The sequence below is a fragment of the Streptococcus sp. HMSC074B11 genome (genome assembly GCF_001808705.1).
In the GTDB taxonomy this organism is placed as follows: Bacteria; Bacillota; Bacilli; order Lactobacillales; family Streptococcaceae; genus Streptococcus.
Genome location: NZ_KV794288.1, coordinates 174,590 through 227,669, shown reverse-complemented (window position 1 = coordinate 227,669; position 53,080 = coordinate 174,590). Strand labels below are relative to the sequence as shown.

Here is a 53,080-nt window from a genome sequence, read left to right as displayed (position 1 = left end):
GTTTGCTCTTTGATTTTCATTGAGTATAAGGTTTGTTTCAGATTTCTGCTAAGGTAGGATATAACTTAGAAGGTCAAAGAAAAGGCGGTGGGACAGAAATCGATAGACAAAGTCTCGATTTCGTAGTCCCAGCCCCGCGAGGATGATTAGGAGCTTTTTGGAGTCTAAAAGACGAACAAAAAGTTCAATCAGCTACCGCGTCAAAGTTTGATTGCTAATAAAAAGTGAGGTCGGGATCTTTTTGTCCCAACCTCTTTTTAGGTGACTAGTATTTTTTTGACCTAGTTTTTTCTTATTTACCCAGACAAAATTGGCTGAACAACTGTGTAATGAGTTCATCTGGAGCAGCATCACCAGTGATTTCTCCGAGGATTTCCCAGGTTCGAGTTAAATCAACTTGAAGAAGATCGACTGGCATACCCAGTTCAAGACCTTCGTTAACTGCTTGTAAGCTTTCGACAGCCTTTTCGATTAATGAAATATGACGGGCGTTGGATAGATAGGTAGCATCTTGTTCGACCAAGCCAGCATTTTCAAAGAAGAGATTATTGATGCGTTCTTCAATCTTATCAATGTTTTGATTTTTGAGGACCGAAATACGAATGACATCTTCAGGAAGTTCGGTAGTTTCAATAGCCTCAGGTAGGTCAGTTTTGTTAAGTAGGATGATACGGTTGGTATCTTGGCTGATTTCAAGAAGTTGTCGGTCTTGGGCAGTTAGAGGTTCGCTGGCGTTTAAGACAAGTAAAACCAAATCAGCTTCCTTGAGAGCTTTTTTGGAGCGCTCGACACCGATTTGTTCGACGATGTCATCTGTTTCACGGATACCCGCAGTATCAATCAACTTAAGTGGAACACCGTTGATATTGACGTATTCTTCAATGACGTCACGGGTTGTACCTGCAATATCCGTTACAATGGCTTTATCTTCGCGCAGGAGGTTATTAAGAAGGCTAGACTTCCCAACGTTGGGACGACCAATGATAGCCGTTGAAATCCCTTCGCGGAGGATTTTCCCACGACGTGCCGTTTTTAAGAGATTGGTTAAGAGTTGTTCAAACTCCAAGGTCTTTTCACGGACAACAGCAGTAGTGGCTTCTTCAACATCGTCGTATTCAGGATAGTCGATATTAACCTCTACTTGTGCTAGTGTATTGAGGATTTCCTGACGAGTATTATTAATCAAGTCAGAAAGAGAACCATCTAATTGTTTGACCGCTATATTCATAGCCTTGTCAGTCTTGGCGCGGATGATATCCATAACAGCTTCAGCCTGAGTCAAGTCCACACGTCCATTTAGGAAGGCACGTTTGGTAAATTCACCAGGCTCTGCCATGCGAGCTCCTTCACGGATAGCCAGTTGGAGAATTTCATTGGTTACGGCGATTCCACCGTGAGTGTTAATCTCGATAATATCTTCACGAGTGAATGTCTTTGGAGATTTCATAGCCCCAATCATAACCTCGTCCATGACCTTACCAGTTTGAGGATCAACAATGTGGCCGTAGTTAAGAGTGTGGCTAGCAACCTTGCTCAAGTCCTTGCCTTTAAAGATTTTCTGCGCAATGGCAAAACTATCCGTTCCGCTTAGGCGGACTATCCCAATAGCACCTTCACCAAGCGGTGTCGAGATGGCTGCAATGGTATCAAATTCCCGTGTAATCATTTTAATTCCTTTATAGTTTATTTGTTTGTATAGACTAATATCTCTTTAAATTGTAACAAATTTTAGTATTTTCTTCAATGAATGTTACTTATAAAGAAAAGCCTAAGCAGATTGCTTAAGCTTTACTTAGTGCGCATTTCGCCTTGTGGGAAATAGGTTCCTTCAGGCATATCGTTGATAATGACATGAACAGCAGATTGAGGTGCACCAGTGTTGCGAACAACAGCTTCCGTAACTTCCTTGGCTAGGGCTTTCTTTTGCTCTAACGTGCGTCCTTCAAATAAATCGATGCGTACAAATGGCATAATTACGTCCTCCACTAGTTATTTGATTTCTTCTATTTTACCACAATTTGCCGTTTAAAGCTTTGAGAAAATATGGTATACTAGAATGTAGCAAAAATTTAGAAATGGACGTGAAATAGAAGCATGGCACAGTTGTATTATCGTTATGGGACCATGAACTCAGGAAAAACGATTGAGATTCTCAAAGTAGCCTATAACTATGAGGAGCAAGGAAAGGGAGTTGTGATTATGACTTCGGCTCTGGATACGCGTGACGGTGTTGGCTATGTTTCAAGTCGCATTGGAATGAAAAGACCAGCAATTGCTATTGACGAAACCACAGATATCTTTGGATTTATCCGTGATTTACCTGAAATGCCTTACTGTGTACTTGTCGATGAAGCCCAATTTTTAAAGCGTCACCATGTTTACGACCTAGCTCGTGTTGTGGATGAGTTAGACATACCTGTCATGGCATTTGGTTTAAAAAATGATTTTCGCAACGAACTATTCGAAGGTTCAAAATATCTTCTGCTCTTAGCAGATAAGATTGACGAAATCAAGACCATTTGCCAGTATTGCAAGAAAAAAGCGACCATGGTGTTGCGTACGCAGAATGGTCTGCCAGTCTATGATGGTGAGCAGATCCAGATAGGTGGCAATGAAACCTATATTTCGGTTTGCCGTAAACATTATTTTGCACCTGAAATCAATAAGGAGAATGAAGAAAAATGAACATCTATGATCAACTACAAGCTGTAGAAGACCGTTATGAAGAGTTGGGAGAATTGTTGAGCGACCCAGATGTGGTCTCTGATACCAAGCGTTTCATGGAGCTTTCAAAAGAGGAAGCTTCTACTCGTGATACCGTAACTGCCTACCGCGAATACAAACAAGTCCTTCAAAACATTATCGATGCCGAAGAGATGATTAAAGAATCAGGCGGAGATGCTGACTTGGAAGAAATGGCCAAACAAGAATTGAAAGATGCTAAGGCTGAAAAAGAAGAGTACGAAGAAAAACTGAAGATCTTGCTCCTTCCTAAAGATCCAAACGATGACAAGAACATCATCCTTGAAATCCGAGGAGCAGCTGGTGGTGATGAAGCAGCACTTTTCGCTGGTGATTTGCTAACCATGTACCAAAAGTACGCTGAAGCCCAAGGCTGGCGCTTTGAAGTCATGGAAGCCTCAATGAACGGTGTTGGTGGTTTCAAGGAAGTGGTTGCTATGGTATCAGGTCAGTCTGTTTACTCTAAGCTTAAGTATGAGTCTGGTGCCCATCGTGTTCAACGTGTCCCTGTGACAGAAAGCCAAGGGCGTGTGCATACCTCTACAGCGACAGTTCTCGTTATGCCTGAAGTGGAAGAGGTAGAATATGATATTGATCCAAAAGACCTTCGTGTGGATATCTACCACGCATCTGGAGCTGGTGGACAGAATGTCAACAAGGTTGCGACTGCCGTTCGTATCGTTCACTTGCCAACCAATATCAAGGTTGAAATGCAGGAAGAACGTACCCAGCAGAAAAACCGTGAAAAAGCTATGAAGATCATCCGTGCGCGTGTTGCTGACCACTTTGCTCAAATTGCCCAAGATGAGCAGGACGCAGAGCGTAAGTCTACTATCGGTACTGGTGACCGTTCAGAGCGTATCCGTACCTATAACTTCCCACAAAACCGTGTGACAGACCACCGTATTGGCTTAACCCTTCAAAAACTTGATACTATTTTATCTGGTAAACTAGACGAAGTTGTGGATGCCTTGGTACTCTATGACCAAACACAGAAATTAGAAGAATTAAACAAATAATGAAATTAGCTCAAATGTTTAAAGATTTTGAGGAAAAGTTGATAGCACAAGGAGAGGAAGCAGAAAGCCTCTCCTTTGTCTATCGTAGCCTGAAAAATCTATCTTTTACAGACTTCGTCTTTGCCCTTCAGCAAGAAGTTACAGAGGAAGAAAAAGAGTTTGTAGAGGAAATTTACAAGAAATTAGCAAATCATATACCCGCCCAGTATATTATTGGTCATGCTGAATTCTTTGGTATGCAGTTAAAAGTAGATGAGCGGGTCTTGATTCCCCGTCCAGAGACAGAAGAGTTGGTGGAGCTCATTCTGGATGAGAATCCGAAGGAAAATCTCAAAGTTCTGGATATTGGAACTGGGAGTGGTGCTATCGCTCTTGCTTTAGCTAAAAATAGACCAGATTGGACAATCACAGCTGCCGATATTTCTCAGGATGCTTTGGATTTGGCGATGGAAAACGCTAATAATCAAGGTCTAACATTATTCTTTATTAAATCTGACTGTTTTTCCGAAATTTCTTCAAAATATGATATAATTGTATCCAATCCACCTTACATATCTCGAGTAGATGAGGCAGAAGTAGGTTTGAATGTTCTCCATTCAGAGCCACATTTAGCCCTCTTTGCAGATGAGGATGGTCTAGCGATCTATCGCAGAATTGCGGAAGAATCAAAGGACTATCTAAATGATGGTGGTAAGATTTATCTTGAAATTGGCTACAAACAAGGTCAAAGTGTTCCAGCTCTTTTCAAGGAAAATTTTCCCGAGAAGCGAGTTCGAACTCTGAAAGACCAATTTGGTCAAGATAGGATGGTTGTCATTGATGATGGAGAAAATTAAGAAAGAGCTTGAAAAAGGTGGAGCTGTTGTTCTGCCGACAGAAACAGTTTATGGTCTTTTTGCCAAGGCGCTAGACGAAAAAGCAGTTGATCATGTCTATCAACTTAAACGTCGTCCAAGAGACAAGGCACTCAATCTCAATGTCGCTAGTCTAGACGTTATCTTGAACTTTTCTAAGAATCAGCCACCTTATCTCAATAAACTGGTTGAAAGTTTTTTGCCAGGCCCTTTGACCATTATCTTAGAAGCTAATGACAAGGTTCCTTACTGGGTCAATTCAGACTTGACGACTGTTGGATTTCGCATGCCGAGTCATCCTGTAACTCTGGACTTGATTCGTGAGTTTGGCCCCTTAATCGGACCTTCTGCCAATATCTCAGGTCAATCAAGTGGAGTAGATTTTCACAAGATTCTTCAAGACTTTGACCAAGAGGTCTTGGGACTTGAAGACGATGCATTTTTAACAGGTCAGGATTCGACTATTTTAGACCTATCTGGTGACAAGGTGAAGATTCTACGCCAAGGAGCGATTACTCGAGAAGATATCCTTGCCAAGATACCAACAATTCCTTTTGAGGAGGTATAATATGCTACGTGATTTGAAAACAACAGATGTTGCAGCTATTTGTGAGATTAATAAAGAAGCTTTAGGTTATTCATTTAGTTTAGAGGAAACGGCTAGTCAACTAGCTAAGTTATCTCAAGACTCACATCATTACCTACTGGGGTTTGAGGATTCGACCAGCCATGACTTACTTGGTTATGTTCATGCCGAGGTTTATGAATCCCTTTATTCAAAACCAGGTTTTAATATCCTAGCTTTAGCTGTTTTGCCTCAAACACAGGGGCAGGGTATCGGAAAAACTTTACTCCAAGGCTTGGAACATGAAGCAAAAAAACGAGGCTATAACTTTATTCGCTTAAATTCTGCAGACCATCGTTTAGGTGCGCATGCTTTCTATGAAAAAGTTGGTTATACCTGCGATAAGACGCAGAAACGGTTTATTCGCATTTTTTAGTTTGGGTTTTATATTCTTGTTGTAAAAACAAACTAAAGACCTGTCACACTATAAAGGAGAAGACCTATGATTTTTGACAAAGATGATTTTAAAGCTTATGACGCAGATCTTTGGAATGCTATTGCTAAGGAAGAAGAACGGCAACAAAACAACATCGAGTTAATTGCCTCTGAAAACGTCGTTTCTAAGGCTGTTATGGCTGCTCAAGGGTCTATCTTGACCAATAAATACGCCGAAGGCTACCCAGGACGTCGTTATTATGGTGGAACCGATGTAGTAGACGTGGTAGAAACTCTAGCCATTGAACGTGCAAAAGAAATCTTCGGGGCAAAGTTTGCCAATGTCCAACCTCACTCAGGAAGTCAAGCCAACTGTGCAGCTTACATGGCCTTGATTGAGCCAGGTGATACGGTCATGGGGATGGATTTGGCAGCAGGTGGTCACTTGACTCACGGAGCTCCAGTAAGTTTCTCAGGCCAAACCTACAATTTTGTTTCTTATAGCGTCGATCCTGAGACAGAACTCTTGGACTTTGATGCTATCTTAAAACAAGCACAAGAAGTAAGACCAAAATTAATCGTAGCAGGAGCTTCAGCCTACTCTCAAATTATTGATTTTTCAAAATTCCGTGAAATTGCAGATGCTGTTGGTGCTAAACTCATGGTAGATATGGCTCATATTGCTGGCTTGGTTGCTGCTGGTCTTCATCCAAGTCCAGTGCCTTATGCACATATTACAACAACAACGACCCACAAAACCCTTCGTGGTCCACGTGGTGGTTTGATTTTGACCAACGACGAAGATCTTGCTAAGAAAATTAACTCAGCTATCTTCCCAGGTATCCAAGGTGGACCATTAGAGCACGTTGTTGCTGCTAAGGCTGTTGCATTTAAAGAGGTATTGGACCCAGCCTTCAAGGAATATGCAGCAAATGTTATTAAGAACAGCAAGGCTATGGCAGAAGTCTTCTTGCAAGACCCTGATTTCCGTATTATCTCTGGTGGTACTGAAAATCACCTCTTCCTAGTTGATGTAACAAAAGTTGTAGAAAACGGAAAAGTTGCTCAAAACTTGCTAGATGAGGTCAATATTACCCTAAATAAAAACTCAATCCCTTACGAAACATTGTCACCATTTAAGACAAGTGGTATTCGTATCGGTGCAGCGGCAACAACTGCACGTGGTTTTGGTGAAGCAGAGAACCGTAAAGTGGCTGAACTTATCATTAAAACCCTTAAAAATGCAGAAAATGAGGCTGTTTTAGAAGAAGTGAGAAGCGAAGTCAAAGCCTTGACAGATGCCTTCCCATTATATGAGGACTAAAATTTTTATGGACATTTATATTAAGAAAGCTATTATCCATCAGTTCAGTCCGGATGATACCGAGTTGTTTCTAGCGGATAAATTTCTCAATATCACTCCAAAAATCGAAGAATACCTACGCAAGAAAATCGAACGTGTGTATTCGGATGAAGCTAAGACTGGGATTTTCGAAGAAGAAAATCCCTTCTTCAATCACATTACAGACGATTTATTGGAGACATCGGTGACACTGGCTAACCTCTGGAAAGAGGAATTCAGCATTTCCGAAAATCTTAAGACCAATGACTTGATTTTTGTGCAATTTTCTAAAGAAGGAGTAGAGCATTTCGCTTTCTTGCGAATTGCCCTGCGTGAGACCTTGACTCACCTTGGAGGAGAGGTTGATAATCCAATCAAGCTAACTCAAAACAATCTTCCTGGATTTGGTACAGGCGCAGATGAGGCCTTGGTGGTCAATCTTCAAAGCCGAAAATATCACCTGATTGAGAAACGAATCAAGTATAACGGGACTTTTTTAAACTATTTTTCTGAGAATCTGATCCAGGCTCAGCCAAAGATTTCACCTAAGAAGTCAATCAAGGAACTGGAAAAAACGGCTCAGAGAATTGCAGAAACATTCAACACAGACGATTTCCAGTTTCAATCCAAGGTCAAGTCTGCTATTTTCAACAACCTTGAAGAAAGTAATGAATTGTCTCCTGAAAAATTGGCAAATGACCTTTTTGACAACAATCTCACTGCACGTCTTAGCTTTATTGACCAAGTCAAGGAAGCAGTGCCAGAGCCAGTTCAATTTGATGAAATCGATGCAAGTCGACAATTAAAGAAATTTGAAAACCAAAAACTTTCTCTGTCAAATGGGATTGAATTAATTGTACCCAACAATATTTATCAAGATGCTGAGTCGGTCGAATTTATCCAAAATGACAATGGAACCTACTCTATCTTAATCAAAAACATCGAGGATATACAAAGCAAATAATGTTTAAATTTATAAGAAGGGTCTTGCTACTTGTTCTTGTATTATTTACTGGCTATAAACTTTTTCACATGTATCAGGATGTTAAGCAGGTCATGACCTATCAATCCTTGGTACGAGAAGTTTTAAGTGAGCAAGATACGCCAGCAAATGAAGAACTGGTCCTGGCCATGATTTATACCGAAACCAAAGGTAAAGAAAGTGACGTGATGCAGTCTAGTGAGTCTGCTAGCGGTACTACAAATACGATCTCTGACAATAGGAGTAGTATTCGTCAGGGGATTCAAACCTTGACAGAAAATCTGTATTTAGCGCAAGAAAAGGGCGTGGATGCTTGGACTGCTGTACAGGCCTATAACTTTGGTCCAGCTTATATCGATTTTATCGCACAAAACGGGAAAGAAAATACACTTGCCCTAGCCAAGAAATATTCGAGAGATACAGTTGCACCAACTTTAGGAAATACAACTGGGAAAACCTATCGCTATGTCAATCCAATTTCCATCTTTCAAGGTGGAGAACTCTATGTGGATGGTGGAAACTATTATTACTCTAGACAGGTTCAACTGAATCTTTACATTATTAAATTTTTTAATCTATTTTTAAGCACTTAGAAGAATCTAGGTGCTTTTATAAGTTTTCTTTAAGGCTAATCGACTATCCTAGATAGGAAAAGGAGGAACGTCTCATGCGAAAGAAATTCTTTCTGACTAGTGCTGCAGTTCTTTTAGCAGTTGCAACTTTGCAAAGCGCTCAAGCAGCCACTGATGTTCAAAAAGTCATTGATGAAACTTATGTTCAACCTGAGTACGTCTTGGGTTCATCATTAACAGAGGATCAAAAAAATCAAACCTTAAAAAAACTCGGCTATAATGCCTCTACAGATACCAAAGAACTGAAGACTATGACGCCAGATGTCTACTCAAAGATTATGAACGTCGCCAATGACTCAAGTCTCCAGCTCTATTCATCTGCAAAAATTCAAAAATTGGGTGAAAAATCTCCACTTGAAGTGAAGATTGAAACGCCTGAAAATATCACTAAAGTGACGCAAGATATGTACCGTAATGCTGCTGTTACCTTGGGTGTGGAGCACGCGCGTATCACCGTTGCGGCACCAATCCCTGTAACAGGTGAAAGTGCCCTAGCAGGTATTTACTATTCATTAGAAGCTAATGGTGTTCAACTTCCTCAAGAAAATAAAGACTTAGCTCAGGAAGAGCTAAAAGCCTTGTCAGACATCAACGATGAAAACAAGGACAAATCAGGCTATGATGCTAATAAACTCAATGTAGCCCTTGCCGATATCAAATCTGCTATCGCTAAGGCTAAAGAGTCCAAGGGTGAGCTTACTGAAGATGATGTTCGTAAGATTGTAGAAGATACATTGAAAAATTATAAGCTAGATCAGGTTATAACAGGAAATCAGATCAATATCATCATCAACTTTGCCTTTAATCTTTCAAAGAGTGATATTCTGAATAACGAAGACTTCACAAAGACCCTAAAAGATTTGAAACAAAGTATCGTTGCACAAGCAGGTGATAGTTTCAGCAATATTGACCTTAACTTTGATGCTAATAAAGCATTTGAGGATGGGGGCAATATTCTCAGTGCTATTTGGCAAGCAATTGTAAACTTTTTCAAGAGTTTTGGTGCTTAGGCTAATTCATGGTATAATAGATGGTAACAGAACAGTTGCCGTCTTTTTTTTGTCGGCTGATAGAAAGTGAAAAATATGTTAAAGAAAAATGATATTGTAGAAGTAGAGATTGTCGATCTGACACATGAAGGAGCAGGTGTTGCCAAGGTAGATGGCTTGGTCTTTTTTGTAGAGAATGCTCTACCGACTGAGAAGATCCTTATGCGTGTCCTTAAAGTCAACAAGAAGATTGGCTTTGGTAAAGTCGAGGAATACCTTACGCAATCACCACATCGCAACCAAGACTTAGATTTGGCATACTTACGTTCAGGTATTGCCGACCTAGGTCATCTAGCTTATCCAGAGCAACTCAAGTTCAAAACCAAGCAAGTAAAAGATAGCCTCTATAAAATTGCTGGAATTGCTGATGTAGAGGTAGCTGATACTCTAGGTATGGAAAATCCAATCAAGTATCGCAATAAGGCCCAGGTTCCTGTTCGCCGAGTTAATGGTGTTCTGGAAACTGGTTTCTTCCGTAAGAATTCTCATGACCTTATGCCTCTAGAAGATTTTTATATTCAGGATCCAGTCATTGACCAAGTGGTCTTGGCTCTTCGAGATTTGCTTCGTCGTTATGACTTGAAACCTTATGATGAGAAAGAACAGTCAGGATTGATTCGTAACCTTGTTGTTCGTCGTGGATATTATTCAGGTCAAATCATGGTTATTTTGGTGACCACTCGTCCTAAAGTTTTCCGAGTAGAACAGTTGATTGAACAACTGATCAAGCAATTTTCTGAGATTGTGTCTGTTATGCAGAATATCAATGACCAAAATACCAATGCTATTTTCGGAAAAGAATGGCGTACGCTTTATGGTCAAGATTACATTATGGACCAAATGTTGGGCAATGATTTCCAAATCTCAGGTCCCGCCTTTTACCAGATCAATACCGAAATGGCAGAGAAACTTTATCAGACAGCCATTGACTTTGCGGAGTTAAGTGAAGAGGATGTGGTTATCGATGCCTATTCAGGAATAGGGACTATTGGATTATCTGTCGCTAAGCATGTCAAGGAAGTTTATGGTGTCGAAGTCATCCCAGAAGCAGTAGAAAATAGCCAGAAGAATGCTGCTTTAAACAATATCACCAATGCCCACTATGACTGTGACACAGCTGAAAATGCCATGAAAAATTGGCTCAAGGAAGGCATCCAACCAACTGCCATCCTGGTCGACCCACCACGCAAGGGCTTGACTGAAAGCTTTATCAAAGCAAGCGCCCAAACAGGAGCTGAACGCATCGCCTATATCTCCTGTAACGTAGCCACCATGGCGCGTGATATCAAACTTTATCAAGAATTGGGCTATGAATTGAAGAAAGTACAGCCGGTGGATTTGTTTCCGCAAACGCATCACGTGGAGTGTGTAGTGTTGCTACAACGAAAAAAAGGGTGAAAATCCTTGATTTTAAGCTATTTTACAAGCATTTTGTCTTTGTAGATAAAGGCAATTTTGACGTCAAAAAAGTCCTAAAAAGGCACATAGATGTATATGTATTTGTAGATGTCGTTTGCGCATCGGAAAAATGAATACAACAATAAATATTTATCTAAAGAGAGAACAATTGAATATTGTTCTCCTTTTTTTATTTTCAGGAGGGAAAATGACAAAAGAATTACAATCATCACGCTATATTGTCATTTCATTTTTAGTACGTGAAATGGGAATTGATATTGTTGAAGCCATCTCTCTGATGGCTGAATTAGAAAAAAGTGGCTTGGTTCTATTGGAATCAAGTGGAGATTTAATACTCAAAGAACTAGGAGGAGCGCTATGAAACGAATTACCGCAAATCAATACCAAACTTCAGAACGGTATTATAAATTACCTAAAATTCTTTTTGAGGATGAGAAATATATGGATATGAAGCTAGAAGTAAAGGTGGCTTATTCTATTTTAAAAGATCGTTTAGAATTATCTCTCAGTCGTGGTTGGATAGATGAAGAAGGGGCGGTTTATTTAGTATTTTCTAATTCTAAACTGATGAGACTGTTAGGTTGTTCGAAGTCAAAATTACTGTCTATCAAAAAAATTCTTAAAGAATATGACTTAATTGATGAAGTTCAACAGTCTTCAAGTGAGAAAGGAAGACTAGCTAATAAGATTTATTTAGGGGAATTGTCTTCTACCCCAGTAGGTAATTCAAACAGGCCTAGTGTTAAAAAAAGACTAGGGCAGGTTAAAAATGAAACGGCCCCCGTCTCATATTCAGCCCCTAGTGAGACTGAAGTTAGTGAGACTAAATATAGTGAGACTGAATCTTTATTTATTGAGGAAGAGGAAGAAAGGAATTCTCAACCTATTTTGAGAAGAAAAGTAGAAAAGGTCACAAAATATGATCGAGATTATATTTGGGGATTGGTGCAAGATCAATTTAGACGAGAAGGTTTTTCTGAAGCTGCCAGTGAAATAGCTATGACTGATTTTGAAAGAATTTATCAGTATGCTCTTGACAATGTTCGCTTTGTTCGACGTGCGGAAGTACTTGCTGAATTTGTGTTTAACGGTCTATATTCCGTTTGGAATAACCGTGTTAGAAAAGGAGGTGGTTAAATGTCGCCAATCGAGTGGATATTAGTTATGCTTATTGTCATTTCAAGTGGAGTGACAGTTCTGACAATGGTAGTCGATAAGAAAGGGGTGCTCAAGAAATGAGATTTATTGATTTATTTTCAGGTATAGGTGGATTTCGACTAGGAATGGAAAGTGTCGGACACGAGTGTATTGGATTTTGTGAGATTGATAAATTTGCTAGGAAATCTTATAAGTCCATTTTTCAAACAGAAGGAGAAATAGAATTTCATGACATACGAGATGTTTCAGATGACGAATTTAAAAAACTTAGAGGGAAAGTCGATATCATCTGTGGGGGATTCCCTTGTCAAGCATTTTCAATCGCAGGAAGACGATTGGGATTTGAAGATACTAGAGGAACTTTGTTCTTTGAAATTGCTCGGGCGGCCAAACAAATCCAACCACGTTTTCTTTTTCTTGAAAATGTTAAAGGCCTACTCAATCACGATAAGGGACGGACGTTCACCACAATCCTTACCACACTTGATGAGTTGGGGTTTGATGTTGAGTGGCAGGTGCTTAACAGTAAGGATTTTGGCGTTCCCCAAAATAGAGAAAGGGTATTTATTATCGGACATTCTAGAAAGAAAGGTACCAGACTCTTATTTCCTTTCAGACGAGAAGGTCAAGCAACTAACTCTGAGACTTTAAAAACACTAGGGAATTTGAATCCATCAAAAAGTGGCATGAGCGGTAAAGTGTATTATTCAGAAGGTCTTGCGCCAACCTTAGTTCGTGGAAAAGGAGAAGGATTTAAAGTTGCGGTTCCTTGTATGACTCCAGATAGATTAGAAAAAAGACAAAATTGTAGACGTTTTAAGGATAATCAAGAGCCAATGTTTACTTTAAATACACAGGATCGCCATGGTATTGTCGTTGTTGGAGATTTACCCACTAGCTTTAAGGAAACTGGTCGCGTCTATGGAAGTGAGGGCTTATCTCCAACACTGACTACAATGCAAGGTGGAGATAAAATCCCTAAAATACTGATTCCAGAACCAATCCAATTTCTAAAAGTTCGGGAGGCAACTAAAAAAGGATATGCTCAAGCAGAGATTGGAGATTCAATCAATTTAGAAAGACCAAGTTCTCAGTATCGGCGTGGTAGAGTTGGAAAAAGTATAGCTAATACCTTGACAACTAGTGGTCAAATGGGAGTAGTAGTGGCTAGTTATGAAGGAGAAGATAAACAAGTTTATCATGTAGCCGGTGTCTTAATAGATGGACAATTTTACCGTTTGAGAATACGACGAATCACTCCTAAAGAGTGTTTTCGCTTGCAGGGCTTTCCTGATTGGGCTTTTGAAGCTGCTAGAAAAGTCTCTAGTAATAGTCAGCTTTATAAACAAGCTGGTAATAGTGTAACCGTTCCTGTGATTGCCGCAATCGCAAAGAAATTAAAAGAAATAGAGGAAAAAGATGAAAGCTTTAAATAAAGAGTCAATACTAGATTGTGACGAATTAGAAACAGAATTACATGATGCAGAAATCAAACAGCTGGATGAACAAATATTTTTAATGCCCAATTATCCATGTGAGTTTGAGGTGACATTTTTAGATGATTACCATAAAAAACACAACTACCCCCTATTTTACGAATCCTATCTTCAAAACGTTATGGAATTCCTTGAAAGTCAGGATATAAAGAACGGAGCTGATGCCTTTGTAGATGATCATCAAAATCTTGTTTTTGTTTTATATGGACAAGGCTATCGAGCCGAGGGAAAAGAGGGAATACTTACAACCCAAGTAACTGTCAAAGCTTATGATGAAGACAAGCAACCGATTAACTTCGCAAATTTATTAGATTCCTTAATCGTATCAGAATATCAAATGGAACCGAATCTTTGGGAGGTATCCCATGATTGATCTCTATCTAAGTAAAAATAGCCAAAGAAATCAACTTCTTTTAGACTTCTTCCAAAACTATGGCATCGAGGTATCTTGTCATTCAGTTTCTGAAATGACAAAGGACAAATTAATTGAGCTGATGAGCTATTCTTCAGATTGTTTTGAATTTTTATCTCCCAATTTATTACGATTTAAGAACCGAGACAATCTAAAATTAACGGATTTTGTTGAGATGATTTTAAAAAATCCTGAACTAACCATCAGACTTCCTCTTGCGGTTTCAAATAAGCGAGTTTATCCAAATCTGAATTTGGAAGAAGCTAGAGCTTTATTGCCAAGAGATACGAAACAATTGATTTACATGGTACAAACACATTATTTATCTAACTAAAGGAGAAGCAATATGGCTGAACGATTTTGGGAGAACTTGTCCATTATTTTGGCTGAAAGAAATATCAGCTGGATTGAGTTAACCAGAAAAATGTTTGCGGGAGAGTTTCACTATCCAAGTGAATTGAATCGTTTGTATCAAAAGATTCGTCACTATAAGATGGAACAACGAATGCCTCAAAGTCCATGGGTAGAAAGGATTGTGCAGGTATTAGATTTAGATTATGAAGATTTATTTCGGAGGTAACTATGAAAAGAATAATTCCAGTGTATATATTCCAACAAGTAAATGTCTTATTGGTATCTCTATACTTATTGAAATTGCTTTGTATTGGTGAGTTAACTATACTACAGATTCTCTATTGTGCGTCGGTCATTTCTTTTTTATGGATGTATGGTCAACGAAAACAAGTGGTCAAGGTCAATATGAAAACTAGGATGAAATGGCTTGGTATTGGATTCGTTAGCCTACTGATTATAAGTCTATGTTTTAGTCTGATTCATGCTCAAGGAAGCACGAATCAAGCAAACTTAATTGGGCTTCAACATCAAGTTCCTTGGTTTTCATTTTTATTGTTCTTAATCAATGCGAGTATGATTGAAGAATTTCTGTATCGAGAAATTTTATGGAACTTGGTCAGAAAATTAGATATTCGAGTTGCTTTGACAAGTGTTTTATTTGCCTTAGTACATCATCCAGGAACCATTCTAGCTTGGTGTTTATATGTTTCACTTGGGATGTTTTTAGGGATGGTGCGCTATAAATCTGACTTATGGGGCAGTATGGGACTACATTTAGTGTGGAACCTACTAGTTTATAGTTTGATGCTTTTTTAAAATAGGTGATCTGATTTATCTCATAAATCAGTAGTTTTTATAGGATTATTTTTAATTCGGAAACAAAAATGTATTAACAGCACAAAATAAAGAAACTAGGAACATTTTTTCTATTTTTTTAGAAATAAAATGTTGTATAGAAATTTCGAAAGAAATAATAAAATCAAAATAAAAATTAATAAAACAGGTATATATGAGCATATTGACGTCGACAAATGCTCTTGCAAGACATAAAATACAAATATAAAGAATAAAAAATTGTTATATTTTTATATTTGTTGTTCTGTTATAAAATGAAAGAAATTGGAAACTAGTTTCTAAATCATGAAAAATATTGAAATAAAAAAAAATAAGTGTTAAAATAAACAATGTAAACGTTTACTTTAACAAAGGAGCTCATATGTTACTGCAAAAAGAACTAATTCCAATGATAGAAGCTAACTTACCAAATATGGCATATGCTGAAAAAGACGTTGCTAAATTCTTCTTAAAACAGCAATCACTGAATAATTATTCATGCGATGCATTGTGCGAATGCCTTAATGTATCCAAAGCAACATTGACTCGATTTGCTCAAAAATGTGGTTTTAAAGGTTTTAGACAATTCATTTTCAAATACCAAGAGATGATTCGTGAGAAAGAAAAGTTAGCATTGTATACAGAGTCTACAGAAAAAGTTTTATCCGACTATGAAGAAATGTTGAGAAAAACTTACACGGTTCTTGATGAAGTTCAACTTGAGCGTATTGCTGAGATGATAGAAACTGCTGAGCGTGTATATCTTTATGGTAAAGGAAGTTCTGTTCTTGCTTTACAAGAAATGAAGATGAGATTTATGCGTCTCGGAGTCATTGGTGAAGTATTATCAGACGAGGATATGATTTTGTGGAGTAGCTTATTACTTAATGAAAATTGCCTTGTCATTGGAGCATCCGTTTCAGGTCAAACTGATATTGTACTAGAAGGTCTTCAAAAAGCTGCGGATAAAGGCGCTAAAACAGTTTTAATGACTACAAGAAAATTTGACGAAGAAGATTGTTTCTTTGATGAACTATTGTTATTAGCTTCTACCAATCATCTCTCGTATGGCAATCGCATATCACCTCAGTTTCCAATACTTTTAATTACAGACTGCTTATTCTCTCATTATCTGGAAAGTCCAGAGAGACAATATTATTACAATCAAACTATTATCCATAAGGAGGAATAATAAAATGAGCCAAATTTGGACTAAAGAAAAATTTATAAGTCAAGTCCATGGTGGAGTCATTGTTTCTTGTCAAGCTTTACCCGGTGAACCCCTTTATAATGAAGAATTTAGCTTGATGCCTTTTATGGCTAAAGCAGCTTTAGAGGCAGGAGCAGTGGGCATTCGCGCAAATTCTGTGCGTGATATTAAAGCAATTCAGAAAGTAGTAGATTTACCAATAATTGGAATTATCAAAAGAGATTATCCACCTCAAGAACCATATATTACTGCTACGATGAAAGAAGTGGATGAACTTGTAGAATGCGGAACAACAGTCATTGCATTTGATGCAACTTTAAGACCAAGATATGATGGCTTAGTTGTCAGTGAATTTATCAATAAAATAAAAGAAAAATATCCTAATCAATTGTTGATGGCGGATGTAAGTAATTTTGATGAAGGTCTCTATGCATTTAAATCAGGCGTTGATTTTGTTGGTACAACATTATCAGGGTACACAAGTACAAGTTTACAATCAGATGAGCCTGATTTTGAACTAATGAAAAAATTGGCTGATTTTAATATTCCGGTAATTGCCGAAGGAAAAATTCATTATCCAGAACAATTAAAAAAAGCTTATAGTTTAGGTGTTACCAGTGTTGTCATTGGTGGAGCGATTACACGTCCAAAAGAAATTGCTCAGCGATTTATTAATGTCATCAAATAAAAAACAATATAAAGGAGAAATCTGATGAAAGATTTAACTAAATACAAAGGCGTTATTCCTGCATTTTATGCTTGCTATGATGAAAATGGTGAAATTAGCCAAGAACGTGTAAAATCTCTGGTGCAATATTTCATTGACAAAGGTGTAAAAGGTATCTATGTAAATGGTTCTTCAGGTGAATGTATTTACCAAAGTGTAGAAGATCGTAAACAAATTATTGAAGCTGTTATGGAAGTTGCTAAAGGTAAATTAACAGTTATCAACCATGTTGCATGTAATAACACGAAAGATAGTATTGAATTGGCAAAACATTCAGAAAGTGTTGGAGTCGATGCTATTGCTGCTATCCCACCTATTTACTTCAAATTGCCAGAATATTCAATCGCAGCATATTGGAATGCAATGAGTGAAGCTGCGCCAAATACAGATTTTATCATTTATAATATTCCACAATTGGCAGGGGTTGCGTTGACTGGTAGTTTGTATGCAACAATGCGTCAAAATCCTCGTGTGATTGGAGTTAAAAATTCTTCTATGCCTGTACAAGATATTCAAATGTTTGTAGCTGCAGGTGGAGAAGATTACATTGTATTCAATGGTCCAGATGAACAATATCTTGGTGGTCGCTTGATGGGAGCAGAAGCTGGTATTGGTGGTACTTATGGCGTTATGCCAGATTTGTTCTTGAAATTGGAAAGTTTGATTCAAGAACGAGATTTAGATACTGCTAAAAAACTTCAATATGCTATCAATGAAGTTATCTATAAGATGGTATCAGGTAAGGCAAATATGTATGCTGTAGCAAAAGAGGTTTTGCGTCTAAATGAAAAACTTGATTTAGGTTCTGTTCGTCAACCCTTAGAAGCATTGGCAGAAGGTGACTTGGAAGTTGCAAAACAAGCAGCAGAACTTATTCAACAAGCACGAAAAGAATTTTTATAATAAATAAAATCAATATGGAGATATGTTATGGGTACAACAGGATTTACAATAATTGACTTAATTATCTTGATTGTTTATTTACTTGCGGTGTTGGTTGCAGGTATCTATTTCTCTAAAAAAGAGATGAAAGGAAAAGAGTTCTTTAAAGGAGATGGTTCGGTTCCTTGGTATGTTACTTCGGTATCCATTTTTGCCACAATGCTCAGTCCGATTTCCTTCTTGGGACTCGCTGGTAACTCTTATGCAGGTAGCTGGATTTTATGGTTTGCTCAATTAGGGATGGTTGTAGCTATCCCACTGACAATTCGTTTTATCTTACCTATCTTTGCACGGATAGACATCGATACGGCATATGATTACTTGGATAAACGTTTTAATTCTAAAGCACTTCGTATTATTTCAGCACTCTTGTTTATTATTTATCAATTGGGACGTATGTCTATCATTATGTACCTCCCTTCAGCTGGTTTATCAGTATTAACAGGAATTGACATCAATATTTTGATTATTTTGATGGGTGCAATTGCAATTGTTTATTCTTATACTGGTGGTCTAAAATCCGTATTATGGACAGACTTTATTCAAGGTGTGGTTCTGATTAGTGGTGTCGTTGTAGCTTTATTTGTACTGATGGCTAATATTAAAGGTGGCTTTGGTGCAGTAGCAGAAACATTAGCAAACGGGAAATTCCTTGCTGCAAATGAAAAACTTTTCGATCCTAACTTGCTTTCAAACTCCATCTTCTTAATTGTGATGGGTTCAGGCTTTACAATCTTGTCTTCCTATGCTTCATCTCAAGATTTGGTTCAACGTTTTACTACAACACAAAATATTAAGAAACTTAATAAAATGTTGTTCACAAATGGTGTCTTGTCACTTGCAACTGCAACAGTCTTTTACTTGATCGGTACAGGCTTGTACGTATTCTATCAAGTACAAAATGCAGGTAGTGCAGCTAGCAATATCCCTCAAGACCAAATCTTTATGTACTTTATTGCATACCAGTTACCAGTAGGTGTCACAGGTTTGATCTTGGCAGCGATTTATGCAGCAGCTCAATCAACTATTTCAACAGGTTTGAACTCTGTTGCAACTTCATGGACATTGGATATTCAAGATGTCATTTCTAAAAATATGTCAGACGATCGTCGTACGAAAATTGCACAATTCGTATCTCTAGCAGTAGGTTTATTCTCAATTGTTGTTTCCATTATCATGGCTCATTCAGATATTAAATCTGCATACGAATGGTTCAATAGTTTCATGGGACTTGTACTTGGTCTACTTGGTGGCGTATTCATTCTTGGTTTTGTTTCTAAAAAAGCAAATAAAAAAGGTGCTTATGCAGCGCTGATTGTATCAACCATCGTTATGGTATTTATTAAATACTTCCTTCCTCCAACAGCTGTTAGCTACTGGGCATATTCATTGATTTCAATTTCTGTATCAGTAGTTTCAGGTTATATTGTATCTGTTCTTACTGAAAATAAAGTATCTGCACCTAAATATACAACGATTCATGATATTTCAGAAATTAAAGCGGATTCAAGTTGGGAAGTTCGTCACTAGTCACTAATAGAAAAGAGAAAATAATATGATTATTTCTGAACAATCTGATTTTAGACGATATGCTTCTGTCAATAAACATTTTTCAAAAGTCTGTGATTTTTTAGAAAATACAAATTTGACAGATTTAGTTGATGGAAAAATTGATATTGACGGGGAAAATGTTTTTGCAAATTGTATGACTTATCTAGCTGATGGAGTTCCAGGAGATATTTTTGAAACTCATAAGAAATATTTAGATATTCATATTGTTGTTGAAAATACAGAAAAAATGGCAGTAACTTCCCCAGTTCGTGCTCAGTCACGTGTACCTTTTAGCGAAGAGAAGGATATTGCTTTTTACGATAGCAAAGACTATCAAATTGTTGAATTGCTTCCAGGGAATATGTTGGTGACTTTTGAAGAAGATCTTCACCAACCAAAGATTCATTGCAATGATGAAACTGTTAAAAAACTTGTTATCAAAGTTTTAAATGAGGAAAAATAAAATGAAAAAAAATATTAAACAATATGTAACCTTAGGTACTGTAGTAGTATTATCAGCATTTGTTGCTAACTCAGTTGCAGCTCAGGAGACTGAAACTTCTGAAGTATCAACACCAGAGTTGGTGCAACCTGTTGCACCAACGACTTCGATTTCGGAAGTACAACATAAATCGGGTAACTCTTCGGAAGTTACTGTACAACCTCGAACAGTTGAAACTACTGTTAAGGATCAATCTTCTACAGAGGATGCGATTTCGGGAGTACAACCTAAATCGGATAATTCTTCGGAAGTTACTGTACAACCTCGAACAGTCGAAGCTACTGTTAAGGATCGATCTTCTACAGCGGAAGAAACTCCTGTCTTAGAAAAAAATAATGTTACTTTAACAGGGGGCGGAGAAAATGTCACTAATGAGTTAAAGGATAAATTTACTAGCGGTGACTTTACTGCAGTGATTAAGTACAATCAGTCTAGTGAGAAAGGTTTACAAGCTCTGTTTGGAATATCTAATTCTAAACCCGGTCAACAAAATAGTTATGTAGATGTGTTCCTTAGAGACAATGGTGAATTGGGAATGGAAGCGCGTGATACTTCTTCCAATAAAAATCACCTAGTATCCAGACCTGCTTCAGTTTGGGGTAAGTACAAACAAGAGGCTGTGACTAACACTGTTGCAGTAGTAGCAGATTCAGTCAAAAAAACATATTCTTTATATGCAAATGGTACAAAAGTAGTAGAAAAGAAAGTGGATAACTTCCTAAGCATCAAGGATATTAAAGGTATTGATTACTATATGCTTGGGGGAGTGAAACGTGCAGGAAAAACGGCGTTTGGTTTTAACGGAACACTAGAAAATATCAAATTCTTTAATAGTGCATTGGATGAAGAAACTGTTAAAAAGATGACAACAAACGCTGTTACTGGACATTTAATTTATACGGCTAATGATACAACAGGTTCTAACTATTTCCGTATTCCAGTTTTGTATACTTTTAGCAATGGTCGGGTTTTTTCAAGCATTGACGCTCGTTACGGTGGAACTCATGATTTCTTGAATAAAATTAATATTGCTACAAGTTATAGTGATGATAATGGTAAGACATGGACTAAACCAAAATTAACATTGGCATTCGATGATTTTGCGCCAGTACCATTAGAATGGCCTCGTGAAGTTGGTGGACGTGACTTACAAATCAGCGGTGGTGCAACCTATATTGACTCTGTTATTGTTGAAAAAAATAATAAACAAGTACTCATGTTTGCTGATGTTATGCCTGCTGGAGTAAGTTTTAGAGAAGCTACTAGAAAAGATTCAGGTTATAAACAAATTGATGGTAATTATTACCTTAAATTAAAGAAACAAGGTGATACTGATTATAATTATACTATTCGTGAGAATGGTACTGTATACGACGATCGTACCAACAGACCAACTGAATTTTCAGTAGATAAAAATTTCGGTATTAAACAAAATGGTAATTATTTGACGGTAGAGCAATATTCGGTTTCATTTGAAAATAATAAAAAGACTGAATATCGTAATGGGACTCAAGTCCATATGAATATCTTCTACAAAGATGCATTATTCAAAGTAGTGCCAACGAACTATATTGCATATATTTCTAGCAATGATCATGGCGAATCTTGGTCTGCACCAACTTTATTACCTCCAATAATGGGACTTAATCGTAATGCGCCTTATTTGGGTCCTGGACGTGGAATCATTGAAAGCTCAACTGGACGTATTCTTATTCCGTCTTACACTGGTAAAGAGTCTGCATTCATTTATAGTGACGATAATGGAGCGTCTTGGAAAGTTAAAGTTGTGCCACTTCCTTCTAGTTGGTCAGCAGAAGCACAATTTGTAGAATTGAGTCCAGGAGTAATTCAAGCATACATGCGTACAAATAATGGTAAAATTGCATATTTAACAAGTAAAGACGCAGGTACTACTTGGAGTGCGCCGGAATATTTGAACTTTGTTTCAAATCCAAGTTATGGAACACAATTATCAATCATCAATTATAGTCAATTGATTGATGGTAAAAAGGCTGTCATTTTAAGTACTCCAAACTCCACAAATGGTCGTAAACACGGACAAATTTCTATTGGTCTAATTAACGATGATAATACAATTGATTGGCGTTATCATCACGATGTTGATTATAGTAACTATGGATACTCATATTCAACATTGACAGAGTTACCAAATCATGAAATTGGATTGATGTTTGAAAAATTTGATTCATGGTCTCGTAATGAACTTCATATGAAAAATGTTGTACCATATATAACATTTAAGATTGAAGATTTGAAAAAGAATTAAAGCTGAAATTTAAATTTATTGAAAGAGGATAAAAATTATGGTAAATTACGGTATTGTTGGAGCTGGATATTTTGGAGCTGATTTGGCTCGCTCAATGAACAAAATTGAAGATGCAAAAGTGGTTGCGGTATTTGACCCAAATCATGGAGAAGAGGTTGCTCAAGAGTTGGGATCAGATGTTTGTGCAAGTTTAGATGAACTTGTAGCACGTGAAGATATTGATTGTGTGATCGTAGCTTCACCTAGCTACCTTCACCGTGAACCTGTTGTGAAAGCTGCTCAACATGGCAAACACGTATTTTGTGAAAAGCCAATTGCATTGTCTTATGAAGATTGTAAAGCCATGGTTGATGCATGTAAAGAAAATAATGTTATCTTTATGGCTGGTCACATCATGAACTTCTTTAATGGTGTACACCATGCTAAAGAATTGATTACTCAAGGTAAAATCGGTAAAGTTCTTTATTGCCATGCCGCTCGTACAGGTTGGGAAGAACAACAACCAACTGTATCATGGAAGAAACTTCGTTCTCAATCTGGTGGACATTTGTACCACCATATTCATGAATTAGATTGCATTCAGTTCATCATGGGAGGACTTCCTGAAAAAGCGACAATGGTAGGAGGCAATGTATATCATAAAGGTGAAAACTTTGGTGATGAAGATGATATGCTCATTGTAAACCTAGAATACTCTGATGATCGTTATGCTGTTTTGGAATATGGTAATGCTTTCCGTTGGGGTGAACACTACGTCTTGATTCAAGGAACTGAAGGAGCTATCAAACTTGACTTGTTCAATACTGGAGGTACTCTTCGTGTTAAAGGTGAAGGAGAATCACACTTCTTAGTACATGAAACTCAAGAGGAAGATGATGACCGTACAGCTATCTATACCGGTCGTGGTATGGATGGAGCAATTGCGTACGGTAAACCAGGAGTACGTTGCCCATTATGGTTACAAACATGTATTGATAAAGAAATGGAATATCTACATGACATCATTAAAGGTGGAGAAATTACAGAAGAATATGAAAAACTTCTCAATGGTGTAGCTGCTTTAGAATCAATCGCTACCGCTGATGCATGTACTTTATCAGTTAAAGAAGATCGAAAAGTAAGTCTTTCAGAAATCACAAATGCTTAACTATTGTAAAACAGAATAGTAAATTCTTGTCATTATATTAATTTCTAAAGTTCTGTGATACAACTCATTGAATAAAGAAATAGAGATGGGACTGGGATAATGCCCAGTCCCATTTTTTATCAAAAAGTAATGAAATCAAAAATGTGGGAGTGATGAAATGAAGATTATAGGGATCGATATTGGCGGAACAACAATTAAGGCAGATTTATACGATGATTTTGGAACGAGTTTAAATCAGTTCAAAGAGATAGAAACAATTATTGACTATGATTTGGGAACGAACCAGATATTAAATCAGGTCTGTGATTTAATTGGTGAGTATATTTTAAATTATTCAATTGATGGTGTTGGGATTTCCACTGCTGGAGTTGTTAATGCTAATACAGGAGAAATCATCTATGCAGGCTATACAATACCAGGGTATATCGGAGTAAACTTTACTTCCGAAATAGAAAAACGTTTTGGGTTGTCTACTTTTGTTGAAAATGATGTTAATTGTGCTGCATTAGGTGAATTGTGGAAGGGACAAGCCCAAGATAAGAAAAATGTAGTAATGGTTACTATTGGAACAGGTATAGGAGGCAGTATTATTGTCAATGGACAAATTGTTAACGGATTTAACTATACTGCTGGTGAAGTAGGCTATATTCCTGTAGGTAATTCGGATTGGCAAAGCAAAGCCTCAACAACCGCATTGATTCATTTATATCAAAAGAAGAGCTTGAAAACTAATCAAACTGGACGTACTTTCTTTACTGATTTAAGTTCTGGAGATAAAGTCGCTAAAGAAACTTTTGAAATTTTTGTAGAAAATCTAACAAAAGGTTTATTAACTATTTCTTATCTACTTAATCCAGAAATTCTCATATTAGGAGGTGGGATTCTGGCTAAAAAGGATATTTTGTTACCTGAAATTCAAAGTTCTTTAGCTAAAAATGCGATGGATAATAGGTTTTTGCCTAAAAATGTTGTGGCAGCTACATTAGGAAATGAAGCTGGTCGTATAGGAGCTGTAAAAAATTTCTTAGATAGAATTTCTAATAAATAGTGTGAAAGATAAGGAGGTGTCACAATGACTAACTCTGTATTTTCGACAATGCAAGATATTGAGAATGTTGCAACCGATATTATAAAATCATATGATAATGAGATTTATACGTATAAAGCTGTCTCCCAAGAAGAATTGGAAAAACTAGAAAAAAGTTATGATGAAAAAAGTCACGAAGAATTAATTTCAATAGAAAGCAATTTAGAAATGAATCAACAGAACCTCATTGATGAGGTTAATAAAACAATCAAGGAAAATGATGCAAAGATTCAGTATATTTCGTCAAGTAGGAGAGGAGAATTTGTAGAAAAAATTATTGGTAGGGTGGTAGAAAAATATGGCTATTAGTCAGATGAAAAGAATTTCTCTACTATTTTCTAAGAGTAGTCTTGATGATGTTTTAAAAACTATTCAAGAACTAGAGTCAGTGCAGTTCCGTGATTTAAAGGTTCAGGATAACTGGTTAGAAGCTCTAGAAAAAGATGAGGTTGTATTTCCAACTATTCAAATTTCTCATACTTCTAATTCCAATCACGGGGTTATTGAAGGAAATGATGCCTTGACTTATTTGATGAATAAACAACAACATTTGGAAGCAACTGTAGAGAAATTACAAGAATACCTACCGAAAGAAAACACGTTTAAGTTATTACAGCAACCTCCGATAACAACCTCTTATGAAGAATTAGAAAAATTTGGTAAAGCTAATGTTGCTGAGGGTGTTCTTAAAAAAGTAAATCATCAAATAAACAGAGTTCATGAATTAGAAAGAAACATTCAAAGTAATAATGAGGAAATAGAGAGACTAATAAAGTGGGAAAAATTAGAAATTATTCCTGCGCATTTAGAACAATTTTCTTTCTGTAGAGGAAAAGTCGGAACAATTCCAAGGACTGTAGATAATCACTTATACAATAATTTTTTAGAAAACAATATTGAAGTTCAAGAAATATTTTCTAATGATAGAGAGTACGGTGTTGTTGTTTTCTATCAGTCTAGTTGCTCTATTGATTTTGATGAATACTTATTTGAACCATTTGATTATTCTAGAAAGGAATTACCGAAGCAGCGAGTAGTAGATTTGGATCAAGAAAACATGCAGTTAATAACTGAAAAAGAGAATATTATCGCATCGTTGCAAGATTCAAAGAAAAATTTGATAGATTTACAATGGCAAATTGACTATATTTTATCTATCTATGCTCGTCAAATCTCTAAGAATAACCTTTTGAGCACTCCGCATCTAGTTGCATTAGAAGGATGGATAGAAGAAACTCGTATTTTATATTTTATAAAAGTTATGGATGAGCGTTTTGGACATTCTATTTATATTTATGAATCGGAAACATTGTCGGATAATCAAGATGAAATACCTATCAAATTAACGAATCACTCTTTAATTGAACCATTTGAATTATTGACAGAAATGTATGCTCTGCCCAAATATTATGAGAAAGATCCTACACCTGTATTAGCACCATTTTACTTTACATTTTTTGGAATGATGGTTGCTGATTTAGGCTATGGTTTACTATTGTTTTTAGGAACAATGTTAGCATTAAAAATTTTTCATCTACCTTCAGTAACTAAGAGATTTTTAAAATTCTTTAATATATTAGGGGTAGCCGTTGCAATTTGGGGTGGAATCTATGGCTCATTTTTTGGATATGAGTTGCCATTTCATCTGATATCTACAACCTCAGATGTCATGACCATATTAGTAGTGTCAGTTGTGTTTGGATTTATTACAGTATTTGTAGGTTTGTTAGCTTCAGGACTACAAAAAGTAAGAATGAAGAAATATGCAGAAGCATATAATTCAGGATTTGCGTGGTGTGTTATTCTGCTTGGCTTGTTATTTATTGCTGTCGGAATGTTGATGCCTGATATTAGACCGTTATTTGTATTAGGGAAATGGGTATCTATTTTTAATGCTGTGGGGATTTTGATTGTTTCTATTATTCAAGCCAAAAGCTTGTCAGGTATTGGATCAGGATTGTTTAATCTATATAACATTTCATCTTATATAGGTGATTTAGTTAGTTTCACTCGATTGATGGCATTAGGATTATCTGGAGCAAGTATAGCATCAGCTTTCAATTTAATTGTTGGTTTGTTTCCGGGGACATTGGCTAAACTGACAATTGGATTAGTATTATTCATTCTTTTACATGCGATCAATATTTTTCTATCGTTACTATCAGGATATGTTCATGGAGCACGTCTGATATTTGTTGAATTTTTTGGTAAGTTTTATGAGGGTGGAGGAAAACCATTTCAACCTTTGAAGGCTTCTGAGAAATATATTAAGGTTATTACAAAGAATTAATGGAGGATATATATAATGGAACATTTAGCAACTTATTTTTCAACCTATGGAGGAGCTTTCTTCGCTGCATTGGGAATTGTATTGGCGGTTGGATTAAGCGGTATGGGGTCTGCTTATGGAGTTGGTAAGGCTGGGCAATCTGCCGCAGCTTTACTGAAAGAACAGCCAGAAAAATTTGCCTCAGCTTTGATATTGCAACTACTGCCAGGAACACAAGGATTATATGGTTTTGTTATTGGAATTTTGATTTGGTTGCAATTAACTCCAGAACTTCCTTTGGAAAAAGGCGTTGCTTATTTCTTTGTAGCTCTTCCAATTGCTATTGTAGGATACTTTTCGGCTAAGCATCAAGGAAATGTAGCAGTAGCGGGAATGCAAATCTTGGCTAAAAGACCAAAAGAATTCATGAAAGGAGCAATTTTGGCTGCCATGGTAGAAACCTATGCAATTCTTGCCTTTGTCGTATCATTCATTTTGACCCTTCGTGTATAAGAAATTAATTTGCTATTCAAAGGAGGTGTCTAAATGAGCAATTTAGAAAATTTACGAGAGTCTGTTATTGAACAAGCTCATGAAAAAGGGCGTATGAAATTATTGGATTCCAAAAAGAAGATTGATGATGAATTTGAAATGCAAAAGTCGGTCATTGTAAAGAAAAAAGAAGCTGAACATGAACGAAAGTTAAAAGAATTACAACAGAAATATCAAATAATTTTTCAACAATTAAAAAATAAGGAACGCCAATCAACGTTAGTATCAAAACAGAAAATATTAAAAGAACTTTTTCAATCTGCTTTAATAGAAATGGAATCTTGGAGTGCAGATAAAGAAATGGAGTTCATCTATCGAATTCTGGAACGATATTCACAACAAGAGGTCATAGTAACTTTTGGGGAGCGGACTTTAGCTAAATTCAATTTGGAACAATTAGAGAAATTGAAATTCTCTTTTCCAAATCATTTATTTAGTGAACAGCCTATCTCAAATGAATCAGGCTTACTTATTTCAATAGGTAAAATTGATGATAACTATTTGTATAAAACATTAATTGGATCGATTTCTAAGGAAGAAAGTTCAAGTATCGCAAATCAAATTTTTATCAATTAAGGATGAAATTGGTGAATCCTTCTTAGAAATTTGGAGTATTCCAATAAAATTAGAAAGGTATTTTATGGATACTAATCTTTTTTCAAAAATAAATACGACGATTTCGGTAAAAGAAAACGATTTTATTACAGAGGAAAAATTTCAAAAAATTATACAATCCAAAGATACGGAGACATTGGCATTTATCTTAGAAGCAACTCCCTATCATTTATCGATTGACGTTTTAGAAAATCCTAGTCAGACAGAGATTTCGCTAATGACAAAATTAGTCAATGATTATAGATGGGCCTATGCTGAAAGTCCGTCTGAGAAAATTGTGACTTTATTTGCTTTACGATATGTTTATCATAATATCAAAGTTTTATTAAAATCTAAGGCGGCAATTAAGAAAGATTTTTCTAAATTATTAATTCCAATAGGGATTTTTGATATAGAAAGTTTAAAACATTTAGTTTCTTCCTTACATTCAGATACACTTCCTGATTTTATGGTTCATGAAGTAGAATCAATTTGGAATGAGTATGAAACATTTAATAATATTCGTGTACTTGATGTCGGAGCTGATCTAGCATATTTTAAACATCTGAAACTTTTATCTAATGAGTTAGGTGGGGTGCTGTCTCAGGTTATTGTTGCAATGATTGACTTTTATAATATTATTACTGTAAAACGTGGTTTATCTCAAAATAAGAGTCATGGGGATATTTTACAATTACTTTCAGATGAAGGAAGTATTTCTGCTAAAGAATTTATATACATTGTAGAAAATCAAGAAATATTTGTGTGGTTCAATAAAATAAATCCAAGCTTAGATTCAATCTTTTCAACTTACGAATTGAAGATGCAGGACGCAACAATTTCATCTTCTGAGTTAGAATTTTTATGTGATTTACTATTGTATAAAACTTTAGATCAAGGAAGGTATAATGTAGATGGGCCGTTAGTTCTTGCTAGATATTTATTGGGATGTGAGTTTGAAGTAAAGAATCTTAGAATGATCATATCAGCTCTTCAAAATACAATTCCTTTTGAATCAATAAAAGAAAGGATACGCCCGCATTATGGAAGCTAATAAGTATAAAATTGGCATAATTGGTAACCATGATATTATTTTACCCTTTAGCATGATTGGATTTGATATATTTCCTGCCTATCAAGAACAAGAAGCTATAAATACTCTAAGAAAATTAGCTCAATCTGATTATGGTGTCATTTATATCACTGAAGACATTGCTTCAATGATATTAGATACAATTCGCCATTATGATTCTCAAGTTGTACCTGCTATTATTTTATTACCGACTCATAAACAAGGTTTAAATTTAGGATTAAAACGTATAGAGGATAATGTAGAGAAAGCAGTAGGACACAATATTTTATAATAATGTACAAAATTGTCTGTAATATTATTCTATAATTTTTGGACTTAGTAAGGAGAATAACTTTGACTCAAGGGAAGATTATAAAAGTATCGGGACCTCTAGTTATTGCATCAGGTATGCAGGAGGCTAATATTCAAGATATTTGCCGTGTAGGTAAGCTAGGGTTAATCGGTGAAATTATTGAAATGAGAAGAGATCAGGCATCTATCCAAGTCTATGAAGAAACATCTGGTCTTGGTCCGGGAGAACCTGTTGTTACAACTGGAGAACCTCTCTCGGTTGAATTAGGGCCAGGATTGATTTCTCAAATGTTTGATGGCATACAACGCCCATTAGATCGATTTAAATTGGCTACTCATAATGATTTTCTAGTTCGTGGGGTAGAAGTTCCAAGTTTGGATAGAGATATTAAGTGGCATTTTGATTCCACTATAGCAATTGGTCAAAAAGTGAGTACGGGTGATATTCTTGGAACTGTCAAGGAAACCGAGGTAGTTAATCATAAAATTATGGTTCCTTATGGAGTTTCTGGAGAAGTCGTTTCTATTGCATCTGGCGATTTTACTATTGATGAAGTTGTATATGAAATAAAAAAATTGGACGGTAGTTTCTATAAAGGAACGCTTATGCAAAAATGGCCTGTCCGCAAGGCGCGTCCTGTTTCTAAACGTTTAATTCCAGAAGAACCATTAATCACAGGTCAACGAGTTATTGATACATTCTTTCCAGTAACCAAAGGGGGAGCTGCAGCAGTTCCTGGACCGTTTGGAGCAGGAAAGACAGTTGTACAACACCAAGTAGCTAAATTTGCCAATGTTGATATTGTTATTTATGTCGGTTGTGGAGAACGTGGAAATGAAATGACGGATGTACTGAATGAGTTTCCTGAGTTGATTGACCCTAATACCGGACAATCAATTATGCAACGGACAGTTCTGATTGCTAATACTTCAAATATGCCTGTTGCTGCTCGTGAGGCTTCAATTTATACAGGAATTACCATGGCTGAGTATTTTCGTGATATGGGCTACTCTGTGGCCATTATGGCTGATTCAACTTCACGTTGGGCAGAAGCGCTACGTGAAATGTCAGGACGTCTAGAAGAAATGCCTGGTGATGAGGGTTATCCTGCTTATCTGGGAAGTCGTATCGCTGAATATTATGAAAGAGCAGGACGTTCTCAGGTTCTAGGGCTTCCAGAACGTGAAGGAACGATTACTGCTATTGGAGCTGTATCGCCACCTGGTGGAGATATTTCAGAACCAGTTACTCAAAACACTTTACGGATTGTGAAAGTTTTTTGGGGGCTTGATGCTCCGTTGGCACAGCGACGTCATTTTCCTGCAATTAACTGGCTTACATCTTATTCACTATATAAAGACAGTGTGGGCACTTATATAGATGGTAAAGAGAAGACAGATTGGAATAGTAAAATAACTCGTGCGATGAACTACTTACAACGGGAATCTAGTTTAGAGGAAATTGTTCGTCTTGTTGGAATTGATTCTCTGTCTGATAATGAACGACTAACGATGGAAATTGCTAAACAAATTCGAGAAGATTATTTGCAACAGAACGCTTTTGATTCGGTAGATACATTCACTTCGTTTGCAAAACAAGAAGCAATGCTAAGTAATATCCTAACTTTTGCTGATCAGGCAAATCATGCTTTAGAGTTGGGGTCTTACTTTACAGAGATTATGGAAGGTACCGTGGCAGTTCGAGACCGTATGGCGAGAAGTAAATATGTTTCAGAAGATAGATTAGATGAAATCAAAATTATATCAAATGAGATTACACATCAAATTCATTTGATATTAGAAACAGGAGGTCTATAAATGAGTGTTATAAAAGAATACAGAACTGCTAGTGAAGTTGTTGGGCCTCTTATGATTGTTGAACAAGTAAATAATGTGTCTTACAATGAGTTAGTTGAAATTCAACTTCATAATGGAGAATTTCGTCGTGGACAAGTTTTAGAGATCCACGAAGATAAAGCAATGGTTCAGCTTTTTGAAGGATCTAGTGGAATAAATTTAGAAAAGTCTAAAATTCGTTTTGCTGGTCATGCATTAGAATTGGCTGTATCTGAGGATATGGTTGGTCGTATTTTTAATGGGATGGGAAAACCAATTGATGGTGGACCAGATTTAATTCCAGAGAAATATTTAGATATTGATGGTCAAGCTATTAATCCTGTATCTAGAGATTATCCAGATGAATTTATTCAGACAGGGATCTCCTCTATTGATCATTTGAATACTCTTGTACGTGGTCAAAAATTACCAGTATTTTCAGGTTCGGGCTTACCTCATAATGAATTAGCTGCTCAGATAGCAAGACAAGCGACTGTTTTAAATTCTGATGAAAATTTTGCGGTTGTATTTGCAGCAATGGGTATTACTTTTGAAGAAGCTGAGTTTTTTATGGAAGAACTCAGAAAAACAGGAGCGATCGATCGTTCGGTTTTATTTATGAACTTGGCAAATGATCCTGCAATTGAGCGTATTGCAACTCCCCGCATTGCTTTAACTGCGGCAGAGTATCTAGCTTTTGAAAAAGATATGCACGTTCTAGTTATAATGACGGATATGACTAACTATTGTGAAGCGTTACGTGAAGTCTCAGCAGCTCGCCGTGAAGTTCCAGGGAGACGAGGCTATCCGGGATATTTATATACAAATTTATCAACTCTATACGAAAGGGCTGGTCGCTTAGTTGGTAAAAAAGGTTCGGTGACACAGATTCCTATTTTAACAATGCCAGAAGATGACATAACACATCCAATTCCTGATTTAACTGGATACATTACTGAAGGGCAAATTATTTTGTCGCATGAGTTGTATAATCAAGGTTATCGTCCACCAATCAATGTTTTACCTTCTCTCTCTCGATTAAAAGATAAGGGATCTGGAGAAGGTAAAACTCGTGGAGATCATGCTCCAACTATGAATCAACTGTTTGCAGCCTATGCCCAAGGGAAAAAGGTTGAAGAGTTAGCAGTAGTATTAGGAGAATCGGCTTTATCTGATGTAGATAAATTGTATGTGATGTTTACAAAGCGTTTTGAAGAAGAGTACATAAACCAAGGATTTTATAAAAATCGAAATATAGAAGATACGTTGAATCTTGGGTGGGAATTACTATCAATTCTTCCTAGAACAGAGTTAAAACGTATCAAAGATGATTTGCTTGATAAATACTTACCTTTGGTAGAAGTTTAATCCGGAAATGGAGTGATTATCTATGGTACGTTTGAATGTAAAACCAACTCGTATGGAATTGAATAACTTAAAGGAACGTTTGAAAACAGCTGAACGTGGACATAAGTTATTAAAGGATAAAAGAGATGAATTAATGAGGCGATTTATTTCTTTGATTCGTGAGAATAATCAACTTCGGAAAGAAGTAGAAAGTTATCTAATTGATAATCTAAAATCCTTTGCAGTTGCTAAATCATTAAAGAATTCTCAAATGGTGGAGGAATTATTTTCAATTCCATCGAAAGAAATTGAATTATTTGTTGAGAAAGAAAATATCATGAGTGTAACAGTTCCTAGAATGCATATGAATATTACTTCTCAAAATGAGAACAGTGAATACAGCTATTTATCTTCTAATAGTGAAATGGATGATGTATTTGCTACAATGAATAGTTTAATTGATAAATTACTAAGACTGGCAGAAGTTGAAAAAACGTGTCAGTTAATGGCTGATGAAATAGAAAAAACACGTAGACGTGTAAATGGTTTAGAATACTCGATTATTCCAAACTTGTCGGAAACTATTCATTATATAGAATTGAAACTAGAGGAGGCAGAAAGAGCCAATTTAGTTCGTATTATGAAAGTGAAGTAGATCCTTTATTTAGATTATTAATTAGATGAACAAATATCAGCTTGGATAAGGCTTTAAGCCTTTCTAAGCTTTTTTATTGACAGTATCAGGATATCTTTTTCAAAATTTTGGTTTGTTAGATAATGAAAATGTTTCTACTAATCTAGATTTAGGATTAGTAAATCTTAAATGTAATTATATAGAAAAAGATAAGTTAAAAAAAAGATGTATTAGCAAGAGTTGGTCTAACTCATATTCATCTGGAACAAAAGATATATGAATTGTCTGGCGGTGAAGCACAACGTGTTGCTTTAGCGACAATCATTCTTAAAAATCCACCATTAATACTTGCGGATGAGTTGACTGCATCGCTCGATCCTACGACTTCACAAGGAATTATGAAATTATTATTAGATATGAAAAATGAAAATCGTCTAATCATCATTGCAACTCATAATCCCGATATTTGGAATCAAGCAGATGAAGTTATAAATTTAAATCAATTATAGTTACAGTCAATAGATATCTTCTATATTTTAAAGTTATTTTATCTGAATCCGTAAAAGCAGTTCAATCTTGTACTGCTTTTTTCTTTTACGACTTACGCTGTTTGGTTTCATGAGCAAGCCCCTCAAAGTGAACTAATAACAAATCATGAGAAGTCATAGTGACGAAATTTCTGTAACTGAAGTAGAGCGAATTGCTGAACCATTAAATGAGTATCTCTCGAAGTAGATGCGTCTATTTTGACTTCTAGTCTGATAGAATGGTAGTTTGAAAATGTAAATGATAGCTACTGTTCATAAAACATAGAAGGTATGTAGGGTGTTGTGAGAGGAGCTAGAAATTAGTACTTACCTGATTATTCCAACAACTCCAAATATGTGATAAAAATTTCAACTACTCTTATCTATAATAAAGCTACCTGTTCTTTGAAAATTGAATCCACTCCGTCTTGATTAGCGTGCCTGTGTAAGTAGGGACTGAGAGTATTTCCCTGTGAAGGGCAACTGGCACAAGACGTGTGTGAGAATTTTCTAACAGACACGGAGTTTATCGTTACCAGACTTAAACGATGCGACAAACTAGATAAAGGAGTTAATCATGAAAGTAGTAAACTTGTATGATTTGAAACAAATGGGAAATAAAGGTGGTTGTACCATCCAATTGATTCATCACTTTCCCTTTGGTATGGGCTTAGGACATCTCAAAAAAGACTACATTGAATTTAAACGCGTTGGTATCGTTGATGGGAAAGCAGTAGAAGTTACTCTTCGAGAACCTTATTCGAGAGATCTACTGCAGGTTGTCAAGTCGATTAAGCAACGTCAGAAATTGATAGCTTATCGTTATAAAGAAGGAAAGCTGCTATTTGTTAAGAAGGAGGCATCAGATGTCCTCTGAACAACAGGAACGAATGGCAGTTCAATATGCAGAGCGTAGTCTTTTATTTACTGTCAAAAGTCTTTTAAAGATTCTAGAATGGTCTAGACGTCAGGCTTTAGCACAGGATTCCGCCTATAAGATAGGAGTGCAGAAATTAGAAGAATTGCTACAATCTCCTTATTCGATTGATACAATTAATCTGAAAAAAGATTTCTTAGACAAACCAATTGATATAGAGAAATTTAAAGCTTTTTTAGAAAAAGAAGAGATTCCTTTAGCCATCGCTTGGCAAGGGGATTCTCTACATTTCTACACGAAAGACCGTTCGATTCTAGACAATCATTTAGACCATCTGTTAGAAAAAATGGTTAATGATCCGGAGAAATTAGCTGATTTTACCATGGATAAGTCATTAGACGATGCAATTGATGAGGCTAAATCTCAAATTACCTTTAGACAAGAAGGGGCCGTCAAACAGAAAGAGATGGTGAGATGATGTACAGTGGAAAGAAATTCCTACTATTCTCACTGTTAGGTATCTTACTAGGCTATCTTTTTCATCGTTTGACGCTTTTGTATGATTCCTATACTGGAAATACATTAGATAAATGGACTCATCTTCTGATGGAAGGTCAAGATGAAGTTCTTCAGTCGCCATGGAATGTTTCCTTTACTGGAAAATCAAGTGCTTTTTTTCTACTAGGTTTTGTGATGATGTTGCTGGTTTATCTCTATCTAGAGACTGGTAAAAAACAATACCGAGAAGGGGTAGAATACGGGAGCGCCCGTTTTGGAACTCTAAAAGAAAAGAAGCTCTTTTACGGTAAGGAATTTTCTCATGATACGATCTTAGCTCAAGATGTTCGTTTGACATTATTAGATAAAAAACCACCCCAATATGATAGAAATAAGAATATTGCGGTGATTGGAGGTTCAGGAAGTGGGAAGACATTTCGCTTTGTGAAACCTAATCTGATTCAGATGAATAGTTCAAATATTGTAGTGGATCCTAAAGATCACTTGGCCGAAAAAACAGGCAAACTCTTTTTAGAACATGGCTACCAAGTAAAGGTGTTAGATTTAGTTAATATGAAGAACTCAGATGGCTTCAATCCTTTTCGCTATATAGAGACAGAAAATGATTTGAATCGCATGCTGACGGTTTATTTTAATAACACCAAAGGCTCTGGATCTCGCAGTGATCCATTTTGGGATGAAGCTTCTATGACTTTGGTACGAGCTTTAGCCTCTTACTTGGTCGATTTCTATAACCCACCTAAAACAAGAGAACAGCTCATAGAAGAAAGTCGTTTGAGTCAAAAAGAATACCAAAACTTGTTGAAACGTCAAAAAAAAGAAGTGGAAGAGCGAAAAAAACGAGGGCGTTATCCAAGTTTTGCTGAAATCTCAAAACTCATTAAACACTTATCCAAGGGTGAAAACCAAGAAAAAAGTGTCTTAGAAATTCTATTCGAAAATTATGCTAAAAAGTATGGGACTGAAAATTTTACCATGCGAAATTGGGCAGATTTCCAAAATTATAAGGATAAGACTCTGGATTCTGTCATAGCTGTAACCACTGCTAAATTTGCCCTCTTCAATATTCAAAGTGTCATGGATTTGACCAAAAGAGATACCCTTGATATGAAGACATGGGGCAAGGAAAAATCAATGGTTTACCTAGTTATCCCAGATAACGATAGTACCTTTCGCTTTCTTTCAGCCCTCTTTTTCTCAACCGTATTTCAAACCCTAACAAGACAAGCAGATATTGATTTTAAGGGACAATTGCCTCTTCATGTGAGAGTTTACTTAGATGAGTTCGCAAATATCGGAGAAATTCCAGATTTTGCTGAACAAACCTCAACAGTCCGTTCTCGAAATATGAGTCTCGTTCCTATTCTTCAAAATATTGCCCAACTTCAAGGGCTCTATAAAGAAAAAGAAGCTTGGAAAACTATTTTGGGGAACTGTGATAGCTTAGTCTACTTAGGTGGTAATGATGAAGATACCTTTAAATTTATGAGTGGCTTACTCGGTAAACAAACCATTGATGTTCGAAATACTAGTCGTTCCTTTGGCCAGACAGGTTCAGGATCCCTTTCTCATCAAAAGATTGCTCGTGATTTAATGACACCTGATGAAGTCGGAAATATGAAACGGCATGAATGCCTGGTTCGAATTGCCAATATGCCAGTCTTTAAAAGCAAAAAATACAGTTCCACTAAGCATCCAAACTGGAAATACCTAGCCAATCAAGAAACCGATGAACGGTGGTGGAACTATCAAATCAATCCTTTGAATCAAAGACAAGAAAATCATCTTGAAGGCCTTAGAATTCATGATTTAACTTTTGAATCTAGTTTAAAATAAAAATAGAAAAGAGGAAATAGATGATTACGCATTTTAAAGGTTTTGTTTATGGAGTAGACGCAAGTGCTATGTTTGCACAAGCTATGTCTTTGTTGCAGAAGGGATTGATTGCGGTTGGTGCCTTTCTCGTTGTTGTAGGGATTGTCAACCTTGCAACCAACATTAAAGATGGTGGACCAGGTGTTCGAAATGCCATTCTTGAAATTGTCGGTGGTGTTATGGTAGGGGCTGCTGGAGCCTTTGTAACTCAAATTTCAATTTAGGAGGATAAACAATGACATGAATCTTAGTTTAGTCTCACCCTTTGTTTACCTTGCATCTGAAAAAATATCAGCTGAAAATTTATTTGAAGGATTTAATGTGGATTTACAATCTACGGTAGATCTGATTAAATCTCTATCTAGCTACAATCCAACAGTATGGACTTATATGTCTAGTATTACTAAAAGTGTCATGCAGCCTCTTGGTGTTGCGATTTTATCAGTTGTTCTCATCTTAGAATTTTCAAAGATGGCAAAGAAAATTGCTAACTCTGGTGGAGCGATGACCTTTGAAGCCTTAGCGCCAATGTTGATTAGTTATATTATGGTCGCAGTTGTAATTACCAATACTACCGTTATTGTAGAAGCCATCATTGGGATTGCAAGTCACGCCATTGAACAAGTGGCTTCGATTGTGGCTCACGGTGGGGCAAAGTATGATACCATCTCTGGATTAAAAGGTTCAGGATTTATTGGCCGTATGATTGTGGGCTTTTTCGCCCTCCTCATTTGGCTTGTTCGGATAATAAGTGCAGCCATGGTCAATCTTTTGGTATCTATTCGATTTATTCAACTCTACCTTATGATTCCATTTGCCCCTCTTACGATTCCAACATTTTTAAGTGATGAATGGAAGTCTATTGGTATTGGCTATTTAAAAAATATTATGGTCTATGCAGTACAAGGGGTTCTTATTTTTCTGATTGTTTCTCTTGTTCCTTTGTTTGAATCTGCTGGGAAAATAGCTGTTTCAAATGGTGCAGGAGTCCTGCAATCTCTTGCGATTATGTTTGGTAGTTTGGTACAAGCTATCTTACTGATTATTGCCCTCGTTGGTTCTCAACGTACGGCTCGCTCAATCTTAGGTATGTAATTAGATAAAGGCTAGGAAGTGATTGCTTCTTAGCCTTTTTAGAAAGGAAAGTCATGAATACACGTGTCTTTAAAGACATCTCAAAATACCAACACAGGGCTTGGTTAGGCTTTACTACAAGGCAAATCATCTTTGTTTTACCAGCCTTTATTGTCACAATTATTGTTTTGGGCTTGAATCTCTTTTTCTGGCAATTTGGAGATTGGTTTGTTTACGGTTTTGTGTTTGCCTTTACCATCCCCCTCATGCTTTTTGGAGTCTATAAACCCAATGATTTATATTTTGAACATTATTTGAAATACCGTCTTCATTTTGAATTAACGGTTCCCCTACGCACAATTACAGGAAAGAAAGGACCTGAACATGAAAAGAAAATCAAATACATTAAAGAAACAAAAAACTTCAATGACTAATCAGAAAGAAATAGTTAAAGGAAAAAAAGAGGAAGTGTTACCATCAACGGCTAATACTCTTTCCTATCAAGCCCTGTATCAAAATGGTCTGATGCAGGTAAAAGAAGATTATTTCTCACAAAGCTATTTACTTGGTGATGTCAATTACCAGACCGTTGGTTTAGAAGATAAGGGCGCAATCATTGAGAAGTATTCTGATTTGATTAACTCCCTAGATGACCAAACCAACTTCCAATTGACTATCTTTAATAAAAGATTGAATTTAGAAAAATTCAGACAAAGTGTTTTGTATGAGGAAAAAGAAGATGGGTATGATAGCTATCGTCAAGAATTGAATCGGATGATGAATCAAAATTTAGACAGTGGGGAAAATAACTTTTCAGCTGTGAAACTGATTAGCTTTGGAAGAAAGGATACTAATCCCAAACAAGCCTATCGTTCCTTGTCTCAAATTGGAGAATATTTCAAGAGTGGTTTCTCAGAAATTGATGCTCGATTTGAATCCTTAGCTGGAGAAGAACGGGTGAACTTGTTGGCAGATATGCTTAGAGGAGAACACCATCTTCCTTTTTCTTACCGTGATTTAACGAGATCTGGTCAGACAACTCGTCACTTCATAGCGCCTAATCTCTTAGATTTCAAAAACAAGAATTACCTACAAATCAATGACCGCTTATTACAGATTGTCTATGTGAGAGACTATGGCATGGAATTAGGTGATCAGTTTATCCGAGACCTCATGCAAGGAGATTTGGAATTGATAGTGAGCCTTCATGCTCAAAGTTCTACCAAGGCAGATGCCATGAAGAAACTACGAACAAAGAAGACCTTAATGGAATCCCAAAAGATTGGGGAACAACAAAAACTAGCTCGTACAGGTATCTATTTGGAAAAAGTAGGTCATGTATTAGAAAGCAATATCGATGAAGCTGAAGAACTCTTAAAAACCATGACAGAGACAGGAGATAAACTATTTCAAACAGTCTTTTTGATTGGTGTTTTTGGTCAGGATGAAGAAGAACTTAAACAAGCTCTAGACACGATTCAACAAGTGGCCGGCTCAAATGACCTAATGATTGATAAACTTCCATATATGCAAGAAGCAGCCTTTAATAGTTTGCTGCCATTTGGTTGTGATTTTTTAGAGGGAGTATCACGGAGTTTATTAACATCTAATGTAGCAGTGAACTCACCTTGGACTTCAGTAGACTTACAAGACCGCAGTGGGAAATATTACGGTATCAATCAAATCTCAAGCAATATTATTACCATTGATCGCAGCCTATTAAATACACCGTCTGGTCTGATTTTAGGGACATCTGGAGCTGGGAAAGGGATGGCAACCAAGCATGAGATTATCACGACCAAAATCAAGGAATCTGGTGAAAATACTGAAATTATCATCGTGGATCCAGAAGCAGAGTACAGTGTGATTGGACGAGCTTTTGGTGGAGAAATGATTGATATTGCGCCTGATTCTCAAACCTATCTCAATGTTCTTGACTTGTCTGAAAAAAATATGGATGAAGATCCTGTAAAGGTAAAATCAGAATTTCTTTTATCCTTTATCGGCAAGTTATTGGATAGAAAAATGGATGGAAGAGAAAAATCGATTATTGACCGAGTCACCAGACTGACCTATCAGTCATTTAAAGAGCCTTCTTTGGAAGAATGGGTTTTTGTCTTGAGTCAACAACCAGAAGAAGAAGCGCAGAATTTGGCACTTGATATGGAACTGTATGTTGAAGGTTCTCTTGATATTTTTTCTCATAAGACCAATATTCAGACAGGATCTAATTTCTTGATTTATAACGTTAAGAAGTTAGGAGATGAGCTGAAACAAATCGCCCTTATGGTGGTTTTTGATCAGATATGGAATCGCGTCGTTCGGAATCAAAAGTTAGGGAAGAAGACCTGGATTTATTTTGATGAAATGCAGCTTCTCTTATTAGATAAATATGCCAGTGACTTCTTCTTTAAATTGTGGAGTCGTGTCAGAAAATATGGAGCCAGTCCGACTGGAATAACTCAAAATGTCGAAACTTTATTGTTAGATCCAAATGGTAGACGGATTATTGCCAATAGTGAATTTATGATTCTCCTCAAGCAAGCAAAAAATGACCGAGAAGAATTGGTTCAACTCTTAGGCTTGTCAAAAGAACTTGAAAAATACCTAGTCAATCCAGAAAAAGGGGCAGGACTGATAAAAGCTGGTTCAGTTGTTGTTCCCTTTAAAAATAAGATTCCTCAAGGTACACAATTGTTTGATATCATGAGTACGGATCCTGATAAAATGGCTTCTAACTAAGGGGAAGTAGGATGAAGGATAAAAGAGAAAACATACGTGCCCGAAAGGCATTTAGAAGAAGTTTAAAAGATGAGAAGAAATTCTTAAAACAAGGAAAGAAGGAGGTGAAGAAACAGAAAAAAGATTCCTCTGTACTGGATGAAAAAGCATGGAAAAAAGAGATAAAAGAAAAGCTAGAGGGGATGAGAGAAGCTTCAAAGGCTAGAGTAAAACAAGCAAATGAAGACTACAATCATATTCTTCAAAATAGTCCTCCATCTCTTTTGAACCGCAAAGAATTAAGAGACAGACGATTACCTCATGCTAGGAAACGATTGAAAATAGCCAAGAAGCAATTTAAGGAAGCAAAGGTAGAAGCAAAAGAAGAAAGAAAAGAGAGTCGTAAAGAAAGAAAAACCAATCAAAAATTTCTTTATGGTCAGGAATCGAAACAAAAATCTAATTTTTTCTTTCAAGGGAAGAGTTTAGAAGAATTAAAAGCTAAGAAAGAAGTCAAGGCCGCCAAAGAGAATCTAAAATCGACTAAACAAGCCTATAAGTCCAAAAAAGTCAGTAGGAAAGCCAAAACTTTTCTTTATGTCCTTGGACGTGAAGGTGGAGAGTTAGCTTCAGAAAATGAAGATTTAGAAGGTTATCGCACGCTTCAAGAGACCATTAGAAAAGGAAAACGCTACAGCCGAATTTCTTATAATCTGGGGAAAGCTAGTGTCAAAACAGGACAAGCAACAAGTCGTTTTACGAAGAAGAGACTAGCTAACACAAAAGAGCGATACCATCATTTTAAGGCCGGAAAAGGATGGAAACTAGCGAAAGATAACCCAAGTTCCTTTAAAAATCGGTTTCGAAAGTTAAAGAAACAAGGTCTTACCAGTGTTCGAAACATCTATCAAAAACTAAAAGCAGCCTTTTCCTTCTTTACATTTGCGGCTGGAAATCCTGCAACCTGGATAGTTGGAGGAATAGTCTTTCTTCTCTTACTTATGATGAGCTTCTTTTTAGGATTTTCATCTGCTAGTTTGATTCAACAAGATGAATTTGAATTAACAAAAGCTTATACTCACCTAACTTGGGAAGATGCAGAACATACTCGTACAAATGACAAAGGAATTACCTATTACACAAAAGTTGATGATGTGATGGGGTATATGAACTTTAAATTCCATGACTATGAGTTACACAAAACAGTTCACTTATTTAGTTCAGAAACTTACAAGGATTATCTGTCTACTTTGTGGCATGATTTAAACGATGGGGAAGATTTGAAATCCATGCAAGACCTCTATGAAACTCCTAAGTATAAACTATCGAAAGACGATCAAGAGGAAATGAAGGAACTAAAAGAAGAAGGTGTGTATGCTTCCATGCAGGAATTGGACAATCCATTTGAGGGGAAAAGCAATGAAGATAGCTTGACCATGACTTATCGTTATGGATACTATGATTTAGACGGGAAACCTACTCTTCAGGAGTACATTCTATTAGAAGCGAAGGCTCACCAAACGATTGTCGCACCAATGGATGGAGTTGTATCTCTTGACGGAGATGATGTTATTCTCACTAACGGAAAAGGAGAGAATGAGAGTCGTTTAACCTTGTATTCTATTCATAATGGCCGTGCGATTGAGGGGACAAGAGTTTTAACGGGTGATGTTATCGGTGAAACGCCAGACGATACAGGCTTGAAAGTTTCCTATCAAAAGTATAAGAACAAGAAAGAAAAATTGGTGTATGTCAATCCGCAATTTTATTTTCCAAAAGTCATTCAACTTCAGACCACTATCTTACCAGCCATTGGTCAGTTTGGTGGGGATGAGTTTGAACGAGCAAAACATATTTATGAGTTTTTGAAATCTCAAGGGGCAAGTCCCCAAGCCATTGCGGCTATTTTAGGAAATTGGTCGGTAGAGTCTTCTATCAATCCTAAACGAGCTGAGGGAGATTATTTATCTCCTCCAGTTGGCGCTACCGATTCCTCATGGGATGATGAAACCTGGTTAGCGATAGGAGGACCAGCAATTTATAGTGGTGCTTATCCTAATATTCTTCATAGAGGTTTGGGGTTAGGGCAATGGACGGATACTGCAGATGGTTCAACACGTCATACAGCTTTATTGAATTATGCACATAGCAAAAATAAGAAGTGGTATGATTTAGACCTCCAACTTGATTTTATGCTTCATGGGGATAGTCCTTACTATCAAAGTTGGTTAAAGGATTTCTTTAAAAATACGGGCAGTGCAGCCAATCTGGCCCAACTCTTTCTGACCTATTGGGAAGGAAATTCTGGTGACAAACTACTGGAAAGACAAACTAGAGCAACGGAATGGTATTACCAAATTGAAAAAGGCTTTAGTCAAACAAATGGAGGACAGGCAAAAAGTGACCCACAATCCCTTGAAGGGGTTCGTGGGGACTTATATGATCATTCTGCTCCTGGTGGTGGAGATGGTATGGCCTATGCTTATGGACAATGTACATGGGGTGTTGCGGCTCGTATGAACCAGTTAGGATTAAAGCTAAAAGGTAGAAACGGAGAGAAGATTTCAATCATTAATACCATGGGAAATGGTCAGGACTGGGTTGCGACAGCTTCAAGTCTTGGTGGGGAAACTGGCTCTACACCAAGAGCAGGAGCCATTGTTTCTTTTGTGGGAGGTACACATGGCACACCAGCCATCTACGGTCATGTGGCTTTTGTCGAGAAAGTATATGATGACGGTTCTTTCCTTGTGTCTGAAACCAACTATGGTGGCAACCCTAACTATACCTTTAGAAAAATCTCTCAAGCAGATAGTGCCATCAGTTTTGCTTATACTACGAAATAGAAGAGTTTACACTTGAAATTTTAAGCATTTTCAGGTAGAATAAATAGTGTAGATGAGTAGTCGGCTCATGGTCAATCTGATAGTAATCTTGGACATAAGGGCCAAGCGGTGGCGGACACCAGAACGAAATCCGATAGCAATCTTGGACGTAAGGGCCAAGCGGTGGCAGACACCAGAATAAACCGACTGACTAGGTGGCTTACAGACTCTGTAAACCACCTTTTTTGTGAGGAAAATATGGCAAATTCTAGAGATTATCGTAATCCAAATTACACCGAAAAAATAAAACTTCAGCGTTTTTTTACTCAGTTACAAATTGCGGCTTCTTTTTTTAAAGAACACTTCGTTGGCAAAATCATGTATTATGAAACAGAAATAGAAAGTGTTGAACTTCATTTTTCACCTACTAATTTCATGCACCTATGTGGTGTTGATTACCGAAAAGGTGCAGGCAGTTTCTTTGACGATTGTTTAAATAGGCATGTCATAATTGATGAGTTGAAAATAAAAAAAGATGGAACCACAATGCAAAAGTTACAAGTTTTAGGATCCATTGAGGAGTTATTGGGAAAGCATGTTCATCTAACTGGTTCAGGACGTTTTTTGTATTTGGAGTTTGATTATGCTTTACGTACAAGAAAACAGATACTAGCATTAACATTGAAAGTGACATCAAGGAAAATTGTTCCTCAATCTTTATTAGATTTGAAGAGAAAGACAGTATTTCCAAAAGGTCAAAAAGTAATTTCAATTTACTCAAAACATTTACAAACGTCGGAACTTTTTTATTATTTAAAAGATTAGTTTACATATCTTTTGTGGCATAAAATATATTTTTATCATTTCCAGGAGAACGCAGTTTTGACTCGTTCTCTTTTTTGTTGTGATACTTCTTTCAAGGAATATTTGGTAGGATTGGAGTGAAAAAAGATTAACTAGGAAAGAAGGAAGTATATGGAAGCCATTTATCAACGTGATTCGGATCAAGATGGACTAACTGATGCTCAAGAATTGGCGCTAGGAACCAATCCCCTTAGCGCAGATTCAGATGGTGATGGACGTTCAGATTTAGTGGAAGTAGAAGAAGGAACCAATCCCTTAGAAAAGGATATTCAAAACATAGACCAAACAAGTATAACTGAACCGTCCTCAGTATTTATGGAAATGAAACAAAAGATTTCAGATATGATGGAGAGTCACTACAAGGAATTTATGCAGGCTCTGATTAGTATTGAAACAGGGATTGAAAACCAACAAGACCTAGAAGACTTATATACTTACTACATGAGAACAGATTCTGTTTCTCTTTTGTCTAGTGATTTAGAAACCAGTTCTCAAGAGGTTGAAATGGAGATAGAGTTGTAGGGGAATCATGTGATTCTCCTATTTTCGTATAGATGAAAGGAGCGAGTATGGAAGTAATGCAATTATTGGCTATGTTTCGTGGAACAATTCCAAAAGATAGGGAGAAAATGGACCTATTTCTTCGTTATCAAGCGCAACATTTTGATGAGAAATGGCAGGATTTGGTAGAGAGTTTTTTGACTGAAGAGGGCAAGATAGAAGAGATTCCTCACGTCTATTCTTTTGATCAAGATATTGTTTCTTTCCTAGAGGCTAGTTCTGAAAATAATGACCAAGATTTAGAAAGTTACACAAGAAATTTTGGACAAGCAGGTCTAGGTAAATTATCTCAATTAAGTAATTTTGAGAAAAACTTGGTGCTAGAAGTCGCAATCTATAACCTTTCCACTCGATTTTACATCCAATCTGAAAAAGATAAGTTAGAACCATTAAGTGAGCTTGTATTTCATCAGAATCAGGATGTCAATTTAGTCAATGTCTATCGGGTTGCGAATAATCTATCTGACCGTGTTAGTAGAGATATAGAGGAATTTCTTCTAATGGTTGACTCAAAAGAGCTTAAAAAAGAGGTTCTTGAGATTCATTTTGAAGAAAAAGAGGGAGATGTTCTAGCCTATTTGGGTTCTGAATTGATGGCTACTTTAGATACCGTTACGGATCTTGTCCATCATGAAGAAAGCTATCAACAACTCCCACTGACACAAAAGCTGAAGATTATTACTCATTTTGATGATGTAAAAGCTAGAAGCGAAAAGTCTAAGCAAGTAGAGGAATCCTTATCTCCTTCAAGTGATATTGAACAGGAAACGGAAGAAACGAACTCCTTTTCTAATGTCGATAAAATTGTAGAAGAAGCTTTGAGGGAATATCCAATCGGTTCACAAGTAAGTTATAAAGGACAAGTATTTCAGTTGGTTTCGATTGAAAATGCACACTTAAATGACTTAGTTCGCCTAGAGCTATTCAATGATTCCAACCAGTTATTTGAAGAGAATCCTATCTTATACTTGAATAGTTTGGAAGAGATTGAACAAGTATTGTCTCATGTAGAACTTGAAAAAGAAGATTCAGATATTGAGATTGAATCACTAAGTGAAAGCCAGGAAATAGATTTGTTTTCCTACCTGGAAGAAGAAATTGAAAAGGATAAGGAAACAAAACCTTTAATTTCAGGTATAAAAGAGACGGATGTCCCTGTTCAAGATTTTGATTTTCCAGATGATTTAGAGGGCTTTTACCCTAAGACAAATCGAGAAAAGATTGAAACGAATATCGCCGCAATTGATCTTGTTAAAAGATTAGAAAAAGAGGGACGACAAGCGAATCCAGAAGAACAAGAACTACTAGCCAAGTATGTCGGCTGGGGCGGTCTTGCCAATGAATTTTTCGATGAACTCAATCCAAAGTATGAAACAGAACGTTTAACTCTTAAGAGTTTAGTAAGTAAATCAGAATACTCCACTATGAAACAAAGTTCTCTCACAGCCTATTATACAGACCCAATGATTATTCGCCAGATTTGGCAAAAGTTACTGGATGATGGTTTTGAGGGAGGAAGGATATTAGATCCTTCTATGGGGACTGGGAACTTCTTTGCGGCTATGCCTAGAAGTATACGAGAGAAATCAGAACTCTATGGGGTTGAATTAGACAGTGTGACAGGCGCAATCGCAAAACAACTCCACCCCAATACCCATATTGAAGTGCGAGGATTTGAAGAAGTTCCCTATCAAAATAATAGTTTTGATTTAGTCTTAACGAATGTTCCATTTGGAAATTTTCGCATTGCCGATAAAAACTATGATAAACCTTATATGATTCATGATTACTTTGTCAAACACTCACTTGATTTAGTAAGAGACGGAGGACAAGTGTCGATTATCTCATCTATTGGGACAATGGATAAGAGGACAGATAATGTCTTACAAGAGATTAAATCCAACACTCATTTTTTAGGGGGAGTTCGTTTGCCGGATACGGCTTTTAAAAAGATTGCAGGTACTCGAGTGACTACAGATCTCCTCTTCTTTCAAAAGGATCAAGCAAAGAATCTTAATGAGGAGGAACTTGTCTTTAGTGGCTCTATTCCCTTTGAGGAGGATAAGCGTGTCTGGATCAATCCTTATTTTGATGGGAAATACAATACGCAAGTTTTGGGTGAATATGAGGTACGTAATTTTAATGGAGGAAACCTCAATGTTAAGGGGGGATCAGAAACATTATCTACTGACATAATGAAAGCATTAGAGAATGTGGAAGCACCTAAACAAATTGACAATTCTTTGAAAGCACCTGTTTTTATCCAAGAAGAAGTGGATCATTCTATCCCAAGTCGTATACGTGAGGACTTAGCGCTCTATTCTTTTGGATATGAGGGAAATCAAATTTATTACCGAGATACGCATGGCATTCGGAAAAGTTCAAAAGTAGACGAAATTAGTTATTATGTAGACGAGAAGGGAGAGTTTAAAGCCTGGGACAGTTATTTGTCTGAACATAAAATAGATCGGTTCGTGCAACTTCATTTGACAGATGAGGAAGCACTAGATGTATACAAGTCAGAAGAAGCGAGTAAAAGAGGGAAATATAAGGGCTTGTTCAAAAAAACTGTCTTTTATGAAAGTCCCTTATCGGATAAGGATATTAGTCGTATTAAGGGCATGGTTGATTTGAGAGAGACCTATCAATCCTTAATTGAAATTCAACGCCATCCAGATTATAGTCGGACAGATTTTCAGGTATTACTTAGTAAACTCAATCGTGACTATGACCGCTTTGTAAGTCAATTTGGATACTTGAATGCCTCAGTCAATCGGAACTTATTTGATAGTGACGATAAGTATTCTTTACTAGCAAGTTTAGAAGATGAATACATTGATTCTAAAGATCAGAAAGTAAAATATAAAAAATCTTTAGCCTTTGAGAAAGCATTGGTTAGGCCAGAGAGAGTGATTGCAAGAGTTTCAACTGCTCTAGATGCCTTAAACTCTAGTTTATCGGATGGTAGAGGGGTTGATTTAGACTATATGGTATCAATTTACCCCGAACATAGCCAAGCTGCTATTTTAGATGAGTTAGGTGACCAGATTTTAATAGATCCAGAAAGCTATCTAAGAGGGGGAAGAAAATACCTTTCTAAGACCCAGTTTTTATCAGGAGATATTCTCAACAAGATAGAAGTAGTTCAACTATTAGTAGAGGAAAACAACCAAGAATATGATTGGAACCATGCTTTAGATTTGTTAGAATCTGTTCGGCCTCCAAGGATTCATCTGGCAGATATTGAGTTTAAAATAGGGTCACGTTGGATTCCCCAATCCGTTTATGGTAAATTTGCCTTTGAATGTTTTACCAATCGTGAATTTGAATTGTCTTCGCCTGATGTTGAACAGGTCATTGAAGCGAATCCTGTCGATGGGCAGGTTCATTTAAGGACATCATTTGCTTATCGCTATCCAAGTGCCAAAGATAGTAGTCTTGGAGTCAGTGGCTCACGTTATGATACAGGAAGAAAGATTTTTGAGAATTTACTAAATTCAAACCAACCGACGATTACTATGACTGTTACGGAAGGAGAAAAGAAAAAGACCATCACAGATTTGGAAAAAACCTCTGTTCTAAGAGCAAAAGAGCAGCATTTACAAGAGCTCTTTCAAGAATTTGTCTCACGGTATCCAGAAGTCCAACAAGTCATTGAGGAAAGCTACAATCGTCTTTATAATCGAACGGTTAGTCGAGAGTATGACGGTAGCCATCTAGTCATTGATGGCTTGGCACAAAATATCAGTCTTCGTCCTCACCAAGAGAATGCCATTCAAAGAATCGTAGAAGAAAAAAGAGCTTTATTAGCTCATGAGGTAGGTTCAGGAAAGACCTTGACCATGCTTGGTGCTGGGTTTAAATTAAAGGAGTTGGGGATGGTTCATAAGCCCTTGTATGTAGTACCTTCTAGTTTGTCTGCTCAATTTGGCCAAGAAATCATGAAATTTTTCCCTACTAAAAAGGTCTTTGTGACCACTAAGAAAGATTTTGTGAAGGCGAGAAGAAAACAATTTGTATCACGTATTATTACAGGAGATTACGATGCCATTGTCATTGGGGATTCTCAATTTGAAAAAATCCCTGTCAGTAAGGAAAGACAGATGAATTATATCGAGGATAAACTCAATGAACTACGAGAGATTAAAACACATTCTGAAAATAAGTATACTGTTAAAGAAGCAGAACAATCAATAAGTGGTCTAGAGAAACAATTGGAAGAACTCCAACGCTTCAATCGTGATAGTTTTATTGATTTTGAGAACTTAGGAATTGATTTTCTCTTTGTGGATGAAGCACATCACTTTAAAAATATCCGTCCGATTACTGGACTTGGAAATGTAGCAGGGATTACCAATACAACGTCTAAGAAGAACGTGGATATGGAAATGAAGGTTCGACAGATTCAGGAAGAACATGATTTTAAAAATATTGTCTTTGCGACAGGAACACCCGTTTCTAATTCTATTAGTGAGTTATATACTATGATGAACTACATTCAACCAGATATCTTAAAACGCTATCAAGTTGATTATTTTGACTCTTGGGTAGGTGCTTTTGGAGAAATTCAAAACTCTATGGAATTAGCTCCTACAGGGGATAAGTACCAACCTAAGAAGCGATTTAAAAAATTTGTCAATCTACCTGAGTTGATGAAAATCTATAAAGAAACAGCCGACATTCAAACACAAGATATGTTGGATTTACCTGTTCCAGAAGCTCATATTATCCCTATTGAGAGTGAGTTAACTGAAAACCAGAAACTCTATTTAGAAGAATTAGTTATGAGGTCAGATATGGTCAAATGTGGAACAGTTGATCCGAGCCAGGATAACATGTTAAAGATTACGGGTGAGGCACGAAAACTAGCTATTGATATGCGTTTATTGGACTCTAGTTATAGTCTAGCAGACAATCATAAACTGCTTCAGGTAGTGGATAATGTTGAAAGAATTTATCGTGAAGGAATGGAAAATAAGGCTACTCAGATGATTTTTTCAGATATTGGCACACCTAAGAAAAAGGATAATGGTTTTGATGTCTATTCTGAAATAAAGGCTTTATTAGTTGATAGAGGAATCCCTAGTAAGGAAATTGCCTTTGTACATGATGCTAATAGTGATGAAAAGAAGAATAGTTTGTCTCGAAAGGTTAATGCAGGAGAAGTGCGGATTCTCCTTGCCTCAACTGAAAAAGGAGGAACAGGTTTAAATGTTCAGAGCAAGATGAAAGCAGTTCATCACCTGGATGTCCCTTGGAGACCAAGTGACATCCAGCAACGCAATGGACGGATTATCCGACAGGGAAATGAAAACAAGGAAGTGGATATTTACCACTACATTACCAAAGGTTCATTTGATAATTATCTATGGGCAACTCAGGAGAACAAACTCCGTTATATTAAGCAGATTATGACTTCTAAGGAGCCGATTCGTGCTGCAGAAGACATTGATGAGCAGACCATGACAGCTTCTGATTTTAAGGCACTAGCAACTGGGAATCCTTATCTCAAATATAAGATGGAATTGGAGAATGATCTAACTCTATTAGAAAATCAAAGACGCGCCTTTCAACGCAGCAAGGATCACTATCGTCATACAATCTCCTACTGTGAAGAAAATATGCCCATTCTTGAGAAACGATTAAGCAAATATGAAGGAGACATTCAACAGTCTGAAATGTCGAAAGACCAGGCATTTTCTATGACGGTAGGTAAGCAAGCTTTTGATCAACGATCTGAAGCAGGGGAATCCCTACACCGTCTTATCCGTCATAATCAAGCTGACAGCAAAGAATTCCGAACCCTAGCAAGCTATCGAGGATTTGACATTAAAATGCTTAGTCTTCCAATAAATCAACCTCTTCCTGAAACATTCTCTGTTAAGATTGTAGGAGAAAATCAATATTCTGTCAGTTTAGATTTGTATTCTCCTTTGGGGACCATTCAAAGGCTTCAGCATACGATTGATCACATTAAAGAGGACCAAGTGAAAACTCAGAACTTATTGGATGAATTAAAGGATAAATGGACTACTGCTAAAGTAGAAATTGAGAAAAATTTTCCAAAGGAAGAGGATTATCAAACAAAAAAGGCCGAATACGATGTACTTGCGCCATTGATTGAAACAGAAACGGATTTAGATATTATTGATCAGGCCTTAAGGCAATTCCACGAAAAAGGAAACGAAAAGCAGGAACAACTTTCTTTTGAATTGGATTAAAAAATAGATACAAATAGCGGACAAGAAAAGAAAAGCGCGGTAGAATAAAGATAGAAAGAAACGAGGTAATAATTATGATGGAAGATACCTATTATCAATTAGAAGAGGCCTTGGTACAGGGATTTCAAACGCCTGAAGAATACCAAGCCTACAAGGAACTAAAGGAACATTATGAGGAAGTGACGGGGGATTACAGTTTTTCTAAACGAGAACTCACTAGTCAATTGGAAATCTCTCTTCAGAATCATCGAGGTGTGGACTTTGAAGAACATGAAAAAGAGGAGTATTTGGACTTAGTTCAAAAATTAGAAGAGTTTGATTCCTCTCTTGCCACCCATTATCGTCAATTGATTGACTAGAAAGGAGAAATTCATGAATGGTTTACTCCTTGTCCCAGTAATTTTTTTAGCAGTAGGAGGAATTCTCATTCTTTTATGGAGACTCTTTCTTATTGCCAGTGGACTTTTCCTGATTGGTTTTGTCAGTTTTCTTATTTTCGTGGAGGTCTATGGAATTTATTTGTTCTTTACTGAACCGACTTTATACTTTGATGATATCAGCCAACATGGTTTAACTAGTTTTACTGCTGTGTACCTTTTCATCAATCTGATGTTGGTTCTAGGATTCAGTCGGCGCTTCATTAACTCCGTGAATAAAAATAAAATGTGAACTTTTTAGATAGTTAAACGTCTTTATTATAAAACTGACGTACAGAAAAATTTTCAAAACGATATCTTTATATTTTTTTAAGTATAACTCAAACTAACTAATTTATTTAAAAGAATATAAAACAATATGTATAACAAATTAATATTTTAAAAGCTATCTAGCCTAATAGTTAGATAAAAATTTAGGGTATATATTCTGAAAATACTTTCAGAGCGTTCGTTGTTTAGTATAATTTACTGAAACTATTTACAGCTTAAATCAAACTATTGAAAGCGCTTCATAAATATGGTATAATTGATTCCTAATAAAAAAATGAGGATGTGTAATGACACAAATTAGTGAAGAAGTTTTTGTTGAATAAATTAATGATAAACTCATAGTTTCTTATCAGGCACTTCCTCGCCACGCAGAAAGTTTGGGTGTAGATGCCATTGCAACGATTCCACCTATTTACTTCCGCTTGCCAGAATACTCAGTTGCTAAGTACTGGAACGATATCAGTTCTGCAGCTCCAAAAACAGACTACGTGATTTACAACATTCCTCAATTTGCAGGGGTTGCTTTGACTCCAAGTCTTTACACAGAAATGTTGAAAAATCCTCGTGTTATCGGTGTTAAGAACTCTTCTATGCCAGTCCAAGATATCCAAACTTTTGTGAGCCTTGGTGGCGAAGATCATATCGTCTTCAACGGTCCAGATGAACAGTTCTTAGGTGGTCGTCTCATGGGAGCAAAAGCTGGTATCGCTGGTACTTATGGTGCTATGCCAGAACTATTCTTGAAACTCAATCAGTTGATTGCTGACAAAGACTTAGAAACAGCGCGTGAATTGCAATATGCTATCAATGCAATCATTGGAAAACTCACTGCTGCACATGGAAATATGTACGGTGTGATTAAGGAAGTCTTGAAAATTAATGAAGGCTTGAATATTGGTTCTGTTCGTTCACCATTGACACCAGTGACTGAAGAAGATCGTCCAGTT

49 protein-coding genes and 2 pseudogenes are annotated in these 53,080 nt (G+C 36.6%); 49 read left to right on the top strand and 2 right to left on the bottom strand.

Annotation, left to right across the window (positions count from 1 at the left end; translation table 11 throughout):
• Positions 1-292: 292 nt before the first annotated feature.
• Complete coding sequence (mnmE, locus tag HMPREF2619_RS08360) at positions 293-1,666, bottom strand: tRNA uridine-5-carboxymethylaminomethyl(34) synthesis GTPase MnmE (protein ID WP_070460663.1); 1,374 nt, start codon at positions 1,664-1,666, stop codon at positions 293-295.
• A gap of 122 nt (positions 1,667-1,788) precedes the next feature.
• Positions 1,789-1,971 (bottom strand): 4-oxalocrotonate tautomerase, encoded by a 183-nt coding sequence (locus HMPREF2619_RS08355; protein ID WP_001117401.1) that lies wholly within the window; start codon positions 1,969-1,971, stop codon positions 1,789-1,791.
• Positions 1,972-2,094: 123 nt separating this feature from the next.
• Here HMPREF2619_RS08355 and HMPREF2619_RS08350 point away from each other — a divergent pair, with 123 nt between their 5' ends.
• The 49 genes and pseudogenes from HMPREF2619_RS08350 to HMPREF2619_RS08115 all read left to right on the top strand — a co-directional run.
• Positions 2,095-2,685, top strand: a complete 591-nt coding sequence (locus tag HMPREF2619_RS08350) for a thymidine kinase (protein WP_070460661.1) — start codon at positions 2,095-2,097, stop codon at positions 2,683-2,685.
• On the top strand, positions 2,682-3,761 hold the full coding sequence (gene prfA / locus HMPREF2619_RS08345; RefSeq protein WP_001028810.1) for a peptide chain release factor 1: 1,080 nt from the start codon (positions 2,682-2,684) through the stop codon (positions 3,759-3,761). The genes HMPREF2619_RS08350 and prfA overlap by 4 nt, the downstream gene beginning before the upstream one ends.
• A complete protein-coding gene (gene prmC / locus HMPREF2619_RS08340; RefSeq protein WP_070460659.1) occupies positions 3,761-4,597 on the top strand; it encodes a peptide chain release factor N(5)-glutamine methyltransferase in 837 nt (278 codons plus the stop codon). Before prfA ends, prmC begins: the two co-directional genes overlap by 1 nt.
• Positions 4,581-5,183 (top strand): L-threonylcarbamoyladenylate synthase, encoded by a 603-nt coding sequence (locus HMPREF2619_RS08335; RefSeq protein ID WP_070460657.1) that lies wholly within the window; start codon positions 4,581-4,583, stop codon positions 5,181-5,183. Before prmC ends, HMPREF2619_RS08335 begins: the two co-directional genes overlap by 17 nt.
• A gap of 1 nt (position 5,184) precedes the next feature.
• Entirely contained in the window at positions 5,185-5,616 is a 432-nt protein-coding gene (locus HMPREF2619_RS08330) for a GNAT family N-acetyltransferase (RefSeq protein WP_070460655.1), read from the top strand.
• A gap of 66 nt (positions 5,617-5,682) precedes the next feature.
• Entirely contained in the window at positions 5,683-6,939 is a 1,257-nt protein-coding gene (glyA, locus tag HMPREF2619_RS08325) for a serine hydroxymethyltransferase (protein WP_070460653.1), read from the top strand.
• Positions 6,940-6,946: 7 nt separating this feature from the next.
• Positions 6,947-7,921 (top strand): nucleoid-associated protein, encoded by a 975-nt coding sequence (locus HMPREF2619_RS08320; protein ID WP_070460651.1) that lies wholly within the window; start codon positions 6,947-6,949, stop codon positions 7,919-7,921.
• Complete coding sequence (locus HMPREF2619_RS08315; RefSeq protein ID WP_070460649.1) at positions 7,921-8,532, top strand: lysozyme family protein; 612 nt, start codon at positions 7,921-7,923, stop codon at positions 8,530-8,532. The genes HMPREF2619_RS08320 and HMPREF2619_RS08315 overlap by 1 nt, the downstream gene beginning before the upstream one ends.
• A gap of 74 nt (positions 8,533-8,606) precedes the next feature.
• Entirely contained in the window at positions 8,607-9,581 is a 975-nt protein-coding gene (locus tag HMPREF2619_RS08310) for a DUF1002 domain-containing protein (RefSeq protein WP_060955772.1), read from the top strand.
• A 75-nt stretch (positions 9,582-9,656) separates the two neighbouring features.
• Positions 9,657-11,018, top strand: coding sequence for a 23S rRNA (uracil(1939)-C(5))-methyltransferase RlmD (gene rlmD / locus HMPREF2619_RS08305; protein WP_070460647.1), 1,362 nt, complete (start codon positions 9,657-9,659; stop codon positions 11,016-11,018).
• Positions 11,019-11,226: 208 nt separating this feature from the next.
• Positions 11,227-11,400: a hypothetical protein gene (locus HMPREF2619_RS10970; protein WP_083279626.1), complete on the top strand. Its 174-nt coding sequence runs from the start codon at positions 11,227-11,229 to the stop codon at positions 11,398-11,400.
• Entirely contained in the window at positions 11,397-12,176 is a 780-nt protein-coding gene (locus HMPREF2619_RS08300) for a replication initiator protein A (protein WP_070460645.1), read from the top strand. The genes HMPREF2619_RS10970 and HMPREF2619_RS08300 overlap by 4 nt, the downstream gene beginning before the upstream one ends.
• A 98-nt stretch (positions 12,177-12,274) precedes the next feature.
• Positions 12,275-13,633 (top strand): DNA (cytosine-5-)-methyltransferase, encoded by a 1,359-nt coding sequence (dcm, locus tag HMPREF2619_RS08295; RefSeq protein WP_070460643.1) that lies wholly within the window; start codon positions 12,275-12,277, stop codon positions 13,631-13,633.
• Positions 13,617-14,066 carry a hypothetical protein gene (locus tag HMPREF2619_RS08290; protein WP_070460641.1) on the top strand — a complete coding sequence of 150 codons (450 nt, stop codon included), beginning with the start codon at positions 13,617-13,619 and terminating at the stop codon, positions 14,064-14,066. Before dcm ends, HMPREF2619_RS08290 begins: the two co-directional genes overlap by 17 nt.
• Positions 14,059-14,439, top strand: coding sequence for a thioredoxin domain-containing protein (locus tag HMPREF2619_RS08285; protein WP_070460639.1), 381 nt, complete (start codon positions 14,059-14,061; stop codon positions 14,437-14,439). Before HMPREF2619_RS08290 ends, HMPREF2619_RS08285 begins: the two co-directional genes overlap by 8 nt.
• Positions 14,440-14,451: 12 nt before the next feature.
• Entirely contained in the window at positions 14,452-14,685 is a 234-nt protein-coding gene (locus tag HMPREF2619_RS08280) for a hypothetical protein (RefSeq protein ID WP_000840776.1), read from the top strand.
• 2 nt (positions 14,686-14,687) lie between these two features.
• Positions 14,688-15,275: a CPBP family intramembrane glutamic endopeptidase gene (locus HMPREF2619_RS08275; protein ID WP_070460637.1), complete on the top strand. Its 588-nt coding sequence runs from the start codon at positions 14,688-14,690 to the stop codon at positions 15,273-15,275.
• A gap of 400 nt (positions 15,276-15,675) precedes the next feature.
• Entirely contained in the window at positions 15,676-16,485 is an 810-nt protein-coding gene (locus tag HMPREF2619_RS08270; RefSeq protein ID WP_070460635.1) for a MurR/RpiR family transcriptional regulator, read from the top strand.
• A gap of 4 nt (positions 16,486-16,489) precedes the next feature.
• On the top strand, positions 16,490-17,191 hold the full coding sequence (locus tag HMPREF2619_RS08265; protein ID WP_070460633.1) for an N-acetylmannosamine-6-phosphate 2-epimerase: 702 nt from the start codon (positions 16,490-16,492) through the stop codon (positions 17,189-17,191).
• Between the two features lie 24 nt (positions 17,192-17,215).
• Positions 17,216-18,133 (top strand): N-acetylneuraminate lyase, encoded by a 918-nt coding sequence (locus tag HMPREF2619_RS08260; protein WP_045611612.1) that lies wholly within the window; start codon positions 17,216-17,218, stop codon positions 18,131-18,133.
• Between the two features lie 27 nt (positions 18,134-18,160).
• Positions 18,161-19,702, top strand: a complete 1,542-nt coding sequence (locus HMPREF2619_RS08255; protein WP_070460631.1) for a sodium:solute symporter family protein — start codon at positions 18,161-18,163, stop codon at positions 19,700-19,702.
• Positions 19,703-19,727: 25 nt separating this feature from the next.
• Complete coding sequence (locus HMPREF2619_RS08250) at positions 19,728-20,186, top strand: NanQ anomerase/TabA/YiaL family protein (protein WP_000587140.1); 459 nt, start codon at positions 19,728-19,730, stop codon at positions 20,184-20,186.
• A gap of 1 nt (position 20,187) precedes the next feature.
• Entirely contained in the window at positions 20,188-22,512 is a 2,325-nt protein-coding gene (locus tag HMPREF2619_RS08245) for a sialidase family protein (protein WP_070460628.1), read from the top strand.
• A 37-nt stretch (positions 22,513-22,549) separates the two neighbouring features.
• The gene (locus HMPREF2619_RS08240; RefSeq protein ID WP_000248712.1) at positions 22,550-23,659 is read left to right on the top strand and encodes a Gfo/Idh/MocA family protein; all 1,110 of its coding nucleotides are present in this window, start codon (positions 22,550-22,552) and stop codon (positions 23,657-23,659) included.
• 157 nt (positions 23,660-23,816) lie between these two features.
• Positions 23,817-24,707 carry an ROK family protein gene (locus HMPREF2619_RS08235; protein ID WP_070460627.1) on the top strand — a complete coding sequence of 297 codons (891 nt, stop codon included), beginning with the start codon at positions 23,817-23,819 and terminating at the stop codon, positions 24,705-24,707.
• 24 nt (positions 24,708-24,731) lie between these two features.
• Positions 24,732-25,055, top strand: a complete 324-nt coding sequence (locus tag HMPREF2619_RS08230) for a hypothetical protein (RefSeq protein WP_070460624.1) — start codon at positions 24,732-24,734, stop codon at positions 25,053-25,055.
• Positions 25,045-27,036 carry a V-type ATP synthase subunit I gene (locus HMPREF2619_RS08225; RefSeq protein WP_070460622.1) on the top strand — a complete coding sequence of 664 codons (1,992 nt, stop codon included), beginning with the start codon at positions 25,045-25,047 and terminating at the stop codon, positions 27,034-27,036. Before HMPREF2619_RS08230 ends, HMPREF2619_RS08225 begins: the two co-directional genes overlap by 11 nt.
• Before the next feature lie 15 nt (positions 27,037-27,051).
• Positions 27,052-27,528, top strand: a complete 477-nt coding sequence (locus HMPREF2619_RS11240; protein ID WP_000400484.1) for a V-type ATP synthase subunit K — start codon at positions 27,052-27,054, stop codon at positions 27,526-27,528.
• A 33-nt stretch (positions 27,529-27,561) separates the two neighbouring features.
• Positions 27,562-28,143 (top strand): hypothetical protein, encoded by a 582-nt coding sequence (locus HMPREF2619_RS08215; RefSeq protein ID WP_049500018.1) that lies wholly within the window; start codon positions 27,562-27,564, stop codon positions 28,141-28,143.
• 64 nt (positions 28,144-28,207) lie between these two features.
• The gene (locus HMPREF2619_RS08210; protein WP_070460619.1) at positions 28,208-29,215 is read left to right on the top strand and encodes a V-type ATPase subunit; all 1,008 of its coding nucleotides are present in this window, start codon (positions 28,208-28,210) and stop codon (positions 29,213-29,215) included.
• Positions 29,205-29,525, top strand: a complete 321-nt coding sequence (locus tag HMPREF2619_RS08205; RefSeq protein WP_061863364.1) for a V-type ATP synthase subunit F — start codon at positions 29,205-29,207, stop codon at positions 29,523-29,525. Before HMPREF2619_RS08210 ends, HMPREF2619_RS08205 begins: the two co-directional genes overlap by 11 nt.
• 62 nt (positions 29,526-29,587) lie before the next feature.
• Positions 29,588-31,363: a V-type ATP synthase subunit A gene (locus tag HMPREF2619_RS08200; protein ID WP_000191783.1), complete on the top strand. Its 1,776-nt coding sequence runs from the start codon at positions 29,588-29,590 to the stop codon at positions 31,361-31,363.
• Entirely contained in the window at positions 31,364-32,749 is a 1,386-nt protein-coding gene (locus tag HMPREF2619_RS08195) for a V-type ATP synthase subunit B (protein WP_070460617.1), read from the top strand.
• Between the two features lie 22 nt (positions 32,750-32,771).
• A complete protein-coding gene (locus HMPREF2619_RS08190) occupies positions 32,772-33,383 on the top strand; it encodes a V-type ATP synthase subunit D (RefSeq protein WP_000251932.1) in 612 nt (203 codons plus the stop codon).
• A gap of 88 nt (positions 33,384-33,471) precedes the next feature.
• A pseudogene (locus HMPREF2619_RS11235) lies at positions 33,472-33,871 on the top strand (ATP-binding cassette domain-containing protein); the annotation flags it as partial.
• A 595-nt stretch (positions 33,872-34,466) separates the two neighbouring features.
• A complete protein-coding gene (locus tag HMPREF2619_RS08180; protein ID WP_000869763.1) occupies positions 34,467-34,766 on the top strand; it encodes a hypothetical protein in 300 nt (99 codons plus the stop codon).
• Positions 34,756-35,244: a hypothetical protein gene (locus tag HMPREF2619_RS08175; RefSeq protein WP_000093677.1), complete on the top strand. Its 489-nt coding sequence runs from the start codon at positions 34,756-34,758 to the stop codon at positions 35,242-35,244. The genes HMPREF2619_RS08180 and HMPREF2619_RS08175 overlap by 11 nt, the downstream gene beginning before the upstream one ends.
• Positions 35,244-37,121: a VirD4-like conjugal transfer protein, CD1115 family gene (locus HMPREF2619_RS08170; protein ID WP_070460681.1), complete on the top strand. Its 1,878-nt coding sequence runs from the start codon at positions 35,244-35,246 to the stop codon at positions 37,119-37,121. Before HMPREF2619_RS08175 ends, HMPREF2619_RS08170 begins: the two co-directional genes overlap by 1 nt.
• A 20-nt stretch (positions 37,122-37,141) precedes the next feature.
• A complete protein-coding gene (locus tag HMPREF2619_RS08165) occupies positions 37,142-37,384 on the top strand; it encodes a hypothetical protein (RefSeq protein ID WP_000627865.1) in 243 nt (80 codons plus the stop codon).
• A 16-nt stretch (positions 37,385-37,400) separates the two neighbouring features.
• The gene (locus HMPREF2619_RS08160; RefSeq protein WP_070460615.1) at positions 37,401-38,255 is read left to right on the top strand and encodes a VirB6/TrbL-like conjugal transfer protein, CD1112 family; all 855 of its coding nucleotides are present in this window, start codon (positions 37,401-37,403) and stop codon (positions 38,253-38,255) included.
• A gap of 53 nt (positions 38,256-38,308) precedes the next feature.
• Positions 38,309-38,668: a PrgI family protein gene (locus HMPREF2619_RS08155; RefSeq protein WP_001097589.1), complete on the top strand. Its 360-nt coding sequence runs from the start codon at positions 38,309-38,311 to the stop codon at positions 38,666-38,668.
• Positions 38,619-40,976: a VirB4-like conjugal transfer ATPase, CD1110 family gene (locus HMPREF2619_RS08150; protein WP_186821500.1), complete on the top strand. Its 2,358-nt coding sequence runs from the start codon at positions 38,619-38,621 to the stop codon at positions 40,974-40,976. Before HMPREF2619_RS08155 ends, HMPREF2619_RS08150 begins: the two co-directional genes overlap by 50 nt.
• Before the next feature lie 11 nt (positions 40,977-40,987).
• Positions 40,988-43,801, top strand: a complete 2,814-nt coding sequence (locus HMPREF2619_RS08145; RefSeq protein ID WP_070460613.1) for a phage tail tip lysozyme — start codon at positions 40,988-40,990, stop codon at positions 43,799-43,801.
• Positions 43,802-44,038: 237 nt separating this feature from the next.
• Positions 44,039-44,605, top strand: a complete 567-nt coding sequence (locus HMPREF2619_RS08140) for a PBECR4 domain-containing protein (protein WP_070460611.1) — start codon at positions 44,039-44,041, stop codon at positions 44,603-44,605.
• Between the two features lie 150 nt (positions 44,606-44,755).
• Positions 44,756-45,166, top strand: coding sequence for a thrombospondin type 3 repeat-containing protein (locus tag HMPREF2619_RS08135; protein WP_070460609.1), 411 nt, complete (start codon positions 44,756-44,758; stop codon positions 45,164-45,166).
• A 47-nt stretch (positions 45,167-45,213) separates the two neighbouring features.
• The gene (locus tag HMPREF2619_RS08130) at positions 45,214-51,426 is read left to right on the top strand and encodes a DEAD/DEAH box helicase family protein (RefSeq protein ID WP_186821499.1); all 6,213 of its coding nucleotides are present in this window, start codon (positions 45,214-45,216) and stop codon (positions 51,424-51,426) included.
• Between the two features lie 74 nt (positions 51,427-51,500).
• A complete protein-coding gene (locus HMPREF2619_RS08125; RefSeq protein WP_000969643.1) occupies positions 51,501-51,785 on the top strand; it encodes a DUF5962 family protein in 285 nt (94 codons plus the stop codon).
• 13 nt (positions 51,786-51,798) lie between these two features.
• On the top strand, positions 51,799-52,095 hold the full coding sequence (locus tag HMPREF2619_RS08120; protein WP_070460605.1) for a DUF5966 family protein: 297 nt from the start codon (positions 51,799-51,801) through the stop codon (positions 52,093-52,095).
• A 394-nt stretch (positions 52,096-52,489) separates the two neighbouring features.
• Positions 52,490-53,080: pseudogene (locus HMPREF2619_RS08115) on the top strand (dihydrodipicolinate synthase family protein); the annotation flags it as partial.

Coding starts and splice junctions, on each gene's coding strand:
- rlmD (WP_070460647.1), top strand. CDS start 9,657: ATGTTAAAGAAAAATGATATTGTAGAAGTAGAGATTGTCGATCTGACA.
- HMPREF2619_RS08215 (WP_049500018.1), top strand. CDS start 27,562: ATGAGCAATTTAGAAAATTTACGAGAGTCTGTTATTGAACAAGCTCAT.
- HMPREF2619_RS08260 (WP_045611612.1), top strand. CDS start 17,216: ATGAAAGATTTAACTAAATACAAAGGCGTTATTCCTGCATTTTATGCT.
- HMPREF2619_RS08125 (WP_000969643.1), top strand. CDS start 51,501: ATGATGGAAGATACCTATTATCAATTAGAAGAGGCCTTGGTACAGGGA.
- HMPREF2619_RS08350 (WP_070460661.1), top strand. CDS start 2,095: ATGGCACAGTTGTATTATCGTTATGGGACCATGAACTCAGGAAAAACG.
- HMPREF2619_RS08255 (WP_070460631.1), top strand. CDS start 18,161: ATGGGTACAACAGGATTTACAATAATTGACTTAATTATCTTGATTGTT.
- HMPREF2619_RS08290 (WP_070460641.1), top strand. CDS start 13,617: ATGAAAGCTTTAAATAAAGAGTCAATACTAGATTGTGACGAATTAGAA.
- HMPREF2619_RS08225 (WP_070460622.1), top strand. CDS start 25,045: ATGGCTATTAGTCAGATGAAAAGAATTTCTCTACTATTTTCTAAGAGT.
- HMPREF2619_RS08155 (WP_001097589.1), top strand. CDS start 38,309: ATGAATACACGTGTCTTTAAAGACATCTCAAAATACCAACACAGGGCT.
- HMPREF2619_RS08140 (WP_070460611.1), top strand. CDS start 44,039: ATGGCAAATTCTAGAGATTATCGTAATCCAAATTACACCGAAAAAATA.
- prfA (WP_001028810.1), top strand. CDS start 2,682: ATGAACATCTATGATCAACTACAAGCTGTAGAAGACCGTTATGAAGAG.
- HMPREF2619_RS08130 (WP_186821499.1), top strand. CDS start 45,214: ATGGAAGTAATGCAATTATTGGCTATGTTTCGTGGAACAATTCCAAAA.
- HMPREF2619_RS08120 (WP_070460605.1), top strand. CDS start 51,799: ATGAATGGTTTACTCCTTGTCCCAGTAATTTTTTTAGCAGTAGGAGGA.
- HMPREF2619_RS08265 (WP_070460633.1), top strand. CDS start 16,490: ATGAGCCAAATTTGGACTAAAGAAAAATTTATAAGTCAAGTCCATGGT.
- HMPREF2619_RS08160 (WP_070460615.1), top strand. CDS start 37,401: ATGAATCTTAGTTTAGTCTCACCCTTTGTTTACCTTGCATCTGAAAAA.
- glyA (WP_070460653.1), top strand. CDS start 5,683: ATGATTTTTGACAAAGATGATTTTAAAGCTTATGACGCAGATCTTTGG.
- prmC (WP_070460659.1), top strand. CDS start 3,761: ATGAAATTAGCTCAAATGTTTAAAGATTTTGAGGAAAAGTTGATAGCA.
- HMPREF2619_RS08250 (WP_000587140.1), top strand. CDS start 19,728: ATGATTATTTCTGAACAATCTGATTTTAGACGATATGCTTCTGTCAAT.
- HMPREF2619_RS08165 (WP_000627865.1), top strand. CDS start 37,142: ATGATTACGCATTTTAAAGGTTTTGTTTATGGAGTAGACGCAAGTGCT.
- HMPREF2619_RS08320 (WP_070460651.1), top strand. CDS start 6,947: ATGGACATTTATATTAAGAAAGCTATTATCCATCAGTTCAGTCCGGAT.
- mnmE (WP_070460663.1), bottom strand. CDS start 1,666: ATGATTACACGGGAATTTGATACCATTGCAGCCATCTCGACACCGCTT.
- HMPREF2619_RS08145 (WP_070460613.1), top strand. CDS start 40,988: ATGAAGGATAAAAGAGAAAACATACGTGCCCGAAAGGCATTTAGAAGA.
- HMPREF2619_RS10970 (WP_083279626.1), top strand. CDS start 11,227: ATGACAAAAGAATTACAATCATCACGCTATATTGTCATTTCATTTTTA.
- HMPREF2619_RS08230 (WP_070460624.1), top strand. CDS start 24,732: ATGACTAACTCTGTATTTTCGACAATGCAAGATATTGAGAATGTTGCA.
- HMPREF2619_RS08285 (WP_070460639.1), top strand. CDS start 14,059: ATGATTGATCTCTATCTAAGTAAAAATAGCCAAAGAAATCAACTTCTT.
- HMPREF2619_RS08210 (WP_070460619.1), top strand. CDS start 28,208: ATGGATACTAATCTTTTTTCAAAAATAAATACGACGATTTCGGTAAAA.
- HMPREF2619_RS08355 (WP_001117401.1), bottom strand. CDS start 1,971: ATGCCATTTGTACGCATCGATTTATTTGAAGGACGCACGTTAGAGCAA.
- HMPREF2619_RS08190 (WP_000251932.1), top strand. CDS start 32,772: ATGGTACGTTTGAATGTAAAACCAACTCGTATGGAATTGAATAACTTA.
- HMPREF2619_RS08330 (WP_070460655.1), top strand. CDS start 5,185: ATGCTACGTGATTTGAAAACAACAGATGTTGCAGCTATTTGTGAGATT.
- HMPREF2619_RS08170 (WP_070460681.1), top strand. CDS start 35,244: ATGTACAGTGGAAAGAAATTCCTACTATTCTCACTGTTAGGTATCTTA.
- HMPREF2619_RS08135 (WP_070460609.1), top strand. CDS start 44,756: ATGGAAGCCATTTATCAACGTGATTCGGATCAAGATGGACTAACTGAT.
- HMPREF2619_RS08175 (WP_000093677.1), top strand. CDS start 34,756: ATGTCCTCTGAACAACAGGAACGAATGGCAGTTCAATATGCAGAGCGT.
- HMPREF2619_RS08335 (WP_070460657.1), top strand. CDS start 4,581: ATGATGGAGAAAATTAAGAAAGAGCTTGAAAAAGGTGGAGCTGTTGTT.
- HMPREF2619_RS08300 (WP_070460645.1), top strand. CDS start 11,397: ATGAAACGAATTACCGCAAATCAATACCAAACTTCAGAACGGTATTAT.
- HMPREF2619_RS08310 (WP_060955772.1), top strand. CDS start 8,607: ATGCGAAAGAAATTCTTTCTGACTAGTGCTGCAGTTCTTTTAGCAGTT.
- HMPREF2619_RS08205 (WP_061863364.1), top strand. CDS start 29,205: ATGGAAGCTAATAAGTATAAAATTGGCATAATTGGTAACCATGATATT.
- HMPREF2619_RS08240 (WP_000248712.1), top strand. CDS start 22,550: ATGGTAAATTACGGTATTGTTGGAGCTGGATATTTTGGAGCTGATTTG.
- dcm (WP_070460643.1), top strand. CDS start 12,275: ATGAGATTTATTGATTTATTTTCAGGTATAGGTGGATTTCGACTAGGA.
- HMPREF2619_RS08150 (WP_186821500.1), top strand. CDS start 38,619: ATGAAAAGAAAATCAAATACATTAAAGAAACAAAAAACTTCAATGACT.
- HMPREF2619_RS08270 (WP_070460635.1), top strand. CDS start 15,676: ATGTTACTGCAAAAAGAACTAATTCCAATGATAGAAGCTAACTTACCA.
- HMPREF2619_RS08315 (WP_070460649.1), top strand. CDS start 7,921: ATGTTTAAATTTATAAGAAGGGTCTTGCTACTTGTTCTTGTATTATTT.
- HMPREF2619_RS11240 (WP_000400484.1), top strand. CDS start 27,052: ATGGAACATTTAGCAACTTATTTTTCAACCTATGGAGGAGCTTTCTTC.
- HMPREF2619_RS08195 (WP_070460617.1), top strand. CDS start 31,364: ATGAGTGTTATAAAAGAATACAGAACTGCTAGTGAAGTTGTTGGGCCT.
- HMPREF2619_RS08235 (WP_070460627.1), top strand. CDS start 23,817: ATGAAGATTATAGGGATCGATATTGGCGGAACAACAATTAAGGCAGAT.
- HMPREF2619_RS08275 (WP_070460637.1), top strand. CDS start 14,688: ATGAAAAGAATAATTCCAGTGTATATATTCCAACAAGTAAATGTCTTA.
- HMPREF2619_RS08280 (WP_000840776.1), top strand. CDS start 14,452: ATGGCTGAACGATTTTGGGAGAACTTGTCCATTATTTTGGCTGAAAGA.
- HMPREF2619_RS08245 (WP_070460628.1), top strand. CDS start 20,188: ATGAAAAAAAATATTAAACAATATGTAACCTTAGGTACTGTAGTAGTA.
- HMPREF2619_RS08180 (WP_000869763.1), top strand. CDS start 34,467: ATGAAAGTAGTAAACTTGTATGATTTGAAACAAATGGGAAATAAAGGT.